This is a genomic window from Porphyrobacter sp. MBR-49 (genome assembly GCF_053628655.1).
On the sequence record NZ_JBRJGU010000003.1, the window covers coordinates 279984 to 332842 of the forward strand.

The 52859-nt window shown below is 62.7% G+C and carries 67 protein-coding genes (2 of these 67 cut by a window edge); 54 read left to right on the forward strand and 13 right to left on the reverse strand.

Going from position 1 to position 52859, the window contains the following annotated elements:
• Positions 1–1155, forward strand: the 3' portion of a protein-coding gene (locus ACSSV3_RS05850; RefSeq protein WP_354322888.1) for an NAD(+) synthase. The gene continues 939 nt to the left of window position 1, outside the view; the window shows 1155 of its 2094 coding nt (coding positions 940–2094); the start codon falls outside the window, past its left edge; its stop codon occupies positions 1153–1155.
• Positions 1155–2054 carry a DMT family transporter gene (locus tag ACSSV3_RS05855; RefSeq protein WP_354322890.1) on the forward strand — a complete coding sequence of 300 codons (900 nt, stop codon included), beginning with the start codon at positions 1155–1157 and terminating at the stop codon, positions 2052–2054. Before ACSSV3_RS05850 ends, ACSSV3_RS05855 begins: the two co-directional genes overlap by 1 nt.
• 229 nt (positions 2055–2283) lie before the next feature.
• Here the strand turns inward: ACSSV3_RS05855 and ACSSV3_RS05860 are convergent, their stop codons facing one another.
• From ACSSV3_RS05860 to ACSSV3_RS05870, 3 genes are all read right to left on the reverse strand, one after another.
• Entirely contained in the window at positions 2284–2703 is a 420-nt protein-coding gene (locus tag ACSSV3_RS05860; protein ID WP_354322891.1) for a DoxX family protein, read from the reverse strand.
• A gap of 31 nt (positions 2704–2734) precedes the next feature.
• Positions 2735–3331, reverse strand: a complete 597-nt coding sequence (locus ACSSV3_RS05865) for an FMN-dependent NADH-azoreductase (protein WP_354322893.1) — start codon at positions 3329–3331, stop codon at positions 2735–2737.
• A gap of 80 nt (positions 3332–3411) precedes the next feature.
• Positions 3412–4113: a pirin family protein gene (locus tag ACSSV3_RS05870; RefSeq protein ID WP_354322895.1), complete on the reverse strand. Its 702-nt coding sequence runs from the start codon at positions 4111–4113 to the stop codon at positions 3412–3414.
• Between the two features lie 103 nt (positions 4114–4216).
• Between ACSSV3_RS05870 and ACSSV3_RS05875 the strand changes: the two genes are divergently transcribed.
• Positions 4217–5113: a LysR family transcriptional regulator gene (locus ACSSV3_RS05875; protein WP_354322897.1), complete on the forward strand. Its 897-nt coding sequence runs from the start codon at positions 4217–4219 to the stop codon at positions 5111–5113.
• Positions 5114–5229: 116 nt separating this feature from the next.
• Here ACSSV3_RS05875 and ACSSV3_RS05880 read toward each other — a convergent pair whose 3' ends face one another.
• The 5 genes from ACSSV3_RS05880 to ACSSV3_RS05900 all read right to left on the reverse strand — a co-directional run bounded on the left by ACSSV3_RS05880 (position 5230) and on the right by ACSSV3_RS05900 (position 11229).
• Entirely contained in the window at positions 5230–7098 is a 1869-nt protein-coding gene (locus tag ACSSV3_RS05880; RefSeq protein WP_354322899.1) for an ABC-F family ATP-binding cassette domain-containing protein, read from the reverse strand.
• 60 nt (positions 7099–7158) lie between these two features.
• On the reverse strand, positions 7159–7812 hold the full coding sequence (locus ACSSV3_RS05885) for a glutathione S-transferase (RefSeq protein WP_354322901.1): 654 nt from the start codon (positions 7810–7812) through the stop codon (positions 7159–7161).
• The gene (gene trhO / locus ACSSV3_RS05890; protein ID WP_354322903.1) at positions 7809–8735 is read right to left on the reverse strand and encodes an oxygen-dependent tRNA uridine(34) hydroxylase TrhO; all 927 of its coding nucleotides are present in this window, start codon (positions 8733–8735) and stop codon (positions 7809–7811) included. The genes ACSSV3_RS05885 and trhO overlap by 4 nt, the downstream gene beginning before the upstream one ends.
• On the reverse strand, positions 8732–9811 hold the full coding sequence (locus ACSSV3_RS05895) for a branched-chain amino acid aminotransferase (RefSeq protein ID WP_354322904.1): 1080 nt from the start codon (positions 9809–9811) through the stop codon (positions 8732–8734). The genes trhO and ACSSV3_RS05895 overlap by 4 nt, the downstream gene beginning before the upstream one ends.
• An 878-nt stretch (positions 9812–10689) precedes the next feature.
• Positions 10690–11229 (reverse strand): hypothetical protein, encoded by a 540-nt coding sequence (locus ACSSV3_RS05900; protein WP_354322905.1) that lies wholly within the window; start codon positions 11227–11229, stop codon positions 10690–10692.
• Between the two features lie 35 nt (positions 11230–11264).
• Here ACSSV3_RS05900 and ACSSV3_RS05905 point away from each other — a divergent pair, with 35 nt between their 5' ends.
• From ACSSV3_RS05905 to ACSSV3_RS05930, 6 genes are all read left to right on the forward strand, one after another.
• Complete coding sequence (locus ACSSV3_RS05905; protein ID WP_354322907.1) at positions 11265–12044, forward strand: TlyA family RNA methyltransferase; 780 nt, start codon at positions 11265–11267, stop codon at positions 12042–12044.
• 257 nt (positions 12045–12301) lie between these two features.
• Complete coding sequence (locus ACSSV3_RS05910) at positions 12302–12850, forward strand: TspO/MBR family protein (RefSeq protein ID WP_354322909.1); 549 nt, start codon at positions 12302–12304, stop codon at positions 12848–12850.
• Between the two features lie 48 nt (positions 12851–12898).
• Positions 12899–13150: an accessory factor UbiK family protein gene (locus tag ACSSV3_RS05915; RefSeq protein ID WP_354322911.1), complete on the forward strand. Its 252-nt coding sequence runs from the start codon at positions 12899–12901 to the stop codon at positions 13148–13150.
• A gap of 16 nt (positions 13151–13166) precedes the next feature.
• Positions 13167–13766: a DNA repair protein RecO gene (recO, locus tag ACSSV3_RS05920; RefSeq protein WP_354322912.1), complete on the forward strand. Its 600-nt coding sequence runs from the start codon at positions 13167–13169 to the stop codon at positions 13764–13766.
• 13 nt (positions 13767–13779) lie between these two features.
• Positions 13780–14838, forward strand: coding sequence for a 3-isopropylmalate dehydrogenase (gene leuB / locus ACSSV3_RS05925; RefSeq protein WP_354322914.1), 1059 nt, complete (start codon positions 13780–13782; stop codon positions 14836–14838).
• Between the two features lie 4 nt (positions 14839–14842).
• Entirely contained in the window at positions 14843–15934 is a 1092-nt protein-coding gene (locus tag ACSSV3_RS05930; protein WP_354322915.1) for a glycosyltransferase family 2 protein, read from the forward strand.
• 107 nt (positions 15935–16041) lie between these two features.
• On the opposite strand, the gene ACSSV3_RS05935 is transcribed toward ACSSV3_RS05930, so the two are convergent.
• Both ACSSV3_RS05935 and ACSSV3_RS05940 read right to left on the reverse strand, forming a co-directional pair.
• Positions 16042–17376, reverse strand: coding sequence for a phospholipid carrier-dependent glycosyltransferase (locus tag ACSSV3_RS05935; RefSeq protein WP_354322917.1), 1335 nt, complete (start codon positions 17374–17376; stop codon positions 16042–16044).
• Between the two features lie 43 nt (positions 17377–17419).
• A complete protein-coding gene (locus tag ACSSV3_RS05940) occupies positions 17420–17827 on the reverse strand; it encodes a hypothetical protein (RefSeq protein WP_354322919.1) in 408 nt (135 codons plus the stop codon).
• Between the two features lie 101 nt (positions 17828–17928).
• On the opposite strand from ACSSV3_RS05940, the gene ACSSV3_RS05945 reads away from it, so the two are divergent.
• The 7 genes from ACSSV3_RS05945 to ACSSV3_RS05975 all read left to right on the forward strand — a co-directional run bounded on the left by ACSSV3_RS05945 (position 17929) and on the right by ACSSV3_RS05975 (position 22647).
• Positions 17929–18462 carry a TetR/AcrR family transcriptional regulator gene (locus tag ACSSV3_RS05945; RefSeq protein WP_354322921.1) on the forward strand — a complete coding sequence of 178 codons (534 nt, stop codon included), beginning with the start codon at positions 17929–17931 and terminating at the stop codon, positions 18460–18462.
• Between the two features lie 10 nt (positions 18463–18472).
• The gene (locus ACSSV3_RS05950) at positions 18473–19690 is read left to right on the forward strand and encodes a trans-sulfuration enzyme family protein (RefSeq protein ID WP_354322922.1); all 1218 of its coding nucleotides are present in this window, start codon (positions 18473–18475) and stop codon (positions 19688–19690) included.
• Positions 19691–19710: 20 nt separating this feature from the next.
• Positions 19711–20196, forward strand: coding sequence for a hypothetical protein (locus ACSSV3_RS05955; protein ID WP_354322924.1), 486 nt, complete (start codon positions 19711–19713; stop codon positions 20194–20196).
• Positions 20197–20218: 22 nt separating this feature from the next.
• Positions 20219–20839, forward strand: coding sequence for a 2-hydroxychromene-2-carboxylate isomerase (locus ACSSV3_RS05960; RefSeq protein WP_354322925.1), 621 nt, complete (start codon positions 20219–20221; stop codon positions 20837–20839).
• A 20-nt stretch (positions 20840–20859) separates the two neighbouring features.
• The gene (locus tag ACSSV3_RS05965) at positions 20860–21258 is read left to right on the forward strand and encodes an energy transducer TonB (protein ID WP_354322926.1); all 399 of its coding nucleotides are present in this window, start codon (positions 20860–20862) and stop codon (positions 21256–21258) included.
• A 135-nt stretch (positions 21259–21393) separates the two neighbouring features.
• Positions 21394–21807, forward strand: a complete 414-nt coding sequence (gene apaG, locus ACSSV3_RS05970; protein ID WP_354322928.1) for a Co2+/Mg2+ efflux protein ApaG — start codon at positions 21394–21396, stop codon at positions 21805–21807.
• Between the two features lie 39 nt (positions 21808–21846).
• A complete protein-coding gene (locus ACSSV3_RS05975) occupies positions 21847–22647 on the forward strand; it encodes a LysR family transcriptional regulator (RefSeq protein ID WP_354322930.1) in 801 nt (266 codons plus the stop codon).
• Between the two features lie 132 nt (positions 22648–22779).
• On the opposite strand, the gene ACSSV3_RS05980 is transcribed toward ACSSV3_RS05975, so the two are convergent.
• Complete coding sequence (locus tag ACSSV3_RS05980; RefSeq protein WP_354322931.1) at positions 22780–23334, reverse strand: hypothetical protein; 555 nt, start codon at positions 23332–23334, stop codon at positions 22780–22782.
• Positions 23335–24018: 684 nt separating this feature from the next.
• Between ACSSV3_RS05980 and ACSSV3_RS05985 the strand changes: the two genes are divergently transcribed.
• From ACSSV3_RS05985 to ACSSV3_RS06160, 36 genes are all read left to right on the forward strand, one after another.
• Positions 24019–25377: a hypothetical protein gene (locus ACSSV3_RS05985; RefSeq protein WP_354322932.1), complete on the forward strand. Its 1359-nt coding sequence runs from the start codon at positions 24019–24021 to the stop codon at positions 25375–25377.
• Positions 25378–26026: 649 nt separating this feature from the next.
• Positions 26027–26398, forward strand: a complete 372-nt coding sequence (rpsL, locus tag ACSSV3_RS05990; protein WP_006831873.1) for a 30S ribosomal protein S12 — start codon at positions 26027–26029, stop codon at positions 26396–26398.
• A gap of 128 nt (positions 26399–26526) precedes the next feature.
• Positions 26527–26997 carry a 30S ribosomal protein S7 gene (gene rpsG / locus ACSSV3_RS05995; protein WP_354322934.1) on the forward strand — a complete coding sequence of 157 codons (471 nt, stop codon included), beginning with the start codon at positions 26527–26529 and terminating at the stop codon, positions 26995–26997.
• Between the two features lie 142 nt (positions 26998–27139).
• Positions 27140–29233, forward strand: coding sequence for an elongation factor G (gene fusA / locus ACSSV3_RS06000; RefSeq protein ID WP_354322936.1), 2094 nt, complete (start codon positions 27140–27142; stop codon positions 29231–29233).
• 94 nt (positions 29234–29327) lie between these two features.
• A complete protein-coding gene (gene tuf / locus ACSSV3_RS06005) occupies positions 29328–30518 on the forward strand; it encodes an elongation factor Tu (RefSeq protein ID WP_354322937.1) in 1191 nt (396 codons plus the stop codon).
• Positions 30519–30846: 328 nt separating this feature from the next.
• Positions 30847–31158, forward strand: a complete 312-nt coding sequence (gene rpsJ / locus ACSSV3_RS06010) for a 30S ribosomal protein S10 (RefSeq protein WP_017665146.1) — start codon at positions 30847–30849, stop codon at positions 31156–31158.
• A gap of 265 nt (positions 31159–31423) precedes the next feature.
• Positions 31424–32218, forward strand: a complete 795-nt coding sequence (gene rplC, locus ACSSV3_RS06015) for a 50S ribosomal protein L3 (RefSeq protein ID WP_354322939.1) — start codon at positions 31424–31426, stop codon at positions 32216–32218.
• 3 nt (positions 32219–32221) lie between these two features.
• Positions 32222–32872 carry a 50S ribosomal protein L4 gene (rplD, locus tag ACSSV3_RS06020; RefSeq protein WP_354322941.1) on the forward strand — a complete coding sequence of 217 codons (651 nt, stop codon included), beginning with the start codon at positions 32222–32224 and terminating at the stop codon, positions 32870–32872.
• Positions 32872–33180 (forward strand): 50S ribosomal protein L23, encoded by a 309-nt coding sequence (locus ACSSV3_RS06025; protein ID WP_354322942.1) that lies wholly within the window; start codon positions 32872–32874, stop codon positions 33178–33180. The genes rplD and ACSSV3_RS06025 overlap by 1 nt, the downstream gene beginning before the upstream one ends.
• A 23-nt stretch (positions 33181–33203) precedes the next feature.
• Positions 33204–34040, forward strand: a complete 837-nt coding sequence (rplB, locus tag ACSSV3_RS06030) for a 50S ribosomal protein L2 (protein WP_354322944.1) — start codon at positions 33204–33206, stop codon at positions 34038–34040.
• A gap of 6 nt (positions 34041–34046) precedes the next feature.
• On the forward strand, positions 34047–34322 hold the full coding sequence (gene rpsS / locus ACSSV3_RS06035; protein ID WP_354322946.1) for a 30S ribosomal protein S19: 276 nt from the start codon (positions 34047–34049) through the stop codon (positions 34320–34322).
• The gene (rplV, locus tag ACSSV3_RS06040; protein ID WP_354322948.1) at positions 34322–34699 is read left to right on the forward strand and encodes a 50S ribosomal protein L22; all 378 of its coding nucleotides are present in this window, start codon (positions 34322–34324) and stop codon (positions 34697–34699) included. Before rpsS ends, rplV begins: the two co-directional genes overlap by 1 nt.
• 1 nt (position 34700) lies before the next feature.
• Positions 34701–35396 carry a 30S ribosomal protein S3 gene (gene rpsC, locus ACSSV3_RS06045; protein ID WP_354322950.1) on the forward strand — a complete coding sequence of 232 codons (696 nt, stop codon included), beginning with the start codon at positions 34701–34703 and terminating at the stop codon, positions 35394–35396.
• 12 nt (positions 35397–35408) lie between these two features.
• Complete coding sequence (gene rplP, locus ACSSV3_RS06050; protein ID WP_354322952.1) at positions 35409–35843, forward strand: 50S ribosomal protein L16; 435 nt, start codon at positions 35409–35411, stop codon at positions 35841–35843.
• Positions 35843–36055 (forward strand): 50S ribosomal protein L29, encoded by a 213-nt coding sequence (gene rpmC, locus ACSSV3_RS06055; protein WP_354322954.1) that lies wholly within the window; start codon positions 35843–35845, stop codon positions 36053–36055. Before rplP ends, rpmC begins: the two co-directional genes overlap by 1 nt.
• A gap of 10 nt (positions 36056–36065) precedes the next feature.
• Complete coding sequence (gene rpsQ, locus ACSSV3_RS06060) at positions 36066–36356, forward strand: 30S ribosomal protein S17 (protein ID WP_354322956.1); 291 nt, start codon at positions 36066–36068, stop codon at positions 36354–36356.
• 75 nt (positions 36357–36431) lie between these two features.
• A complete protein-coding gene (gene rplN, locus ACSSV3_RS06065) occupies positions 36432–36800 on the forward strand; it encodes a 50S ribosomal protein L14 (RefSeq protein WP_354322958.1) in 369 nt (122 codons plus the stop codon).
• The gene (gene rplX / locus ACSSV3_RS06070) at positions 36800–37120 is read left to right on the forward strand and encodes a 50S ribosomal protein L24 (RefSeq protein WP_354322959.1); all 321 of its coding nucleotides are present in this window, start codon (positions 36800–36802) and stop codon (positions 37118–37120) included. The genes rplN and rplX overlap by 1 nt, the downstream gene beginning before the upstream one ends.
• Positions 37113–37712: a 50S ribosomal protein L5 gene (rplE, locus tag ACSSV3_RS06075; protein ID WP_354322961.1), complete on the forward strand. Its 600-nt coding sequence runs from the start codon at positions 37113–37115 to the stop codon at positions 37710–37712. Before rplX ends, rplE begins: the two co-directional genes overlap by 8 nt.
• A 42-nt stretch (positions 37713–37754) precedes the next feature.
• On the forward strand, positions 37755–38060 hold the full coding sequence (gene rpsN / locus ACSSV3_RS06080; protein WP_354322963.1) for a 30S ribosomal protein S14: 306 nt from the start codon (positions 37755–37757) through the stop codon (positions 38058–38060).
• Positions 38061–38070: 10 nt separating this feature from the next.
• Positions 38071–38466, forward strand: a complete 396-nt coding sequence (rpsH, locus tag ACSSV3_RS06085; RefSeq protein WP_354322964.1) for a 30S ribosomal protein S8 — start codon at positions 38071–38073, stop codon at positions 38464–38466.
• Positions 38466–38999, forward strand: coding sequence for a 50S ribosomal protein L6 (gene rplF, locus ACSSV3_RS06090; protein WP_354322966.1), 534 nt, complete (start codon positions 38466–38468; stop codon positions 38997–38999). The genes rpsH and rplF overlap by 1 nt, the downstream gene beginning before the upstream one ends.
• A 1-nt stretch (position 39000) precedes the next feature.
• Entirely contained in the window at positions 39001–39345 is a 345-nt protein-coding gene (gene rplR, locus ACSSV3_RS06095; protein ID WP_354322968.1) for a 50S ribosomal protein L18, read from the forward strand.
• A gap of 2 nt (positions 39346–39347) precedes the next feature.
• Positions 39348–40055 carry a 30S ribosomal protein S5 gene (rpsE, locus tag ACSSV3_RS06100; protein WP_354322970.1) on the forward strand — a complete coding sequence of 236 codons (708 nt, stop codon included), beginning with the start codon at positions 39348–39350 and terminating at the stop codon, positions 40053–40055.
• A gap of 6 nt (positions 40056–40061) precedes the next feature.
• Complete coding sequence (gene rpmD, locus ACSSV3_RS06105) at positions 40062–40238, forward strand: 50S ribosomal protein L30 (protein WP_354322972.1); 177 nt, start codon at positions 40062–40064, stop codon at positions 40236–40238.
• Positions 40239–40378: 140 nt separating this feature from the next.
• Entirely contained in the window at positions 40379–40912 is a 534-nt protein-coding gene (gene rplO, locus ACSSV3_RS06110; RefSeq protein WP_354322973.1) for a 50S ribosomal protein L15, read from the forward strand.
• 185 nt (positions 40913–41097) lie between these two features.
• The gene (gene secY, locus ACSSV3_RS06115; RefSeq protein WP_354322975.1) at positions 41098–42462 is read left to right on the forward strand and encodes a preprotein translocase subunit SecY; all 1365 of its coding nucleotides are present in this window, start codon (positions 41098–41100) and stop codon (positions 42460–42462) included.
• Between the two features lie 104 nt (positions 42463–42566).
• A complete protein-coding gene (locus ACSSV3_RS06120) occupies positions 42567–43214 on the forward strand; it encodes an adenylate kinase (protein ID WP_354322977.1) in 648 nt (215 codons plus the stop codon).
• Positions 43207–43986: an SRPBCC family protein gene (locus ACSSV3_RS06125; RefSeq protein WP_354322979.1), complete on the forward strand. Its 780-nt coding sequence runs from the start codon at positions 43207–43209 to the stop codon at positions 43984–43986. Before ACSSV3_RS06120 ends, ACSSV3_RS06125 begins: the two co-directional genes overlap by 8 nt.
• 344 nt (positions 43987–44330) lie before the next feature.
• Positions 44331–44699: a 30S ribosomal protein S13 gene (gene rpsM / locus ACSSV3_RS06130; protein WP_354322981.1), complete on the forward strand. Its 369-nt coding sequence runs from the start codon at positions 44331–44333 to the stop codon at positions 44697–44699.
• Positions 44700–44759: 60 nt separating this feature from the next.
• Positions 44760–45149, forward strand: coding sequence for a 30S ribosomal protein S11 (gene rpsK / locus ACSSV3_RS06135; RefSeq protein ID WP_054118179.1), 390 nt, complete (start codon positions 44760–44762; stop codon positions 45147–45149).
• A 126-nt stretch (positions 45150–45275) separates the two neighbouring features.
• Positions 45276–46331 carry a DNA-directed RNA polymerase subunit alpha gene (locus tag ACSSV3_RS06140; protein WP_354322984.1) on the forward strand — a complete coding sequence of 352 codons (1056 nt, stop codon included), beginning with the start codon at positions 45276–45278 and terminating at the stop codon, positions 46329–46331.
• 174 nt (positions 46332–46505) lie between these two features.
• A complete protein-coding gene (gene rplQ, locus ACSSV3_RS06145) occupies positions 46506–46928 on the forward strand; it encodes a 50S ribosomal protein L17 (protein ID WP_354322986.1) in 423 nt (140 codons plus the stop codon).
• Positions 46929–47092: 164 nt separating this feature from the next.
• Complete coding sequence (locus ACSSV3_RS06150) at positions 47093–48463, forward strand: serine hydrolase domain-containing protein (RefSeq protein ID WP_354322987.1); 1371 nt, start codon at positions 47093–47095, stop codon at positions 48461–48463.
• A gap of 139 nt (positions 48464–48602) precedes the next feature.
• Positions 48603–49136, forward strand: a complete 534-nt coding sequence (locus ACSSV3_RS06155; RefSeq protein WP_354322989.1) for a hypothetical protein — start codon at positions 48603–48605, stop codon at positions 49134–49136.
• Between the two features lie 172 nt (positions 49137–49308).
• Positions 49309–50160 carry a hypothetical protein gene (locus tag ACSSV3_RS06160; RefSeq protein ID WP_354322991.1) on the forward strand — a complete coding sequence of 284 codons (852 nt, stop codon included), beginning with the start codon at positions 49309–49311 and terminating at the stop codon, positions 50158–50160.
• A gap of 31 nt (positions 50161–50191) precedes the next feature.
• Here ACSSV3_RS06160 and aroB read toward each other — a convergent pair whose 3' ends face one another.
• The gene (aroB, locus tag ACSSV3_RS06165) at positions 50192–51310 is read right to left on the reverse strand and encodes a 3-dehydroquinate synthase (protein ID WP_354322992.1); all 1119 of its coding nucleotides are present in this window, start codon (positions 51308–51310) and stop codon (positions 50192–50194) included.
• Positions 51301–51882, reverse strand: coding sequence for a shikimate kinase (locus ACSSV3_RS06170; RefSeq protein WP_354322994.1), 582 nt, complete (start codon positions 51880–51882; stop codon positions 51301–51303). Before ACSSV3_RS06170 ends, aroB begins: the two co-directional genes overlap by 10 nt.
• A 38-nt stretch (positions 51883–51920) precedes the next feature.
• On the opposite strand from ACSSV3_RS06170, the gene ACSSV3_RS06175 reads away from it, so the two are divergent.
• Both ACSSV3_RS06175 and ACSSV3_RS06180 read left to right on the forward strand, forming a co-directional pair.
• Positions 51921–52118 (forward strand): hypothetical protein, encoded by a 198-nt coding sequence (locus ACSSV3_RS06175; protein ID WP_354322995.1) that lies wholly within the window; start codon positions 51921–51923, stop codon positions 52116–52118.
• Positions 52115–52859, forward strand: the 5' portion of a protein-coding gene (locus ACSSV3_RS06180) for a hypothetical protein (RefSeq protein ID WP_354322997.1). 1184 nt of this gene lie beyond the right edge of the window; the window shows 745 of its 1929 coding nt (coding positions 1–745); it begins with the start codon at positions 52115–52117; the stop codon falls past the right edge of the window. Before ACSSV3_RS06175 ends, ACSSV3_RS06180 begins: the two co-directional genes overlap by 4 nt.

A 52859-nucleotide genomic window follows, 5' to 3' on the forward strand; every position in this document is an offset into this window, starting at 1 on the left:
TTCGAACACGCCTATGCGCCTGGCGATGTCGGGCTTGTCCGTGAGATCCGGCGATTCCCCTTCGTCCCCAACCGGCCCGATAAGCTGGACGAGGATTGTTACGAGGCGTTCAATATTCAGGTCGATGCGCTGATGCGGCGGATCGAGGCGACGGGCGCGAAAAGCCTGGTGATTGGCATTTCGGGCGGGCTGGACAGCACCCACGCGCTGATCGTGGCGGCCAAGGCGTGCGACCGGCTCGGTCTGCCGCGCACCACCATTCGCGGTTATACCATGCCCGGTTTCGGCACCTCGGATCACACCAAGGGGAATGCCCACCGGCTGATGGCAGCGATGGAAATTACCGCGGGCGAGATCGACATTACCCCTGCCGCGCGGCGAATGCTCGAGGATATCGGCCACGCCTTTGCGCAGGGCGAGCCGGTGCATGATGTGACCTTTGAAAACGTGCAGGCGGGCCTGCGCACCGATTATCTGTTCCGGCTGGCGGGGCAGCATGGCGGTTTTGTTATCGGCACCGGCGACCTCAGCGAGTTGGCGCTGGGCTGGTGCACCTATGGCGTGGGCGATCACATGAGCCATTACGCGGTCAATTCGGGCGTTCCCAAAACGCTAATCCAGTATCTGATCCGCTGGGTTATCCAGACCGGGCAATTCACCGATGCCTGCGGCGAAGTGCTCGGCGCGGTGCTGGATACCGAGATTTCGCCCGAACTGGTGCCACCGGGAGCGGACGGCGCGGTGCAATCGACCGAGGAACTGGTTGGCCCGTATGAACTCAACGATTTCTTCCTCCATCACGTGATCCGCTATGGCCAGCGGCCCGGCAAGGTCGCGTTTCTGGCGTGGCACGCGTGGAAAGCGCGCGAGGAAGGGCTGTGGCCTGCGGGCTTCCCGGCGGAGGGGCGCAGCGAATATTCGCTGGCGACCATCGCGCACTGGCTCGACAAGTTTTGCGCGCGGTTCTTCGGCTTTTCGCAGTTCAAACGCTCGGCGCTGCCCAATGGGCCGAAAGTCTCATCCCAAGGCGCGCTGTCACCGCGTGGGGATTGGCGCGCGCCGTCGGATGCGGCGGCGACAGTGTGGCGCGACGAATTGCGCGGCAGCCTGCCCGATGCGGTGGTGCATGAGGTGTTTGGCGACACCGCCCGCTGATGCCCGCCAACCTGCCCGCCTCCGCGCTGGGGATCTTGCTGTTCTGCAATGTCGCCTGGGCGATGAATGTCGTGGTCAGCAAGATCGCGGTCAGCACGCTGGGCCTGCCGCCGCTGTTCTACACCGTGCTGCGATCGGGCATTGTGCTGGTGGTATTGTTCCCCCTGCTGCGCCAGATCCCGGCACGTTTGCCAGTGGTGCTGGCGATCGGCTTTGCCATTAGCGGGGGCAGTTTCGCGCTGCAATTCATGGGTTTGCAATCCGCAACCCCATCGGCGGTAGGGGTCGTGACCTTGGCCGGTGCGCCGATGACGGTGTTGTTCGCGGTGCTTTTTCTGGGCGAGCAGGTGCGCTGGCGACGCGGCATCGGGATGGCGCTGGCGCTGGGCGGGGTGGGCCTTGCGATGGGTTCACCGGCTGAGGGCAGCAGCTTTGCGGGGCTGGCACTGGCCTTTTGCGGCGTGCTGATCGGGTCGCTCGGATCGGTGTTTGTGAAGCGCATCGCAATCGGCGCGGTGGCGCTTCAGGCGTGGGCGGCGCTGATATCATTCGCCATCATGCTGCCGGTGACATTCACGTTTGAAACCGGGCAGTTGGACGCGATCCGCGCCGCGCCGCTGGCAATTGCCGGGTGCGTGGTGTTTGCCGGTGTGGTCGTTTCAATCGGCGCGCATTCGGCCTATTTCAAGCTGTTGCAGGCCCATGATGCCAACCTGATCGTGCCGCTGACCCTGCTGACCCCGCTGCTGACGATCGGGTTCGGGGCGTGGCTGACGGGGGATGCGATCGGCTGGCCTTTATTGGCGGGCGGGGCGCTGGCGATCATCGGCGTGGCGATCATCGTGGTGCGCCCCAGCCGCAACATCTTCAAACCGTTGCTGGTGCGGCCAAGGCTATGACCCAAAGCGCGATGAGTCTGACTCATCGCGCTTTGGGTAAGCCCGTGCGGCGCCTGAGCAATTCCAACGCGTGATGCGCCAGCATCTCAGCGCGCTGGTATAAGGCCCCAATGTTTCACGTGAAACACCGGGCAGGACGGGCCTAGAGGGGGCCTAGGGCGGGTCAAGCGAAGGCTGGATCCCCCGCTTTTCCCGGCTACCTCCCGGCCAATTTATCGGCTGATGCGGGTCAGCCCCGGTCCATGGAGAAGCGCCCCGGGCCAAAGCCGACCACCTGGAACATCCCGCCTGCAATCGCGAGATTCTTGAGGAAGCTGGTGAACTGCATCTGGTCGGCGAAGTCAGCGTGGAAGATGATTGCTGCAGCGATGCTGAAAAGGCCCAGCGCGGCGGCGGCGGCGCGGGTCTGATATCCCGCGATCAGCAAAACAGCCCCGCCGACTTCCAATGCGATGGTGGCATAGGTAATCACTTCGGCAAATGGCAGGCCCATGCTGGCGATGTAGCCGGTGGTGGCCTCGATCGTCGCGATCTTGCCTACGCCGGCGATCAGAAAGATCGCGGCGAGCAGCAGCCGGGCGACCAGCGCCACCGCGTCTTGTGGCAGAAAGCCGAAAATCGGGGCTGCGGGGTTGGTGTGATTGGTCATTGTGGTTCTCCTGTTGCGTCTGGTGGTCGGATCAGGCAGCGATCCTGGCCGCCTGTTCGTGTGCAGTGGTAATCTTGCTCTCGCCGTCTTCGCCCATGATCCCGTCGGCGGCGACCATCGTGACATCGGTGATACCAAGGAAGCCGAGGAAGAATATCAGCCAGCGGCTCATGAAATCAATATCGCTGCCCATCGGGGTGCCGCCGCTGGCGATGGTGATGTAGGCTTTCTTGCCGGTCAGCAGGCCTTCAGGCCCGGTCGCGGTGTAACGGAAGGTGGTGCCGGCGCGGGCCACCAGATCGGCCCAAGCCTTGAGCGTCGCAGGCGGACCGAAATTATACACCGGGCTGGCGATCACGATGGTGTCTGCCGCCTGCAATTCGGCAATCAGCGTATCGGCGATGGCGGCAAGGTCGGCCTGTTGCGGAGTGCGATCCGCCGCCGGGGTGAGGTTTGCGCCGAACCGTTCGGCGCTCACGAACGGCAGATCATTCGCGGCGAGATTGCGGGTGGTGACGCCTGCGCCGGACTTGGCGGCAAGGCCATCGACAACGCGCTGACCCAGCCCGCGCGAGATGCTGTCGCTGTCCGAACGGATGCTGGCGGTGATGTAGAGAATATTGCTCATCGGGGGATTCCTTCGATTTTGGAAACAGGGGGTGGAGCCGGCTGGCTGGGGGGGAGGGGCCAGCCGGCTCCGGGGGGAAATTACGCTGCGTCGACCAGCACCACTTCGCTGTTTTCGATTGCGGTGATGGTCACGCTATCCAATTGCGTAATCGCCACCCCGTCGCGTGCGTTGGCTTCAACCTCACCGATCCGCACCTTGCCGGTGGCGGGGACGAGGTAGAGGTGACGGTCAGAGCGGATCGGCGTGTAGGTCACGCTTTCACCCGCCCTTATCGTCGCGCCCAGCACACGGGCATCGGCGCGTATCTTCAACGCATCATCATCATTCGCCGCCCCGCTGGCCAGCGCCACGAACGCGCCGTTGCGGCTGTCCTTGGGAAACTGCCGCGCACCCCAGCTGGGTTCGCCGCCGCGTTGATCGGGGATGATCCAGATCTGGAACAGCGTGGTTTCGCCATTTTCAAGGTTGTATTCCGAATGGCGCACACCGGTGCCAGCGCTCATCACCTGGACATCGCCCGCTTCGGTGCGGCCTTCGTTGCCCATGCTGTCGCGGTGGGTAATCGCGCCGGTGCGGACATAGGTGATGATTTCCATGTCGCTGTGCGGGTGGGTGGGAAAGCCCGTGCCTGCGGCGATCCTGTCATCGTTCCACACCCGCAATGCGCCCCAGTGGACGCGGGCGGGATCGTGGTAGCTGGCAAAGGAAAAATGGTGCCGCGCATCCAGCCAACCGTGGTTGGCCGCGCCAAGCGTGTTGAAGGGTCGCAGTTCGATCATGACGGTTCTCCTGTCTGTTGAAACAGGAAATAGGAGGAATCATTCAAACGGATAAGTGCGATAAAACTTGCCAAAACGTTCGGAAAATCTGAACATATGCACCATGAAACTCGGTGAACCCACCCTCGATCAATTGCGCATCTTCATCGCCGTGGCCGAACATGGCAGCTTTGGCGGCGCGGCGCGGGCGATGGGGCGCGCGGTGTCTGCGGTATCATACGGCATCGCTCAGCTGGAGGCGCAGCTGGCGCTGACCCTGTTTGACCGCGAAGGATCGCGCCGCCCGGTGCTGACCCCGGCGGGCGCAGGCTTGCTCGCCGAAGCGCGCGGCATTGCTGACGGAGTGGATGCGCTGGTGGCCAAGGCGCACTCGCTTCACGCAGGCCAGGAACCGGCGTTGACGCTGGTGGTCGATGTGATGATGCCGGGCGAGTTGACCGCGCGGGTGCTGGGCGAATTCCGACGGATGTTCCCGACCTGCGCGCTGACCTTGCGGATCGAAGGGCTGGGTGCGGTGGCGGCCTGCGTGATTGCGGGCGGGGCCGATCTTGCCATCGGCGGCCCGGTAATCGGCGATCATCCCGCGCTGGAACGCCACGCGGTGGGCGAAATCACGCTGGTGCCGGTCGCCGCGCCCCATCATCCTTTGGCCCGCGCTGATGTCGCGCCGGGGGAAAGCCGCCGCCACCTACAACTGGTGCTGACCGATCGTTCCCCGCTGACCGAGGGGCGCGAGTTTTCCGTGCTCAGCCCGCTGACCTGGCGGTTGGGCGATCTGGGCGCGAAGCATTCCTTGCTGAAGGAAGGGCTGGGCTGGGGCAATATGCCGCGCGCGATGGTGGCGGGCGATCTGGCGGCTGGCACGCTGGTAGAACTTGACCTGCCCGAACAACCCGGCGCGCAATATCGCCTGAGCGCGCTGTGGCGGCGCGACACACGGCTTGGCCCGGCGGCGAGCTGGCTGGTCGATGCGTTCCGCGATGGGTTGGGGGCTGGGTAAGACTCAGTTTCGTCGCCCCGTGCTTGACACGGGGCTTGGCTATCTTGCGCTCGCGAGGACACATAAAAGCCCAACCCCGTGTCAGGCACGGGGTGACGGTGTTCTATCGAAAGGCCCTAAACCCCCTCCAGCGCTTCAACCACCGTGCCCGCAGCCATCCACGCCTGTTCGGCTGCGGCCAGCGCATCCGCAGCCTTGGCGCGCGCCGTCAGCAAGTCTTGCAGTTTTGCCCCGGCCTGCCCCTGCGCAGCGCTGCTCGCGGCCACAATCTGCGCGTCGAGCCGCTCGACCTCGGCAGACGCACGGGCCAGCACATTGTCGGCCTTTTCCAGCTGCGATTGGGCATAGCGCGTCTCGGCCATGGTCTTTGGCGCGCCCGGCTTGCTGCCTGCGCTGTTGCCTTTGACCCCCTCACCCTTCGGCTTCCGGCCAAGGATGAAGTCGATGTAATCATCCATGCTGCCCGCATATTCGCGCGCGGTGCCGCCATCGACCAGCACCAGCCGGTCGGCGGTGAGTTCCACCATATGGCGATCGTGGCTGATCAGGATCACCGCGCCGGTATAGGCGTTGAGCGCCTGCACCAACGCCTCACGCGCGTCGACATCCAAGTGGTTGGTCGGCTCGTCGAGGATCAGCAGATGCGGCGCGTCGCGCGTGATCAGCGCCAGCGCAAGCCGCGCACGTTCCCCGCCCGAAAGCTTCTCAACCCGCGTCTGTGCCTTTGCGCCCGAAAAGCCGAAGCGGCCCAGTTGCGCGCGCACGGCGCCGGGCGATTGCCCCTCCATCGCGCGGGTCATCAGATCGAGCGGAGTGTCCTCACCCGCCAGTTCTTCGACCTGATACTGCGTGAAATATCCGACCTTGAGCTTGCCCGGCGCATTGACCGCGCCTTCTGCCGGGGCCAGCTGCGATGCGAGCAGGCGCGCCAGCGTGGTCTTGCCATTGCCGTTGCGGCCCAACAGCGCGATCCGGTCATCCGCCTCGATCCGGAAATTCAGCCGCTTGAGGATCGGCGGTGCTTCGCCGTATCCCACCGCCGCCTGTTCCAGCGTGATCATCGGTGATCGCATCTCTGACGGATCGGGGAAATCGAAACTCAGCGTCGGGTCTTCCATCAGCGCCGCGATCGGCTGCATTTTGGCGAGCATCTTGGCGCGCGATTGCGCCTGCTTGGCGGTGGAGGCGCGCGCTGAGTTGCGGGCGACGTAATCCTGAAGGCGCGCACGCTGCGCATCCTGCGACACCTTGGCCGAGGCGAGCTGCGCGGCGCGTTCGGCGCGCTGTTTTTCAAATGCGTCATACCCGCCGGGATACAGCGTCAACTGCCCGCCTTGCAGGTGCAGGATATGGTCGACCACCTTGTTGAGCAGATCGCGTTCGTGGCTGATCACCACCAGCGTGGCGGGGTAAGACTTGAGGAAGTTCTCCAACCACAGCGTCGCTTCGAGATCGAGGTGGTTGGAAGGTTCGTCAAGCAGCAGGATGTCAGGTTCGGAAAACAGCAGCGCGCCGAGCGCGATGCGCATTTTCCAACCGCCGGAAAAACTGTCGACGGGGCGTTGCTGCATCTCGTCGTCAAAGCCGAGACCGTTGAGGATTTTGGCCGCGCGGGCAGGGGCGCTGTAGGCGTCAATCGCCAACAGGCGTTCGTGGACATCGCCCATGCGGTCCATGTCGGTGCAGGTTTCCAGCTCCGCCAGCAGCTGCGCCCGCTCGGTCGCGGCGGCGAGCACGACCTGTTCGGGGGTCATGCTGCCGCTCGGCGTTTCCTGCGCGATATAGCCGATCCGCGCGCGCGCGGGTTTGGTGATTTCGCCGTCATCCGGCTCGATCTCGCCGATCAGCGCTTTCATCAGCGTGGATTTGCCCGCGCCATTGCGGCCAATCAGGCCAACGCGCGCGCCAACCGGCACAGTCGCACTGGCGCGTTCAAGAATGGCCCGGCCGCCAAGCCGCACTGTGACTCCGTCGATGGTAAGCATGGCGGCCCCCTAACAGCCAATTGCCGCGCACCCAAAGGAAATTGCTGCGGTGCGGGATTTCTACGGCCCGAAGCGGATCGGCGTGTCGCCGCTTCGCCACGGCGCGAATTTGGGCATGATGGCGGCGAACAGGGGGGAGGCGAGGTGTCGTTCCAGCCATTCCTGCATATGCGGCAGTCCCTGCGCATCGAACCAGTCGCGATCGGTGTTGGCAAATTGCCGGATGAACGGGAACAGCGCGATGTCGGTAAGGGTGGGGCGATCACCAATCAGATAGGCGCTCATGCCAAGACGCGCATCGAGATCAAGCAACACCGACAAGCCATGCGTGCGATGATCAAGGCGGAATGTGGCCTCATCGCCGGCTGTCTCATCGGGATAGCGGTGCGGATATTTGTAGCGGTCGAGATGGTGTTTGAACGCCCCGTCATTGCGCGCGATCAGCGCCGCATCATCGCCCGCCAGCCAGTGTTCGGGATCGTGCTGCGCCAAAGCCCAGCGCATGATCGCGAGGCTTTCGTCGATCACGGTGGAGTCAGGCAACACCAGCACCGGCACGGTCGCTTTCGGCGATGCTGCGATGAGTTCTGGCGGCTTGGCAGCGAGTTTCACCTCGCGCAATTCCACCGCAATCCCCGCCACCCATAACGCCATGCGCGCCCGCATCGCATAGGGGCAGCGGCGGAAGGAATAGAGGGTAGGGATTTTGGTCACGGCTTCGGCGGAAGCACCGCGCCGACATGCACTTCGCCGCGTGCCTTGGCCAGCGCCTCCTGCCGTTGGCGTTCGGCGTAACCGGCGCGCTGTTCGGGGGTGCGTTCGTCGATGCAGGCAGGGCAGCTGACCCCGTCCTCGTAATCGGGATGGGCCAGCGCAGCAGCGTCAAGCGGGCGGCGGCAGGCGCGGCACAGCGCGTATGATCCCGGTTCCAGCCCGTGGCGCACCGTCACCCGCTCATCAAACACGAAGCATTCGCCTTGCCACAGGCTTTGCGTTTCAGGGATGTGTTCGAGATACTTCAGAATGCCGCCCTTGAGGTGGTAAACCTCCTCCACGCCTTCTGCCCGCAGGAAGCTGGTCGATTTTTCGCAGCGGATGCCCCCGGTGCAGAACATCGCTACCTTCCTCTTGCCATCGAGCAATTCGTCGCGGTGAGCGCGGAACCACGCGGGGAAATCGCGGAAACTGGGCGTCTGCGGATCGACCGCGCCCGCAAAGGTGCCGACCGCGACTTCGTAATCATTGCGGGTGTCGATCAGAACCGTATCAGGGTCAGCGATCAACGCGTTCCAGTCATGCGGATCGACATAGTGGCCGACGGCGAGCGTGGGGTCGATGTCCGGCTCGCCCATCGTCACGATTTCGCGCTTCACCCGCACTTTCATGCGGTGGAACGGCATTTCAGGCGCGGCGGAGTATTTCACGTCGAGGTCAGCGCAACCCGGCAGCGCCCGGATAGCCCCAAGCACCGAAGCCAGCGCATTGTCGGTGCCCGCAATGGTGCCGTTAATCCCTTCGCGGGCGAGCAGCAACGTGCCCTTGATGCCATGCGCCTCGCAAGCGGCGAATAGCGGCGCACGCAAGGCTTCGGGATCGGGGAAGGGCGTGAACTTGTAGAGCGCGGCGACTTGGATCAAACCCGCATCACCCAGCCATGCGTGTCGGCGATCTGGCCGTTCTGGATGCCGACCAGCCGTTCGCGCATTTTCGCCGTCATCTGCCCGATCCCGCCCGCGCCGATGTGGAACTCGCCTGCGTGTGAGGCGACTGTGCCAACCGGGGTGACAACCGCCGCAGTGCCGCAGGCCATCGTTTCGAGCAGGGTGCCGTTTTCGGCCTCTTCGCGCCACTGGTCGATCGAATAAGGCTCCTCGCGCACCTCCAGCCCTTCTTCGCGCAGCATCGCGATCAGCGAATCGCGGGTGATGCCGGGCAGGATCGTGCCGGTCAGCGGCGGGGTGATGACGCTGCCATCCGACCGGACGAAGAACAGGTTCATCCCGCCCAACTCCTCAACCCAGCGGTGTTCGATCGCGTCGAGGAACACCACCTGATCGCAGCCTTGCGCGGTCGCTTCGGCCTGCGGAACGAGGCTGGCGGCATAATTCCCGCCGGTCTTGGCCGCCCCGGTACCGCCGGGGGCTGCGCGGGTGTAACTCTGCGCGACCCAGATTTTGACCGGGTTCACGCCCTTTTTGAAGTAATTGCCGACGGCGCTGAGGATCACAATAAACTTGTATTGCCGCGCGGGCCGCACGCCGAGGAAGGCTTCGGACGCGAACATGAAGGGGCGGATGTAGAGCGCGCCGCCATCAACCGGTGGCAGCCAGGCGGCGTCGGCCACCACCGCTTCGCGCACTGCGGCGAGGAACAGTTCTTCGGGGATTTCGGGCATCGCCATGCGCCGCGCGCTGGCGTTGAACCGCGCCGCGTTGGCTTCGGGCCGGAACAGCGCGAGCCCGCCGTCGGCGTGGGCATAGGCTTTCATGCCTTCAAAGATTTCCTGCGCGTAATGCAGCACGCTGGCGGCAGGATCGAGGCTGATCGGGCCGCGCGGGCCGATGGTCGGCGTCTGCCAGCCGCCCAAGGCTTCGTCATAGTCGACCACTACCATGTGATCGGTGAACACGGTTCCAAAGCCCGGATCGGCGATCCTTACGGCGCGGATGTCATCGGGCGTAGGCGCGGGGTGGGGCGTGCGGGTGAACTGCATGATTTGCGCCTAATCCTGCGCGGGGATTTGGGCAAGATGTGTGTTGGGAGCATCACCATCGCTCGCCCCTCCACCATCCTACGGATGGTCCCCCTCCCCTGAAGGGGAGGACCAGAACGGGCTGCAGGCCCGCAAGCGCGGCCGCGCGCCCGCAGGTGCTCTGCCGCGCAGCGGCAGAAACGCGCCGAGGACGAACCCGCGGAGGCGGGTTCGAAACACAAAAAACTCAAATGAAAAGGGCAGCTCCACCTGTCGGGGAACTGCCCTTTGCATGGTCAGCGGCCGGAAGTGCCGCTCACGAAGCCTTACTCGGCCAGAGAATTACCGAGTATGCTCCGTAGGGATCTTCACCGACCTCGCTACTGAACCATGAGACATCGGATCACCTCCTTTCGCGCTTGTGAGCCAGACCCGCCGCATCACCGGGGGCCGAGAGCCGCGTTCGCCGCTGGCCTCAGGTGCATATGTGAATCATGGACGTGACAAGGACAAGACTTGTATTTAACTTTTCCCACGTCATACTGATTTTCCGCTGCGGCATGGGCGCCTGAGGGACACCTCGGGCGTTTTTTCGTTGCGGCGTTGCCTGTGGACAGGCTGTGCATGGGCCTGTGGATATTAACGTATAGAATCGGGAGTTCTTGTGTGTGTCCGCGCCTCCGCGCGGACATCCTCGGCGCTACTACCGCCGCCGTGCGGCGGAGCGCCTGCGGCTCGCGCGCTTGCGCTCGCGGGCCTGAGGCCCGGCTCGGCTCATGGCTGGCTCCGGCACCGGGCCCTCAGGGCCCGCAAGGGCGACTGCCCGCCCGCAGGGGCCCGTAGCGCAGCGAAGGAGCAGCGCCGAGGACGAACCTGCGGAGGCGGGTTCGCAACAAAGGCTACCTGCAATCCTCGATCACCCGAGTTACTTCGGCCCAAGACGGCACGATCAGCGCGGGCAGGCCGGTCGCCTCTACCGCAAACCGCCCCTTGCTGAGCGCCATTGCATCGAGCAGCGCGTCATTTGCACTGAGCGCAAGGATCACCTCACCCCCGGCGGGCTGCATGGTAAGGGTGCGGGTGGTGGTTTCGGTGCGGATGGTGACTAGCGGGCGCGGCGATCCGCTTTCGGGCAGCGACAGGATGACGCCGCGCCGATCCGCCGGGCAGCGCAGCCGCATCATCGGGCGTTCACCCGGCCCCCAAAAGGTCGCCTCGCTACGTCCGCCTTGTGCGGTGTAGCGCCAGTCACCGGCTGAGGCCGGCGCATCCATCCAGTTGTCATAGGCTGGAGATTGAATTTCCGGCGGCGGTGCGACGGGAACAGGCGCAGGGCGCGCTACGGGTTCAGGCGCAGGGGCCGATGCAGGCGCGGTGCTGGCCGGAACGCAGGCGGTCAGCATCAGGGCGGAAACGAGAACGGGGACAGCAGCTTTCATCCGCTCACTTTGCGCGCTACAGCCCGCGCTTGTCCATGCCTGAAAACTCCACTCGTCCCGCAAAGCCGCAAAAGCGCCGCGTCGATCAACTGTTGGTTGATCGTGGGCTGGCGGAAAGCCGCGCGCGGGCGCAGGCGCTGGTGATGGCGGGGCTGGTGTTCGTGGGTGAGGCGAAGATTGACAAGCCGGGGCAGCAGATTGCCGAGGACGCGGCGCTCGACGTGCGCGGGCGCGATCATCCATGGGTCAGCCGCGGGGGGGTCAAGCTGGCCCACGCGCTCGAACATTTCGGCCTCGACCCGGCGGGCGCGACCGCGATGGATATTGGTTCCTCCACCGGCGGGTTTACCGATGTGCTGCTATCGCACGGCGCGGATCACGTCTTTGCGGTCGACAGCGGCACCAACCAGCTGGCGTGGCGGCTGCGCGAAGACCCGCGTGTGACTGTGCTCGAACAGACCAGCGCGCGAATCCTGACGCCGCAGCTGATCGACCGGCCCTGCGATTGGGTGGTATGCGATGCCAGCTTCATCAGCCTCGCCAAGGTGCTCGACGTGCCGCTGAAACTCGCCGCCACGCCATGCCAGCTGGTCGCGCTGATCAAGCCGCAGTTTGAGGTCGGGCGCGATGAAGTGGGCAAGGGCGGGGTGGTGCGCGACCCTGCTTTGCACGCGCGGGTTTGCGCAGAGGTTCGTGAATGGATCGAAGGGCTTGGCTGGGATATTTCAGGCATCGTGGAAAGCCCGATTACCGGCCCGCAAGGCAATGTCGAATTCCTGATCGCTGCCCGGCGGGGGTTTACCAAAGTTCGATGAGGCCCGCCTCATCGGGCTTTGGTATAAGCCCGTGCGGCACCTGAGCATTTCCAGCGCGTGATGCGTCAGCGTCTTAGCGCGCTGGAATAGTCCATTTGGCCGAATATTGATCCGAGCAAAGGTGCGCCACCCGGCCCGGTGCACCATTAAGGGGCGGGGCGGACGGGATAAGTTGGCGCGGCGCGCTGGCTCTGTTATCGCGCAGGAAACGGGTTGGCGGGCAGAATCGCTGCGCGCTCGCGGTACGAGGGGAATTCATGAACGTCCTTGCTTCCAAAGCACAATTGCGCGCCAGTTTTTTGCGCTGGGCGCTGTTTCTGGTGCCGCTGGTGCTGTTGATCGGCTTTGTCGCTGGCCGCGTGGCGGGGCCTGACACGGCGTGGTTTGCCGGGTTGGTGAAGCCCGCAATTTACCCCCCGCCAGCGGCTTTCGGTATCGTCTGGACAGCGCTGTTCATCATGATCGGGCTGGCTTTGGCGCTGGTGGCGAGCGCGTGGGGCGCGCGCGGGCGGGGCATCGCGCTGATCGCGTTCGCGGTGCAGTTCCTGGTGACGCAAAGCTGGACCACGGTGTTTTTCGGGATGCAGGACATGCAGTCCGCGCTCTATGTGATCGCAGGCTCGGTGGTTTTGCTGCTGATCGCGCTGGCGCTGATCTGGCGGGTGCGGCGCGGGGCCGTGTGGTTGCTGCTGCCCTATCTGGCGTGGCTGTGTTTTGCAGGTGTGCTCAATTATCAGTTCATCGCGGTGAATCCCGATGGCGGCGCACGCGGGGATGGCGGCGCGCAAACGCGGGTGCAATTCTAGGCGCCCACCCACTGGACAATACGCCGCCCAATCGCCAAATAACCTGTCATGCAAAGCCAGAACCCGATCATCGCCGACCTTGTCAAAATCGCCAACAGCGCCGCCGGGACGATGGCGGGCATGACCCGCGAGGCTCGCGATAGCGCGCGGGAACGGATGCGCGAAGCGTTTGGCGGGATCGATTTCGTCAGCCGCGAAGAATTCGACACGGTCAAGGCGATGGCGCAAAAGGCGCGTGAACAGGCCGATGCGCTTGAGGCGCGGCTGGCTGCGCTGGAAGCCAAATCCACCAGGAAATAACCGCCGGGTCGCAGGCATGAACCTGCGCGCACCCGCGATTCTGCTCGCCAGCCGCCCGCAGGGGGAGACGGGTGCGATTGCGCGCCTGCTGACCGCTGAGGCCGGGTTGGTCGCGGGTTATGTCGCGGGCGGGCGCGGGCGTCAGATGCGCGCGGTGATGGTGCCGGGCAACCGCGTCGCGCTTGACCTCATCACCCGCGCCGCCAGCCAATTGCCGTTTGCGCGGCTGGAACTCGAACATTCGCGCGCCGCCTTGATGACCGAGCCGCTGCCCGCCGCTGCAATCCAGTGGGTGTGCGGGCTGACCGCCGCCGCGCTGCCCGAACGCAATGCCTATCCGGGGCTGTATGATGCGCTCGACGCGCTGCTGGATGCGGTCGCCCATGCGCCCTCGGCGCGTGGGTGGGTGAGCGGGTTGATCGCCTATGAAACGCTGTTGCTGCGCGAATTGGGCTATGGCGGCGGGCCGCCTGACAATGGCGGCGATTGGTCGGCGCAGATGCAGGCGCTGGCCGCGATGGAAGGCCTGCTCGCGCACTACCTGCTTGCAGGGCGCAAAGGCGATGTTATGGCCGCGCGGAAATTGCTGACCGAACGGTTGGCGCGCATGGTGTAAAGGGATCAACCCAGTGAAAATCGCAGTTCTGCCCGGCGACGGGATCGGCCCTGAAGTGACGGCAGAGGCGGTCGCGGTGCTTGAAAGCCTTGCGCTGCCGGAGCTGACATTGTTCACAGGCGATGTCGGCGGGATCGCCTATAAGCGCCACGGCCACCCGCTGCCGCAAGAAACGCTCGACATGGTGCGCGCGGCGGATGCCATCCTGTTCGGCGCGGTGGGCGATCCCGATTGCGACGCGCTCGATCGGCACTTGCGGCCCGAACAGGCGATCCTGGGGTTGCGCAAGCACTTGGGCCTGTTCGCCAACCTGCGCCCGGCGCGGGTGTTTGCTGGGCTGGAGCATCTCTCCCCGCTGCGCGCCGATATTGCCGCCAGCCTCGATCTGCTGATCGTGCGCGAGCTGACCGGCGATGTCTATTTCGGCGCCAAGGGCCAGCGCATCAATGATGCGGGCGAGCGTGAAGGCTGGGACGCGATGTCCTATGCCGACAACGAAGTGCGCCGCATCGCCCATGTCGCGTTCCGCGCGGCGGCGGCGAGCGGGCATCCGCTCACCAGCGTGGATAAGGCCAATGTGCTGGAAACCAGCCAGTTGTGGCGCGATGTGGTGGTGGAGGTTGCGGCGGAATATCCGGGCGTGCCGCTCGATCACATGTATGTTGATAATGCCGCGATGCAGCTGGTTAGCCATCCGGATCGGTTCGGTGTGGTGCTGACGGGCAACCTGTTTGGTGATATTCTCTCCGATCTGGCGAGCGCGGCGGTCGGCTCCATCGGGCTGTTGCCGAGTGCATCGCTGGGGGAGCGGCAGACAGCGCATGGCACCTTTGGCCTGTATGAACCGATCCACGGCAGCGCGCCGGATATCGCCGGGCAGGGTAAGGCCAATCCGATGGCAACGATCCTGTCAGCCGCGATGATGCTGCGCCATTCGTTTGGGCGTGAGGCTGAGGCTGCGCGGATCGAGGCTGCCGTCTCAGCAGCATTGGCGGACGGGTTCCTCGGCGGTGATCTGGGCGGCAGCCACGGCACCGTCGCCATCGGGGAGGCGGTGCGCGCGCGCCTCTGACACCATGCCGCTTGACCTCGCGATCATCCTGCCGACCTTGAACGAGCGCGGCAATCTCGCCCCGCTGGTCGATCGGATCGCGGATGCGCTGGGCGCGCAGGGCTGGGAAGTCATCATCGTCGATGACGACAGCCGCGATGGCACGGCGGATGAGGCCCGTGCGCTGGCGCAGACCGACCCGCGCGTGCGGGTGATCCAGCGGATCGGGCGGCGCGGGTTGGCGAGCGCCGCGATTGAGGGATTTTGCGCCACCGCCGCGCCCTATGTGGCAGTGATGGACGCCGACCATCAGCACGACCCGGCGCTGCTGCCCGCGATGCTGGCGGCGTTGAAGGCGGGGGACGCGGATATCGCCGTCGCCAGCCGATTCGCCCCCGGAGCCAGCACAGCCGATTGGGCCGCGCCCGAACGCGAGCGCCTCTCCGCCTTCGCCAACCGCCTCGCGCGCAAACTCACCGGGGTTGAACTGACCGACCCGATGAGCGGTTATTTCATGCTGCAAACCGCCCGCGCGCGCGCATTGGTGCCGCGCCTGTCAGGCATCGGGTTCAAGATTCTGCTCGACCTGCTGGCCACCGCTGATACGCCGATGCGGGTGAAAGAGTTTCCGCTGCAATTCGCCGCGCGCCTTTCAGGGACAAGCAAGCTTGACCGTGCGGTGCTGCTCGATTTCCTCGCCGGGTTGTATGACAAAACTTTGGGGCAAGTGATCCCCACCCGCTTTGCGCTGTTTGGAACGGTCGGCGCGCTGGGCGTGGTGGTGCATTTCGCCGTGCTCTCCGCGTTGTTGTTTGTGATGGGCGAAGGCTTTGCACTGGCGCAAACGGGCGCGGTGCTGGTGGCGATGAGCTTCAACTTCTGGCTCAACAACTGGCTGACCTACCGGGACAAGCGGTTGAAGGGTTGGGGGCGGGTGCTGCGCGGCTGGCTGGGTTTCTGCGCCACCTGCGCCGTGGGTGCCTTCGCCAATGTCGCGGTGGCGACTTTTCTGGAAGCGCAGGGCGTGCTGTGGGCGCTCGCCGCACTGGCGGGGATATTGGTCGGGTCGGTGTGGAACTACGCCCTGTCGAGCCGCTTCGTGTGGGGTAGGTTTTGAGTAATTCTCGTCATTGCGAGGAGCGCAGCGACGAAGCAATCCAGAGCGTCGCGCTCAACGCTCTGGATTGCTTCGCCTGCGGCTCGCAATGACGAAGGTGGGGTTCATCATCTCCACCCCATCAACCACGCCCACTTGGCGAAACTCATCGCGCCTTCCAGCGGAGCCGCGCCAAGCACTTTGTAGAACAGCGCGAACAGCCCCGCCGATGCCGCCAGTGTCCCCCACGCCAGCCATTTGCCCCAACCGGCCCGGCGCAGGTCTGACAGCGCCAGTGCCAGCGCGCCGAGCAGGAAGAACCCCGGCACGAAATAGTGGTAATAGAACTGCACCGGCTTGGGCGCGATCAGCCACAGGCCGAGCGCGGCGGCATAGCCGATCACCACGCCCAGCCGCGCCCAATCGCCGCGCCACACGCCGATCACCAGACACCACGCCAACGCGGGCAGGCCGAGCAGCATGGTGAGCGGATTGCCGATTAACAGCACCCCGCGCTGCGCCCCGTCGACGACCTCGTAAAGATACCAGATCCCGCGCGTGTTCAGCACCCATTGCTGCCAATTGCTCTGATAGGTGTGCGGCGTAAGCACCTGTTGTTGCAAGCCGAGGATCTCGCGGTGCAACCCGATCAACCCGTGCTGCGCCAGCGGAGAAGGGCGCAAGGTATCGCCCAGCCAGTAGCCCGGCACAAATGTCAGCGCATAGATCACGAGCGGCACAATGCCGAGCCACACAAACGCCTCAACCAGCGTCATCCCCGGCACCGGCGCACCGCGACGTGAGAGGAACAGCCGCCGCCGCCCGGCTGAAATGCGCGCGGCGAAGAATACCAGCCCCGGAAGCATCGCCAGCGGCACCGCGTTCCATTTTGCCGCCATCGCGCAGCCCAGCGCAATTCCGGTCAGCGCCAGCCGCCAGCGGCCGGTTTCCGGCTGACGGATTGCCCCTGCAAACTGCCACGCCGCCACCGCCAGAAACGCCGCCATGAACACATCGAGCATGGCGATGCGTGACTGGATGAACAGGTGAAACCCGGTGGCGAGCAACACCCCGAACGCGATGCAAGCGAACCGGTCTTCGCTGGCGTGCCACAGCGCCCGCATCGATGCGAACAGCGCCAGCGTGCCGAAGGCAAGCGGCATGATCCGCCACCCCAGCGGGCTATCGCCAAACATAGCCATGCCCAGCGCAATCAGATGTTTGCCCAACATCGGGTGTTCGGGGTTGAGGTAATCGCCGAACCCGCCGTTGAACAGGCTCAGCAATTCGCGCGCGGCGGGGATGTAATGCACCTCGTCAAACACGGGGATTGACGGGACCGCCAACCGCCAGCCTGCCAGCATTGCAAAGGCGGCGGTGATCGCGGCAACCCACGCCAGCGGATCGCGCGGATGCGCCGGCGCGGCGGTGTCAGCAGAAAGGGACGCGCGCGCCTCGGCCATGGTTCTTGCGATTAAGCAGCGCCTTGGCCGAGGGCAAGGAGGATTATGCGGCGCGCGCAGCAGCTTGGCGTTCGAGCCAGAACAACCGCGCGCACATCGCGGCAAGGCCGATGCTGGCGGTGGCGACAATGAACAGCGTCCACAAAGGCACGTTCATCCCCGCAGCGCGCGCGCGCGGCACAATCAGGAACAGCGCGATGGTGAGCGAGATCAGCAGATCCCACCATACCTGCACACCCCACAGGTTGCTGGTGTGGTTGACCAGCGCTGGCATGACCCCCTCGGCCCAGATGGTGACGCCGGTATAGGCGGCAAATCCGCCGCATAACGCCGCCGCGATTGCCGGGCTGCCGATGGTTTGCCGCTTGGTGAGCACCCAGACGACCGCGATCAGCGCGGCGACAAGTCCGCCTGCAAACAGGGCGACATAAGGGGTGAAGGAAATATCCATGGTGGCGTCTCCGATAAATGTAGCACTTGCTACACAGGCTTGTAGCAAGGTGTAGCAACCGCTACAAGTGCCTTATGAACGAACCTGCCAAAAAGCCGCCAATGACCAGAGATAGCCTGTTACCGCTGCTCGCCGCGCATGTTCTCACGCATGGGCTGGGTCAGGCGAGCCTGCGCCCGCTGGCCCGTGCGGCGGGGACATCCGACCGGATGCTGCTCTATCACTTTGGCAGCAAGGAAGCGCTGATGGCCGATCTGCTCGGGCATATTGCGCAAGTCTATGCCGCCGCGCTTGATGCGGCGATGGGCAGCGCGCGCGCGGCCAGCCGCGGTGAGGTTGTCGCCCGCATTCTGGCGCAGGGGGATGCACCGGCCATGCAGCCGTTCCTGGCGCTGTGGTGGGAAATCGTCGCGGGCGCGGTGCGCGGGATAGCCAGTTACCGCACAGCCGCCCGCGCGATGATGGATGAACTGCTCGGCTGGCTGGAAACCCAGATGCCCGCCGACGATCCCGATCCCAAGGGCGGCGCACGCTATCTGCTGACGTTGATCGAAGGCACGCTGATGCTCGGCGCCATCGATCACGGTGACACTGCGCATGACGGCCTGCTTGCGAGCGGGCTTTTGCGGCCCTAAGCAGCGGCGCATGAAAAAGACCACCGGAATGGATCGCGCCGCAACCGCCAACTGGCGCCCCGCCACCAAGGCGCTGCGCGGCGGCACCTGGCGCAGCGAGCATGGCGAAACGAGTGAGGCGCTGTTCCTCACCTCTGGCTATACCTATGACGATGCGCAGACCGTGGCCGACAGGTTCGCGGGCGATGCGGCCGGCATGACCTATTCGCGCCTGCAAAACCCCACTGTGGCGATGCTGGAGGAACGAATTGCGCTGATGGAGGGGGCCGAGGCTTGCCGTACGCAGGCGAGCGGCATGGCGGCGATGACGGCGGCTTTGCTGTGTCAGCTTTCCGCAGGCGATCACGTGGTTTCCGCCCGGGCTGCGTTTGGAAGCTGCCGCTGGCTGGTCGATACTCTGCTGCCCAGGTTCGGGATCGAAACCACCGTCATCGACAGCGCCGATAATGCCGCGTGGGAGGCCGCGATCCGGCCCAACACCAAGGTGTTCTTCTTTGAAACGCCTGCCAATCCGACGCTCGATATCGTTGATCTCGCGCATGTCTGCGGGGTGGCGCGCGCGCATGGGATCACCAGCGTGGTGGACAACGCCTTTGCCTCGCCGGTGTTGCAGCGCCCGATGGAGTTCGGCGCGGACGTGGTGGCCTATTCCGCGACCAAGCTGATGGACGGGCAGGGGCGGGTGCTGGCGGGTGCGATTTGCGGATCGCAGCAATGGATTGACGATGTGCTGCTGCCGTTTCAGCGCAACACCGGGCCGACGCTGTCGGCGTTCAATGCATGGGTGGTAATGAAGGGGCTGGAGACGCTGCCCCTGCGCGCCTTCAAGCAATCCGAGCAGGCGGTGGCATTGGGCGAATTCCTTGAACCGCGCGTAACCAAGGCGGGCGGGCACCTGCTCCACCCCGGCCTGCCGAGTCATCCGCGCCGCGCCCTTGCCAAGGCGCAGATGGATGCGACCGGCCCGATCTTCGCGCTCGACGTCGGCACCCGCGCGCGCGCCTTTGCGGTGCTCGATGCGCTCGCGCTGATCGATATCTCCAACAATATCGGTGACGCGCGCAGCCTGATGTGCCACCCGGCATCATCCACCCACGCCGGCATGACCGAAGAAGCCCGCGCCGATATGGGCGTGACCGAAGGCCTGCTGCGGATCAATGTCGGCCTCGAAGACATCGCCGATCTGGTCGAAGACATGGATCAGGCGCTTAAAGCGGCGGGGATTTAGCTGCAAGTGGAGTTCTACAGATGCGCGCGCTTACAACTTTGGTGCTTTTACCGTTATTCGCTGCTCCGCTAGCCGCGCAGGAAAGCGAAGCGCTTGTAAAATACTTCAATAAGTATCCATTCGACGAGGTTGACGGTTCGACTTTTCTTCAGAGATCGGAAGTTGTCAGAGTCGTTCGGCGCTCGATTCCGCAGCAATTTTTGCAGGAAATGGTTCTGTCTGATGAGCATACGGCTGGCCCAATCGATGGTCTTGACGGTTATCTTCAGATGTCGGCCTGTGAACAGCACAATTGCGACGATCACCGCTGGGTTGTCGCGGTCAAGTATGATGGATCGAAGGGAGCAGTGTGCTACTTCAATAAAGATCTCTCCAATGGGTCCCGATGGTTCGTTGATGGCCGGAAGGTATTCGAAGGATCAGTATTTTCGACTTGTGAAACTGGTCGGATGCCTTCGCCGGTTCTGAAGGCTTTGGATGAGTATGTCAGACCATTTAATTTTTAAGATCTGCTAACGGAGCAACATCATGGCAATCCGCGTTGAACTCGTATTCGATTTCGTCAGCCCCAATGCCTATCTGGTGTGGTGGCCGCTGCGCGATCTGGTTAATCGTTATGAGGCTGAACTTGACGTGATCCCGGTGTTTCTGGCCGGAATGCACAAGTTGACCGGCAACGCGCCGCCGATGATCCGCGACAGCGAGGTTAAGGGCAAGAACGACTATGCGATGCTGGAAATGCAGCGCTTTATTGCCCGCCACGGGCTGGGCAAATACCGGTTGCACCCGCAATTCCCGTTCAATTCGATTCTCCTGCAACGGATGCTGACCGCAGCCGACGAAGACGGGCGCGGGGTGCAGTTTGCCGACACGCTGCTGCGACCGATCTGGGAGGACGGGCTGGATATCACCGATCCGCAGGCCATCGGCGCAGTGCTGAACGCGGCAGGTTTTGACGCCGCCGATCTGTTCGCCCGCGCGCAGACCGATGCAGTGAAACAACGCCTTGCCGCCAACACCGACGCCGTGGTTGCGCGCGGCGCTTTCGGCATTCCCACGATGTTCGTCGGGCCAAAGGGCGGCGAAAGCGAAATGTTCTTCGGCAAGGAACGCCTCGGCCAGATCGAGGAACTGTTGGCGGGCCAATAAGACACCCGAAGGAACGAGCCATGTATGCCCTGCTAATGATTGTCGCTCCGGTCATCGCCTCTGCGCTTGCCGGGCCGCCGATTGCCGAACCGCCTGCCGCCGCGGAGCCACCGGCGGATTCGCCCGACCAAGCGCAGGGGATACTGCTGCCGATCCAAGGCGCGTCGCTTTACAGTGTAGCCCCGCTGGTCGAGTACCCGTCAGCAGCGCTACGGTATGGTATTGAGGGGCGCTGCATGGTGGCGCTCACGCTCGACCAGGACGGCGTGCCGCAGGATATCCGGCCTGACTGCACACATCCCATTTTCCGCGAAGCAGCCCGCAAGGGCGTTGCGATGGCGCGGATCAAGATCGGATCGGGTATTGAAGCCGGTGGCCGGTTCCGGATCCCCATGTCATTCCACCTTTCCTGGGAATAGCTGCGGGCGGCGAACAATCTGGCCCACCCGGCTGCGGCACTTTCAGCGAAATAGAACGGATAGCAGCATACAGCGGGGATTAAGGATACTCAGCCTCTTGTGACGGATGCGCAAATCGCTACGTTGAGAGGCGTTATGAAAGAACTCTTCCAGCACGCAGCCACCACTGACGGAGTAACCGTCCGGGTTGCCGTCAACTATCTGCCCGAACAATCGCATCCAGAGGCGGGCAAGTGGTTCTGGGTCTATCACATCCGCATCGAAAACGCCTCGCACGAACCGATGCGCCTGCGCACCAGGCATTGGCGGATCACCGATGGGCGCGGGATGGTGAACCATGTCGATGGCGAAGGCGTGGTGGGTGAACAGCCGCTGCTTTCCCCCGGGCAGAGCCATGATTACGTATCGGGCTGCCCGCTGACGACGCCGTTCGGTTCGATGGAAGGGTTCTACACCTTTGAACGGCCCGATGGATCGCCAGCCGAAGTGCGGATCCCGTTCTTCCCGCTCGCCGCGCCCGAAACGGCTGAGGGACGCAGCACGCGTTGATCCTTGCGGTCAGCCGCGCCCGCGCCTAATTCCCCTCGCGTGAAACGCACCCATCTCCCCCTGAACGCCCTGCGCGTGTTCGATGCTGCGGCGCGCCACCTGTCGTTCACCCGCGCGGCGGATGAACTGGCGGTGACCCCGGCCGCCGTCGGCCAGCAGATCCGCGCCTTGGAAGATGTGCTCGGCGTGGTCTTGTTCCGCCGCACGCCCAAGGGACTGGAATTGACGCCGGAAGGCACCGCCGGGCTTGACCCCTTGCGCGAAGGGTTCCTCAGGTTCGAGGAAAGCGTCGACGTGATGCAGGCGGGTCAGGCGTCTGACCGCTATACCATCGCCACCCCGCGCGAATTCTTCGCCGAATGGCTCGCCCCCCGGCTGGCACGGTTTCAGGCGGATACGCCGGGCATCCAGTATATCCTCGCCGCCGATGAACACGCCGATTTTGCCGAGGCGAACCTTGATCTGGCGATCCGGCTGGCCGACGGGCCGGGTGAGCTGGAGGGTGTGCCGCTGGCCCCGGCGATGCGCGTCACCGTGGCCGCGCCGCAGCACCGCGCCAATGTCTCTGGGCCGTGGATCGACTGGCCCGGCGCGCCGCTGCCCGATGGAATCAACGCTTGCGTCAAGGCAGGTAGCCCCGGTCAGGCGCTGGCTTCGGCGCTTGCGGGGATGGGGCGCACCATTCTGCCACTGGCGCTGGCCGAAGGCGCGATTGCGCGCGGCGCGCTGGAAGTGATCGAGGGGCCGGAGCCGTCCCAGCGCGGCTACTGGCTACTCGCCCCGCGCCCGCAATGGCGCAGCCGCAAGGTGCGGGCGCTGGTGGAGTTTCTGGGGTCTTAATTTGCGCAGCGCATCCGCGAGTCGTTTGTGGGCGCCCTCAGGCGCCGGGCGGCGGACGTCCGTCCGCCTTGGCTTTCCTCGCATTCGCTCCGGCGGCCGGTCGGCCTTGCGGCGGCTGCGCGCCGTTTGGTTCTAGGTCGATGGCTCTGCCTTGCGCCGCCTCCTCTCCCTCTCCTCGCGCAGCACCTTTTCCTTGATGCTTTCATACAGCCAGTGGCCGGGGATAACATCGTGCGCCTCAACCCGCATGAAGCCGCGATATTGCAGCACCCAGGCGAGCATCGAATTGGCGCGCAGGTTGGAGAGCCCCTCGGCCAGCGCACGCTCGATCGCGCAATCCTCCAGCCGCAACACCCCCCAGCGCAGCGCCTCGTCCCACGCCTCGCAAAACCCCTGCGCGCCGGGCCGCTGGCGCAGCTTGTAAATCGCCTCAAGGCTTTTGCCGATATGGGCGGCGGCGGATTTGACGATCCCGGTCGCGGCGAGATGCGCGATAAAGGCGCGCTGGAGATCGGGGGTGATCGAATTGCGGCGCGGGCGGCTGTGCGGCACGGGTTCGAAATCGAGCAGCGGATCATCGTCCGGAATGTCGATATTGGTAAGCTCCCACGCAACATCAGAGGTCGCCTGCCGCGGGACGGCGCGCTTGTTGCGCTTGGTGGGGGGAGGGAAGGAAGCATCATGCATAGGCCAGCGGGTGGCACGGATTTTCCGAGTAGGAAAATGGGGAAAGCCACCACGCCGCGTATGGCACCAAACGGCGCGCAGCGCCGCAAGCGCGACCGCGCGCCGCGCCTTATGGCGCGTAGCCAAGCAGCGCGGATGCGCTGCGCCCGGCGCTTGAGGGCGTCAACAAACAACTCGCGGAGGGGAGGGGGTAGCGTCCGTCCCCCCTTTTTGTCGCCCCGGGCTTGACCCGGGGCCCCGCTTTTTGTGTTTCACGCGAAGACGCGAAGACGCGAAGACGCGAAGACGCGAAGACGCGAAGACGCAAAGGCGCGAAGATGGAAGCGCGAGGTGCGAAGCAGGGTTTCACGCAGAGAAGAAGGGGAGACGCAGAGGGGCCTTAACTCCCCTCCCGCTGGCGGGAGGGGTCGGGGGTGGGCGAGGGGCCACCGACCGTGCGAATGGCGATGAACCGGCGCGCAGCGCCGCAAGCGCGACTGCGCGCCGCGCCTTATGGCGCGTAAGCCAAGCGGGCCGGACGGCCCGCGCCCGGCGCTTGAGGGCGGAAACAATCAACGCGCGGAGCCACGAAGCCATTTTTTGGCCAATGAATCCTTGATAGATGGCAAACTAAGTAGCTAACATGAGATAATTATTGCGCTTAGGGGCAGTTTTTTCACAATTGTTGGATCGAGGAATTACGGAATGCGTGATTTGCCGGAAATGGTTAAACAAGGTGAGCGAGCACGCCTTTTTCCCGTGTTAGCCGACACAAGCCGCGAAGGCAGAATTGCCTCGATTTTGCTCGCGTTGCTTCCAAAAATCCCGGCTTTGGCAGAAGTGCTTTTCGGCTCCACTGGTCTTCGGATTGGCAAGAGATCGCAAATTGAATCTTACACTGAGATTGTTTTGAATGACGCGTCAGAAATAAAAAACAGACCCGATGGCTTGATTGTCATTCGGAATGGAAAAAATACATGGACGGCTTTGATTGAAGCAAAAATCGGAAAATTCGATCTTCAATATGACCAAGTGACACGTTACATAGAAGCCGCGAAAGCGAACGGTATTGATGCTGTAATTACGATATCAAATCAGTTTGTTGCACGCGCTGATGTTTCGCCATTAAATATACCTAAGTCATTACTAAAAAAGGTATCATTATTTCATTGGTCATGGACTTGGATTCAAACGCAATGTGATATTTTATCGCATCAGAACCGGGTTGAAGATGATGAGCAAGATTTTCTTATTAGGGAATTCAAGCGTTTGCTGAGCCACCCTACTACTGGGATCGAGCGGTTCACGCAGATGGGGCCAAGTTGGAAAGACGTTGCACAGGCGGTCTCAAATCAAGAGACTTTGAAGCGAACAAGCTTTGAAGTAGAGGAAACGATTAATGCTTGGTTCCAAGAATTAAAAGATATGAGTTTGTTGCTTTCAAGCCATATTGGTGAGTCTGTTTTTGTAAAGGTTGAGCGAAACCTGTTGAGTGATCCAACAGCAAGACTCAAGGATGGCTGCAAGACACTCGTAGAAGATCATAGACTTGTTGGTAGTTTTGTTGTGCCAGCTGCGGCGTCAGACATAGAGTTGTGCGCGGACTTAACGCGAAGATCAATTGTTTTCAGTATGAAGCTAAAAGCTCCGCAAGATCGAAAATCCACCAAAGCACGTGTAAATTGGCTTCTTCGTATGCTTAAGGATGATGACTCGCGACTTGCAATTCGGGCGCACTGGCCGGGAAGAAGGCCGCCGACGCAGAAAGACGTAGGATTACTTCGTCTTGATCCTGACGCTATCGACAATGATAAGTCGGATGCAGCACCGCATTCGTTTGAGGTTCTCTTGATCGAAGTGGACGCTAAGCGGTTCGTTGGTCGTCGAACTTTCATTGAGACGCTTGAGGCTTGCTCAAGAGATTTCTATGACCTCGTTGGGCAAAACTTGCGATCATGGCAGGCCACGCCGCCGAAACCCGTGCGCGCGACGTTCCCGACAAATGACGAGATTGACCAGTCGGACAACGAGGCGTCTAGCGCATCAAGTGATGCGGAAGCTTAATTCACTGAAAAACAGATTCATTATAGATCTGAGTTGCGGTATGGATCCCACTCTTCGCCAGCGCGACGAACGCGGGGGTTAGTGGCCCCGCGAGTCTCTTGTTTTCGCCCTCAAGCGCCGGGCGGCGGACGTCCGTCCGCCTTGGCTTTCCTCGCATTCGCTCGGGCGGCCGGTCGGCCTTGCGGCGCTGCGCCGCCGTTATTGTGCCATAGGTTAGTTTCGCTGCGCGCCGTTTGTTGGCAGGCTCGCTGTTGTGGTGCCGCCGCCCCTCCAACACCAACCCTTGACCCCCCGCCCAAACCCGCCTAAGGGCCCGCATCTTCCGGGGTCATACCCGGATCGAGCTGAACATTGCCGGTGCGTCTCTCCCAGAGGGGCAGCCGTCAAAGTAACCCGGTGGCCGAAGGGCCGGATTTGCGGGTGGAGCGTTTCGGTCTCTTCGTCATCCCAGCGAAAGCTGGGATCTCCCGCCGCCAGCTGAGTGCTTGCGGCCCTAGGCCCCAGCTTTCGCTGGGGTGACGAATCAGGGCTTATTCTTCTCCTCCTTCAACTTCCGGCGCCCGTGTCACCCTCGTATCGATCCCTTCAGGGAAAGTGGGAACCGGTTTCCCGCCCGGAAGGGTCGACAAAAAGGTGAAGTGAGAACTTAATGCCGACAATCAACCAGCTGGTCCGCAAGGGCCGCGTTCCGCAGAAGGCCAAGTCCAAGGTCCCTGCGATGGAGCAGAACCCGCAGAAGCGCGGCGTTTGCACCCGTGTTTACACGACGACCCCGAAAAAGCCGAACTCGGCGCTGCGCAAGGTTGCCAAGGTGCGCCTGACCAACCAGCGCGAAGTGATCAGCTACATCCCCGGTGAAGGCCACAACCTGCAGGAACACAGCGTCGTACTGATCCGCGGCGGGCGTGTGCGCGATCTTCCCGGTGTGCGTTACCACGTCCTGCGCGGCGTGCTCGATACGCAGGGTGTTAAGGATCGCAAACAGAGCCGTTCCAAGTATGGGGCGAAGCGTCCGAAGTAATGGCCCTTCCGTCGTCCCGGGCTTGACCCGGGATCCCGCTGCCTTGGTTGCTCAAATGGGCACCGGAAAAGGAGCGGGGCCCCGGATCAAGTCCGGGGAGACGAATTAGAGATTTTGGAGACAAGCAAATGTCACGTCGTCGTCGTCCCGAAAAGCGGGTCATTCTGCCCGATCCCCAGTATGGTGATCAGATACTGTCGAAGTTCATGAACAACCTCATGCTCGACGGGAAAAAGGCTGTTGCTGAAAAGATCGTCTATGGCGCGCTCGCCACGGTGGAGGAAAAGTCCAAGGCCGATCCGATCCAGCTGTTCCATGATGCGCTCAACAATGTGAAGCCGCAGGTCGAAGTGCGCAGCCGCCGCGTTGGCGGGGCGACCTATCAGGTGCCGGTCGAAGTGCGGAGCGAACGCGCTCAGGCGCTGGCGATCCGCTGGCTGATCACTGCGGCGCGCGGCCGTCCGGAAACCACGATGGCAGCGCGGCTGTCGGGTGAGTTGATGGATGCCGCCAACAACCGTGGCAATGCTGTGAAAAAGCGCGAAGACGCGCACCGCATGGCTGACGCCAACCGCGCCTTCTCGCATTACCGCTGGTAAGCGCGCGGGGCAGGGGAAACGCCTGACCGCCTCCTTGTGAAAAAGGGGCGGTCGGTCTTTCCGCTGTCACAAAAGCAACTATATGGAGCGCGCGCGAGGCCTTGGTGGCCTGCTCCGCTCCAGCCAACCTGAGGAACGCATCATGGCACGCAGCCATCCGCTCGAACGCTACCGCAATATCGGCATTATGGCGCATATTGACGCCGGCAAGACCACCACCACTGAACGGATTCTGTTCTACACCGGCAAGTCCTACAAGATCGGCGAAGTGCACGATGGCGCGGCGACGATGGACTGGATGGAGCAGGAGCAAGAACGCGGTATCACCATCACCTCGGCCGCGACGACCTGTTTCTGGCAGGCCGAAGACGGCAAGGGCCCCGAACACCGCATCAACATTATCGACACCCCCGGACACGTTGACTTCACAATCGAAGTCGAACGCTCCCTGCGCGTGCTCGATGGCGCGGTCGCCTGTTTTGACGGCGTGGCCGGGGTTGAGCCCCAGTCCGAAACCGTATGGCGTCAGGCTGACAAATACGGCGTCCCCCGGATGTGCTTCATCAATAAGTTGGATCGCACCGGCGCCAACTTCAAATATTGCGTCCAGTCGATCATCGACCGTCTCGGCGCGCGTCCGGCGGTGCTTTATCTTCCGATCGGCATCGAAGCCGACCTCAAGGGTCTGGTTGATCTCGTCAACAACCGCGCGATCATCTGGAAGGACGAAGCGCTGGGCGCCGAATTCTTCTATGAAGAGATCCCCGCCGACATGGCTGACGAAGCCGCTGTCTATCGCAGCGAGTTGATCGAGCTTGCGGTTGAGCAGGACGATGACGCGATGGAGGCCTATCTCGAAGGCAACGAGCCTGATGTGGCGACGCTGAAGGCGTTGATCCGCAAGGGCACGCTCAACCAGTCTTTCGTGCCGGTTTGCTGCGGTTCTGCATTCAAGAACAAGGGCGTTCAGCCATTGCTCGATGCGGTGGTCGATTACCTGCCGTCGCCGCTCGACATCCCTGATGTTCAGGGCCTCAAGATGGACAGCAACGAGCCTGACAGCCGCCCCGCGACCGACGAAGCGCCGTTCAGCGCGCTCGCGTTCAAGGTGATGAACGATCCGTTCGTCGGCAGCCTGACCTTCATCCGCATCTATTCGGGTGTGCTGGGCAAGGGCACCTACCTGAACTCGGTCAAGGATAAGAAGGAAAAAGTCGGGCGCATGCTGGAAATGCACGCGAACGAACGCAAGGACGTGGATGAAGCCTTTGCCGGTGACATCATTGCGCTTGCGGGCATGAAGGAAACCACCACCGGCGACACGCTGTGCGCGGAAAAGGCACCGATCGTTCTCGAACGGATGGAATTCCCTGAACCGGTGATCGAATTGTCGGTGGAACCCAAGACCAAGGCTGACCAGGAAAAGATGGGCATCGCGCTCAACCGCCTGTCGGCTGAAGATCCGTCTTTCCGCGTGTCGACTGACCACGAAAGCGGCCAGACGATCATCAAGGGCATGGGCGAGTTGCACCTCGACATTCTGGTTGATCGCATGAAGCGCGAATTCAAGGTCGAGGCCAATGTCGGCGCCCCTCAGGTGGCCTACCGCGAATACCTCGCCCGCGAAGTCGAGGTGGATTACACCCACAAGAAGCAGTCGGGTGGCTCAGGCCAGTTCGGCCGCGTCAAGGTGACGGTAATCCCCGGTGAGCGTGGTCAGGGCGTGATCTTTGAAGACGTGATCAAGGGCGGGAACATCCCGCGCGAATATATCCCGGCGATTGAAAAGGGTTTCCGCGAACAGGCTGCCAGCGGGCACCTGGTCGGCTTCCCGATCATCGATTTCAGCATCAAGCTGACCGATGGTGCGTACCACGACGTCGACTCGAGCGCGATTGCGTTCGAAATCGCCGCGCGCGGTGCGATGCGTGAAGTCGCGCAGAAGGCCGGGATCAAGCTGCTCGAGCCGATCATGAAGGTCGAAGTGGTGACTCCGGATGATTATCTGGGCGACGTCATCGGCGATCTTAACAGTCGGCGCGGTCAGATTCAGGGCACCGACACGCGCGGCAATGCCCAGGCGGTCGAGGCGTTTGTCCCGCTCGCCAATATGTTCGGCTACGTCAACGAATTGCGCTCGTTCACGCAAGGGCGCGCGAATTACACCATGCAGTTCTCGCACTATGACGAGGTTCCCGCCAACGTCGCAGCCGAGGTCAAGGAGAAACTTGCCTAACCCGGCCTGACGGTTTAGGGGCGGCGCCTGATTCAGCGGGCACCGCCGTTCTCGCGCGAACACACGATTTCATTCAAGAAGGTACACCAGAGAAATGGCCAAGGAAAAATTCCAGCGGAACAAGCCGCACTGCAACATCGGCACCATCGGTCACGTTGACCATGGCAAGACCACGCTGACAGCAGCGATCACCAAGGTGATGGCCGAAGTCTATGGCGGCGCTGCCGTCGATTTCGCCAACATCGACAAGGCTCCCGAAGAGCGTGAGCGCGGGATCACCATCTCGACCGCACACGTCGAATATGAATCGGCTGCGCGTCACTATGCGCACGTCGATTGCCCGGGTCACGCCGACTACGTGAAGAACATGATCACCGGTGCCGCCCAGATGGACGGCGCTATCCTGGTGGTGAACGCAGCTGACGGCCCGATGCCCCAGACCCGTGAGCACATCCTGCTCGCCCGTCAGGTCGGCGTGCCGGCGCTGGTCGTGTACATGAACAAGGTCGATCAGGTCGATGACGAGGAAATCCTCGAACTCGTCGAACTCGAAGTGCGCGAACTGCTGTCGTCGTATGATTTTGACGGTGATAACATTCCGATCATCAAGGGTTCGGCTCTCGCCGCTCTCGAAGGCCGTGATGACGCCATCGGCAAGGATTCGATCATCGCTCTGATCGAAGCCGTCGACGCGCACATCCCGCAGCCTGACCGTCCGATCGACAAGCCGTTCCTGATGCCGATCGAAGACGTGTTCTCGATCTCGGGTCGCGGCACCGTGGTGACCGGCCGTATCGAAACCGGCATTGTGAATGTGGGCGACGAAGTCGAAATCGTCGGCATCAAGGACACCCGCAAGACCACCGTCACCGGCGTGGAAATGTTCCGCAAGCTGCTTGATCGCGGTGAAGCTGGCGACAACGTCGGCGCCCTGATCCGCGGCGTTGCCCGTGAAGACGTTGAGCGCGGCCAGGTGCTGTGCAAGCCCGGTTCGGTCAGCCCGCACACCGAGTTCAGCGCCGAAGTCTACGTGCTGTCGAAGGACGAAGGTGGCCGTCACACGCCGTTCTTCGCCAACTACCGCCCGCAGTTCTACTTCCGCACCACCGACGTGACCGGCGAAGTGATCCTTCCCGAAGGCACCGAAATGGTGATGCCGGGCGACAACGTGACCATCGGCGTCAAGTTGATCGCACCGATCGCCATGGACGAAGGCCTGCGCTTCGCAATCCGCGAAGGCGGCCGCACCGTGGGTTCGGGCGTCGTTGCCAAGATCACCAAGTAAGCTTTTGCTCCGCTAAGGGGCGAAGGTGAACGACATTGAGGCCCGGCTCTCGCATGAGAGCCGGGCCTTGTTGTATGGGGCCGCGTGGTTTTTGGTGTCGGGCGGGATGCATTTCCTTGCCGCGCAATTTCCTTACACTTGGCTCTTGCCAGAATCCTACACGCTCCGTATAGGCGCGGCTCCCGACGCAGATTCGTCTGTGTTGGAACGACATTCAATGAGGCCGCCCGCTCTCGGGAAACCGGAAAATGAGCGAGGCTGGCCTTTGTTTTTTGGGAAATGCCGGGCAACCGGAGGATCCTTGGCTCTTTCGCATCGGTAGTTGGACATGGAAGCTCAGAATATCCGTATTCGCCTCAAGGCGTTCGATCACCGCGTTCTCGACCAGGCCACTGGAGAGATCGCAGATACGGCCCGCCGCACTGGCGCTCTTATTCGTGGCCCCATTCCGCTGCCGACGCGTATCGAGAAGTTCACCGTGAACCGCGGCCCGCACGTCGACAAAAAGTCGCGCGAGCAGTTCGAGGTGCGCACCTACAAGCGGCTGCTCGATATCGTGCAGCCCAACGCCCAGACCGTCGACGCGCTGATGAAGCTCGATCTGGCAGCTGGCGTGAATGTTGAGATCAAGCTGGCGTAAGCCAGCCGAAATGCCCCCGCTTCGGCAGGGGCCTCTATCGTTCAGGCGAACTGCCTGATCTGACGATAGGGTGGATACCGCCGGATAATTATCCGGGCCGCGTCCCCCGTCTCGCTCCAGCGGCCATCCGGCCTGCCAGAGCACTCAGCCCGGACGGGGCGATGCAAGACAATTCGGGCTGAACGGGGTTGCGGCGGTTTATCGCCGTGGCCCGCCAAGCACCTGCGGATGGTCTGCGGGTGCCTCTGTTGAGGAGAAACTGACGATGCGCACCGGCGTTATCGCAAAGAAAGTCGGGATGACCCGCCTCTTCCAGGAGGACGGACGGCACGTGCCTGTGACCGTTCTCGCGCTGGAAGATTGCCAGGTAGTGTCGCACCGCACAGCTGAACGCGATGGTTATTTCGCAGTCCAGCTCGGCGCGGGCGAAGCCAAGCAAAAGAACGTTGCCAAGCCGCAGCGTGAACATTTCGCCAAGGCCGATGTCGGCCTGAAAAAGCGCGTCGCTGAATTCCGCGTCGAAAACGCCGATGGCCTCGTGCCGGTCGGTTCGACCATCAGCGCCGAACATTTCATTGCCGGCCAGATGGTCGACATTACCGGCCACACGCAGGGCAAGGGCTTTGCAGGGGCCATGAAGCGTTGGGGTTTCGGCGGTATGCGCGCCACCCACGGCGTTTCGATCTCGCACCGTGCGCATGGTTCGACCGGTCAGCGTCAGGATCCTGGTAAGGTGTTTAAGGGCAAGAAGATGGCCGGCCACATGGGCGACCGTCAGCGCACCCAGCAGAACCTCGAAATCGTCCGCACCGACGCGGAGCGCGGCCTTCTGTTCGTCAAGGGATCGGTTCCCGGCGCTAAGAATGGCTGGCTGCTGGTTCGTGACGCGGTGAAGCTGCCGCTTCCCGAAGGCGTGCCGTTCCCCGGCGCTGTCCTGTCGAAGCACGCACCTGTCGCGGAAGAGACCCCCTCGGTTGCCGAAACGGCTGCTGAAGACGTGGTCGCGGTTGAAGCTGTCGAAACCGACGCTCCGGCCACCGACGAAAATAAGGAAGGCTGAGCCATGAAAATTAAGGTTCAGAACATCGACGGCAAGGCGCTCAAGGGCGCTGGCGCTGATATCGAGCTTTCGGATGACGTGTTCGGCATCGAGCCGCGCGCCGATATCCTGCACCGGGTCGTGACCTGGCAGCTCGAAAACCGCCGCGGCACCGCCCGCCCGACGCGTGAGCGTTCGGACGTGGCCCGCACCGGCAAGAAGTTCGGCAAGCAGAAGGGCGGCGGCACCGCCCGTCACGGCGACCGCGCAGCCCCGATCTTCATCGGCGGCGGCAAGGCCCACGGCGCGCGCAAGCGTGAGTTTGAGCAATCGCTCAACAAGAAAATCCGTGCGCTCGGCCTCAAGATGGCGCTGTCATCGAAGGCCAAGGACGGGCTCGTCGTGGTTGACACGCTCGCACTCGCCGAAGCCAAGACCAAGGTGCTCAAGAGCCACCTCGCCAATGCCGGTTTTTCGGGCAAGGTGCTGGTGATCGACGGCGAGCAGGTCGATGCGGGCTTCCGCAAGGCTGCTGGCAACCTGCCGGGCATCAACGTGATGCCGGCGATGGGCGCCAATGTTTACGACATCCTCAACCATGACACGCTGGTGCTAACCAAGGCTGCTGTCGAAAAGCTGGAGGCGCGCTTCGCCCTTCCGGGAGGGGCTAACTAATGGCTAAGAAGCAGACCGTTGATGCGCGTCACTATGACGTGATCCTCAGCCCTCACATCACCGAAAAGGCAACCCTGGCGTCGGAAAACTACGCCGTGGTGTTCAAGGTTGCGGGCAGCGCGACCAAGCCGCAGATCAAGGAAGCCATCGAAGCGATCTACGACAAGAAGGTCGTCGCGGTGAACACCCTGATCATGAAGGGCAAGACCAAGCGCTGGAAGGGCAAGCCCTACACGCGCTCCGACGTGAAGAAGGCCATCGTCACCCTCGCTGAGGGTGAGATGATCGACATCACCAGCGGTATCTGAGGCCAAGGGACAGGAAACGAACAATGGCACTCAAGAATTACAAGCCGACCAGTCCCGCCCGGCGCGGTCTGATCCTGGTTGACAAGTCGGCCCTGTGGAAGGGCAAGCCGGTCAAGGCGCTTACCGAAGGCAAGCACAAGACCGGTGGCCGCAACAACAAGGGTCACGTCACATCGCGCGGGATCGCTGGCGGTCACAAGCAGAAGTACCGCTTCATCGACTTCAAGCGTCGCAAGTGGGATATGCCTGCGACTGTTGAACGTCTGGAATATGACCCCAATCGCACCGCCTTCATCGCACTGGTGAAGTACGAAGACGGCGAACAGGCCTACATCATCGCCCCGCAGCGTCTGGCTGTTGGCGATTCGGTGGTGGCTGGTGAAAAGGTCGATACCAAGCCGGGCAATGCGATGCTGCTGGGTCAGATGCCGGTCGGCACGATCTGCCACAATGTCGAAATGAAGCCGGGCAAGGGCGGTCAGATCGCCCGTTCGGCCGGCACCTATGTGCAGGTTGTTGGCCGTGATCGGACGATGGTGATTGTGCGCCTCAATTCGGGCGAACAGCGTTACCTGCGCGCCGATTGCATGGGCACTGTTGGTGCGGTGTCGAACCCCGACAACGGCAACCAGAACTTTGCCAAGGCTGGCCGCAAGCGTTGGATGGGCGTTCGCCCGCTGACCCGCGGCGTTGCCAAGAACCCGGTCGATCACCCGCACGGCGGCGGTGAAGGCCGCACTTCGGGTGGCCGCCATCCGGTTACCCCATGGGGCAAGCCGACCAAGGGTGCCCGCACACGCCATAACAAGCAGACGGACAAGATGATCATCCGTTCGCGTCACGCGAAGAAGAAGAGGTAAGAGACGATGGCACGTTCCGTCTGGAAAGGCCCGTTTGTCGAGCTGAGCCTGCTTAAGAAGGCAGAAGGCGCGCAGGAAGCGAGCAACACCAAGCCGATCAAGACTTGGTCGCGTCGCTCGACGATTCTGCCGCAGTTCGTCGGGCTCACCTTCAATGTCTATAACGGGCGCAAGTTCATTCCCGTTTCGGTTTCGGAAGAAATGGTCGGCCACAAGCTCGGTGAATTTGCGCCCACGCGCACCTTCCCCGGCCACGCTGCCGACAAGAAGGGCAAACGCTAATGGGCAAGGCAAAAGCACCCCGCCGCGTGGGCGATAACGAGGCACTGGCCGTCGGCACCACGATCCGTGGTTCGGCGCAGAAGCTCAACCTTGTTGCTGCGCTGATCCGCGGCAAGAAGGCAGAAGAGGCGTTGAATATCCTCGCCTTTTCGAAGCGGGCAATGGCGCGCGATGCGACCAAGGTGCTCGCTTCGGCGATCGCCAATGCTGAAAACAACCACAACCTCGACGTTGATGCGTTGATCGTGGCGGAAGCTTCGGTCGGCAAGTCGGTGACGATGAAGCGGTTCCACACCCGCGGCCGTGGCAAGTCGACCCGGATCCTCAAGCCGTTCAGCCGGCTGCGGATCGTCGTTCGCGAAGCAGAAGAGGCGTAAGATGGGCCAGAAGAGCAATCCGATCGGTCTGCGCCTGCAGATCAACCGCACCTGGGACAGCCGTTGGTACGCCGAAGGGCGTGACTATGCGCAGCTGCTCAAGGAAGACGTCACGATCCGCAAGTACATCATGAAGAACCTGCCGCAGGCGGCAGTTTCCAAGGTGGTGATCGAGCGTCCGGCCAAGCTGTGCCGGGTTTCGATCTATGCGGCGCGTCCCGGCGTGATCATCGGCAAGAAGGGCGCAGACATTGAAAAGCTGCGTTCGAAGCTGGCAACCATGACGCCGAGCGAAGTGAAGCTGAACATCGTTGAAATCCGCAAGCCGGAAATCGATGCCAAGCTCGTCGCGCAGGGCATTGCCGATCAGCTGGTGCGCCGCATCGCGTTCCGCCGGGCGATGAAGCGCGCGGTGCAATCGGCGCTGCGTCTGGGTGCCGAAGGCATCAAGATCGTATGTGGCGGCCGTTTGGGCGGAGCGGAAATCGCCCGCGTTGAATGGTATCGCGAAGGTCGCGTGCCGCTTCACACGCTGCGTGCCAATATCGATTACGCCGATACCGAGGCGCTGACCGCCTACGGGATCATCGGGATCAAGGTGTGGATCTTCAAGGGTGAGATCCTCGCTCATGATCCGACCGCGCAAGATCGCCTGATGCTGGAAGCGCAGACTTCCGGCGTCCGGCCGGCCCGCTAGAGGTAACAGACCATGTTGCAACCGAAAAAACACAAATTCCGCAAGGCTTTCAAGGGCCGGATCAAGGGCGACGCCAAGGGCGGCACCGATCTTAACTTTGGTTCCTACGGCCTCAAGGCGCTGGAGCCTGATCGGCTCACTGCGCGCCAGATCGAAGCTGCGCGCCGTGCGATCACCCGCCACATCCGGCGTCAGGGTCGTCTCTGGATCCGCATCTTCCCCGATGTGCCAGTGTCGAAGAAGCCTGCCGAAGTCCGTCAGGGCAAGGGCAAGGGCTCGGTCGAATATTGGGCCGCGCGGGTAAAGCCGGGCCGGATCCTGTTCGAACTCGATGGCGTTGCCGGCCCGCTCGCGGCTGAAGCGTTCGAGCGCGCAGCGATGAAGCTGCCGATCAAGACCAAGGTTGTCGCCCGTCTGGGTGACACCAGCCACCTGGGAGGCGAATAATGGCCGATATCGCGGACCTTCGCACCAAGACCGATGATCAGCTTTCCGCTGAGCTCACCGAGCTCAAGCGCGAGCAGTATAATCTGCGGTTCCAGGCTGCGACCAACCAGCTCGAAGCCCCGTCGCGTATCCGTCAGGTGCGCCGGAGCATCGCGCAGATCAAGACGCTGCAGAACCAGCGAGCGGCCACCGCCGCCGCTGCGAAGGCTTGAGGAGTAGACAATGCCAAAGCGCATCCTCGTCGGAACCGTCAGCTCCGACAAGACCGACAAGACCGTGACCGTGAAGGTCGAACGCAAGGTGAAGCACCCGCTCTACGGTAAGATCATCCGGCGCTCGAAGAAGTATCACGCGCATGATGAAAACAACGAATTCACCGTGGGTGATGTTGTGCGGATCGAAGAGACCCGTCCGATGTCCAAGACCAAGACCTGGATCGTGAAAGATCGGGTCGTCGCGGGCGGTACGCAGGCGGTTGAGGCTGACCTCGACGTCGCAGCGGCCGGGAACTGAATTAGGCGAAAACGGAACTCCCGGGCCCCAGTCGGATTGGGCGTCCCGGAAAGCCAGTGAGAAGGAACCGGATCAATGATCCAGATGCAATCCAATCTCGACGTCGCGGACAATAGCGGCGCCAAGCGCGTCCAGTGCATTAAGGTGCTGGGCGGGTCGAAGCGTCGGACCGCGTCGGTCGGCGATGTGATCGTCGTCTCCATCAAGGAGGCGCAGCCGCGCACCAAGGTCAAGAAGGGCGATGTTCATCGCGCCGTGATCGTGCGTACCCGCAAGGAAGTGCGTCGTCAGGATGGCACCGTCATCCGTTTCGACAGCAATGCTGCTGTGCTGGTGAATAAGAACGAGGAGCCGATCGGCACTCGTATTTTTGGCCCTGTGGTGCGCGAACTGCGCGGCCGCGGGTTCATGAAGATCATCAGCCTCGCGCCGGAGGTGCTGTAATGTCATCCGCCAAGATCAAGAAGGGCGACAATGTCGTTGTCCTTTCGGGCAAGGACAAGGGGCGCACCGGTACGGTCGCTCAGGTCATGCCCAAGGATAGCAAGATCGTTGTTGACGGCGTCAACATCGCTGCCCGTCACCGCAAGCCGAGCCAGGCCAACCCGCAAGGTGGTATCGACCGGTTCCCGGCCCCGATGCACATCTCGAAGGTCGCTCTGGCTGATCCCAAGGATGGCAAGCCCACCCGCGTCCGGTTTGAAACCAAGGACGGCAAGAAGGTGCGCGTTGCCGTGAAGAGTGGGGAGACCATCAATGACTGATGCCACCTACACGCCGCGGATGAAGGCGAAATACGACGCCGAAATCGTCAAGGCGATGACCGAAAAGTTCGGTTACAAGAACCGTCTCGAAGTCCCGAAGCTCGAAAAGGTCACGCTCAACATGGGTGTGGGCGAAGCGAGCCAGGACAAGAAGAAGGTTCAGATCGCTGCGGAAGAAATGGCGCTGATCGCTGGCCAGAAGCCGGTCATCACCATCGCCAAGAAGTCGATCGCCCAGTTCAAGCTGCGCGAAGGCATGCCGATCGGTTGCAAGGTCACCTTGCGCCGTGAACGCATGTACGAATTTGTCGACCGTCTGGTGACTGTCGCAATGCCGCGCATCCGCGACTTTCGCGGGCTGAATGCGCGTTCGTTCGACGGACGTGGCAATTATGCGATGGGGCTGAAGGAACAGATCGTGTTCCCCGAAATCAGCTACGACAAGATCGAAAAGGTGCGTGGGATGGACATTATCGTCACAACCACCGCCAAGACCGATGAAGAGGCGCGCGAATTGTTGCGTCTGTTCGGCTTCCCTTTCCAGGGTGAAGCCCCGAGCGCGACAACTGGCGAACAGAAGGAGGCGGCGTGAGCCACCTCATGAACGGAACACAAGGCAAGAGAGCTTAAGTCCATGGCGAAACTGAGTTCGATCAACAAGAATGAGCGGCGCAAGAAGCTCGTCAAGCAGTACGCTGCGAAGTACGAGAAGCTGAAGGCGATCGCGAACGACACCTCGCTTGACGAGTCCGAGCGCCTGGTCGCCCGGCTCAAGATGGCGGAGCTTCCGCGCAACGCAAACCCGACCCGGGTGCGCAACCGTTGCGCCACCACCGGCCGCCCGCGCGGCTATTACCGCAAGTTCGGCATCAACCGTATCGAACTGCGTCAACTCGGCAACAGCGGGATGATTCCCGGCCTGACCAAGTCGAGCTGGTGAGGACTGACAGATGGCTATGACCGATCCTCTGGGTGACATGCTCACCCGCATCCGCAACGGCCAGCGCGCGAAGAAGGACTCTGTCCTGACTCCCGCTAGCACCCTGCGTGCAAACGTGCTCGAAGTGCTTCAGCGGGAAGGCTACATCCGTGGCTTTTCCGAAGACAGCTCAGGCAAGCACAAGGCGCTGCGGATTGAACTGAAATATTTCGAAGGCGAGCCTGCGATCAAGCATGTTGCCCGCGTTTCGAAGCCTGGCCGCCGCGTCTATTCGGGCTCGAAAGAGCTGCCGACTGTGCGCAACGGTCTGGGTATCACCATCGTCTCGACACCGCGCGGTGTGCTTTCGGATGCCGAAGCGCGCAACCACAATGTCGGTGGCGAAGTGCTGGCGGAGGTGTTCTGATGAGCCGCATCGGCAAAAAGCCGGTGGCGATCCCTGGCGGGGTCTCGGCCACCATCGAGAATGGCACGCTGAGCGTAAAGGGGCCGAAGGGCACCCAGACGCTGGGGCTGTCCGATCTCATCGACTACAAGGTCGAAGAGAGCGAGATCGTCGTCAAGCCGGCCAATGACAGCAAGCAGGCGCGGGCCTTCTGGGGCATGCAGCGCACTCTGGTGTCGAACCTGGTGGAAGGCGTCAGCGCCGGTTTCACCAAGGTGCTGGTCATCAAGGGCGTCGGCTACCGTGCCAATGCGCAGGGCCGCAATCTGAAGCTGCAGCTTGGCTACAGCCACGATGTCGATCTTCCGGTGCCTGAAGGCCTGGAAGTCAAGACCCCGGACCAGACCACGGTCGAAGTTTCGGGTATCGACAAGCAGGCTGTCGGCCAGTTCGCTGCTGAAATCCGCCGCTGGCGCAAGCCCGAGCCCTACAAGGGCAAGGGGATTGCCTATCGCGGCGAGTATATCTTCCGCAAGGAAGGGAAGAAGAGGTAAGATGGCAAAGCTTTCTCTGTTCGAACGTCGCCGTCGCCGCGTCCGCACTGCGCTGCGTGCGCGTGCTGGTGGCAAGCCGCGTCTGTCGGTGCACCGCACCGGCCGCCACATCTACGCGCAAATCATCGATGATGCCGCTGGCCGCACGGTCGCCGCAGCTTCGACGCTCGGCGTCAAGGTAAGCGGCGCCAATGTCGATGCCGCTGCCGAGGTTGGCAAGGCGATTGCCGATGCTGCCAAGAAGGCGGGTGTGACCACGGTCGTGTTCGACCGCGGCGGATTCCTGTTTCATGGCCGCGTCAAGGCGCTGGCCGATGCCGCCCGTGCAAGTGGGCTGGAGTTCTGATTATGGCTGACGAGAACACCATCGAAACCCCAGCAGTTGCTGTTGAACCCGGCGCTGATGCCGGTGAAGCACAGGGCCGTCGTGGCCGGGGCCGTGGCGGCAACCGTGAAGGCGGTGACCGCGGGCGCGGGCGGGGCGGTCGTGATGACCGTCGCGGCGGCAAGCAGGAAGAAGATGATGGCATCATCGAAAAGCTGGTGCACATCAACCGTGTCTCCAAGACCGTAAAGGGCGGCAAGCGCTTCGGCTTTGCAGCGCTGGTTGTGGTTGGCGACGGTCAGGGCCGCGTCGGCTTTGGCCACGGCAAGGCCCGCGAAGTGCCCGAAGCGATCACCAAGGCGACCGCTGCGGCGCGCAAGAAGATGATCCGCGTTCCTTTGAAGGAAGGCCGCACGCTTCACCATGACGGCAATGGCCGGTTCGGTGCGGGCAAGGTGACTTTGCGCACTGCGCCGGCGGGGACTGGCATCATCGCCGGTGGCCCGATGCGCGCCGTGTTCGAAAGCCTGGGCGTTGCGGACGTGGTGACCAAGTCGGTCGGCTCTTCAAACCCCTACAACATGATCCGCGCCACCTTTGACGCGCTGACCGAGCAGACTTCGCCGAAGTCGGTGGCTCAGCGGCGCGGCAAGAAGGTTGCCGACCTTCTGGGTCGCGGCGGATCGAGTGCAGCTGAGGCGGAAGCCGATGCTGCCGCGATTGTGGAGTAAACAGGCATGGCAACCATCAAGATCAAGCAGATCGGTTCGCCGATCCGTCGTCCTGAAAGCCAGCGCAAGATCCTGATCGGTCTTGGGCTGAACAAGATGCACAAGATCGTCGAGCGCCAGGATACTCCTGAAGTTCGCGGCGCGATCGCCAAGATCCCGCATCTGGTTCAGGTGGTCGACTAAGATATGTGGCGGGGAGGAGTTCGTCCTCCCCCGTCATCCCGGCGAAGGCCGGGATCCAGGGGGCAAGCGCGTCCTCCCTGCGGCAGAGCTAACATCAGGCCCCAGCTTTCGCTGGGGTAAACTTCAGCGAGTGCACGACTATGAAACTGAATGACATCCGCGACAATGCCGGCGCCCGCAAGGGCCGTACGCGTGTCGGCCGTGGTATCGGCTCGGGCAAGGGCAAGACCTCCGGGCGCGGTCAGAAGGGCCAGAAGAGCCGTTCGGGCGTTGCCGTAAAGGGTTTTGAAGGCGGCCAGATGCCGCTCCACATGCGCCTGCCAAAGCGCGGTTTCAACAATCCCTTCGCCAAGGACTATGCCGAGGTGAACATTGGCATGATCCAGAAGTTCATCGACGCGGGCAAGCTCGATGCCAAGGCCACCATCACCGAAGCCGCTCTGCGCGCTGCTGGTCTGGTGCGCGATGGCAAGGATGGCGTGCGGCTGCTGGGCAAGGGTGCAATCACCACCAAGGCGACCTTCGCTGTAACCGGCGCGACCAAGGGCGCGATTGCTGCGGTCGAAGCTGCTGGTGGCAAGGTTGAAGTGGCCCCGGCCCCGACACCCGAGCACGAAAAGAAGCTCGCCCGCCGCGACGCGAACAGGGCTGCAAAGGCCGCGGCGGCAAAGTAATCGACGAAATGCTGAGCGCGGGGGTTCGACAACAGCCCCCGCGCTCCCTATTTACGTGTCCGCGCGCTGCGCTGCATTCCCAAAGGGATTGCGACTGGCGCAACACCGGCGCGCAGGAGATGGCCCGATCGGCGGCACCATTCGGTGGCGACCAGCGGGCGATGAGCTAGGATCGACGAGACGACATGGCATCACGCGCCGACAATATCGCGAGCAATCTGAACCTCGGCAACTTTGCCAAGGCCACTGAGCTCAAGCAACGCATCTGGTTCACCCTCGGGGCGTTGATCGTTTTCCGTTTCCTCAGCTTTGTGCCGCTGCCCGGCGTCAACCCGCTGATCCTGAGCGATCTGTACGAACAGACGCGCGGCGGGATTCTTGACCTGTTCAACGCCTTTTCGGGCGGCAGCCTTGAACGCATGAGCCTGATTGCGCTCGGCGTGATGCCCTATATCACCGCGTCGATCGTGGTGCAGATGGCCTCTGCGCTGCATCCCACGCTGGCGGCGTTGAAAAAGGAAGGTGCGAGCGGACGGCAGAAACTGAACCAGTACACGCGCTATGGCACGGTGTTCCTGTGTGCCATTCAGGGGTATTTCCTCGCTGTCGGCCTCGAAAGTTTCGCCTCGCAGAGCGATCTCGCGGCGGTGGTCAACCCCGGATACCTGTTCCGCATTGGCGCTGTCGTCAGTCTGGTCGGCGGCACCATGTTCCTGTTGTGGCTGGGCGAACAGATCACCAGTCGCGGCATTGGCAACGGCATCTCGCTGATCATCATGGCGGGCATCGTCGCCCAGTTTCCGAGCTTTGCGACCAACCTGTTCGAAGGCGGGCGGACGGGATCGATCGCGCCGGTTGTCATTATCGGCTTCATTGCGATGGTCGTGGTGTTGATCCTGCTGATCTCGTTTGTCGAGCGCGCCCAGCGCCGACTGTTGATCCAGTATCCCAAACGCGCGACCCAGCGCGGGATGATGCAGGCTGACCGTTCGCACTTGCCGCTCAAGATCAATACCGCAGGTGTGATTCCGCCGATTTTTGCCAGTTCACTGCTGCTCTTGCCGCTGACAATTTCGCAGTTTGCGGGCAATTCGGTCGATACCGAAAGCACGTTCGGCAATGTGATCGTGACACTGAACCAGTATCTCGCGCATGGGCAGCCGCTCTATATGGGGCTGTATGGAATCGGGATCATCTTCTTCTGTTTCTTCTACACCGCGGTGGTGTTCAACCCGGAAGAAACGGCGGATAATCTCAAGAAGAATGGCGGCTTCATACCCGGCATTCGTCCGGGCAAGCGCACCGCTGATTACCTTGAATATGTGCTCACCCGGATAACGGTGGTCGGCGCGATTTACCTGACGGTTGTCTGTGTGGTGCCCGAATACATGATTGCCCAGACCGGCATCCCCTTGTTCCTTGGCGGCACCAGCCTGCTGATTGTGGTGAACGTGACGGTGGATACCATCAGCCAGGTTCAATCGCATCTGCTGGCGCATCAATACGGCGATCTGATCAAGAAGGCGAAGCTCAAGGGGCGGATGCGCTGATATCGGGCGCAAGTTGACTTGACGCGCCCGGGATCATCGGTGAACCCGCAAGTCTGCAATAGTGCCACCGGCGCGCAAGTCGGGGCGACAATGGGGAACGGTTTGTGAATATCATTCTTCTTGGCCCTCCCGGTGCCGGCAAAGGCACGCAAAGCGCCGGGCTTGTTGAACGCCACGCCATGCGCCAGCTTTCAACCGGAGATATGCTGCGCGCGGCGGTCAAGGCCGGGACGCCTGTGGGCCTGAAGGCCAAGGCGGTGATGGAGCGCGGTGAGCTGGTGTCGGACGAAATCGTGTCCGACCTGATTGACGTCGAACTTGCCGCAATGGCTCCGGAAACCGGGGTCATTTTTGATGGCTACCCGCGCACGGCCGCGCAGGCCGATGCACTGGATGGGATTCTGGCGCGCAATGGCCGCACGCTCGACCGCGTGATCGAGCTTGAGGTTGACGAAGAAGCACTGGTGGAGCGCATCACGGGCCGCTTTTCCTGCGGCAATTGCGGCGCGCTGTATCACGACGTTGCCAACCCGCCGTCAATACCGGGCGTGTGCGACGTCTGTGGCAGCACCGAATTCAAGCGCCGGCCGGATGATAATGAAGAAACCGTGCGGATGCGGATGCAGGAATATCGCGCCAAGACCGCGCCAATCCTGCCCGGCTATGAAGCGCGAGGGATCGTCACCCGGGTTGACGGCATGGCCGCAATCGACACGGTTGCCGATCAGATCGACGCGATCCTTCGTGGCTGAGGCGGGCGGGGTGTCGATCAAACAGGCGCTTCGTGGTGCGACACTGGCCGCAGCCGCGCTGGCCCTATCAGCGCCTGCCGCTGCCGAATTGACTCAGACGAGCGACAGCGGCTTCGTATCGCGCCACGAAGTGGTGGTCGATGCCACCCCCAAAGACGTGTGGCTCGCGCTGATTTCCCCTGCGGGATGGTGGCGTTCTGAACATACCTGGTCGGGCGAAGCGGTGAATTTGATGCTCACCCCGCAGGCGGGCGGATGCTTTTGCGAGACGATCCCCGAGGTGGATGAGCCGGATCGCTTCACGCTGCAAGGCAGTGTCGAACATATGCGGGTGATCCAGGCCTATCCTGAACGGGCGCTGCGGATGCAGGGCGCGCTTGGCCCGCTGCAGAGCGAGCCGGTGATCGGCATCCTCACCATCGCGATCGGCGAAGTCGAAGAAGGCACCCGGATCGTGTGGGAATATAATGTCGGCGGCACAATGCGCTTTGAAGTGCCGGTGATTGCCAAGGCGGTCGACGCGGTGATGGGCGCGCAGTTGGGTGCACTCGCTGCGTTGCTGGGGCCAGTGACAGAGCAAGTTGCTGATGAGGCCGCCTCGGCCGGACAGAAGAGCGCAGAGCCCGCTGAAGATTCCAGCTCCGATAGCGAAAGCGACGCGGCACCGGATGCGCCGCCAAAGGATGCCACCGCGCCGAAGCCCGAAGCCGAGCGGAAACCGGCTACGGTTGATGATGCATTCGGCGATCTCAGCAGCGATCCAGCAGTCTGATCCGGCCGCGCGCGCGTAGAGCAGCGTGCTGAAAAGTGGGAACCGGTTTTCAGCTTTTCACGATGCGACAACAAAGGCTAGAGTGGGCGGCCTGCGTCAGATTTAACGCAGCCCGCTCTTGTGGTTGACGGCCCGCGCGAATCATCCTATGCGCCGCCCTCATTCGAAAGGTTCGAACCAGGTTCGGCAGGCATCGCCATTGCGCGTGCCGACCGAATTTTTGCTGTTTGCGATCCTGCACCGTGCAGATCGTAGGGGGCAAGTGGCCAGTAGAATGATTGAGCGTTGAGATAGGGGGAGGCCGCCCAAATGTGGTCAAGCCCCTGTGGAGCATGGAGAAATAAGTGGCTCGTATTGCCGGGGTCAATATCCCCACCAACAAGCGCGTAATCATCGCGCTCACCTATATTCACGGAATTGGCCGCACCACGGCTCTCCGGATCGTTGAAAAGCTGGGCATTGCGCACAGCGCGCGTGTGCAGGACCTCACCGACGAGGAAGTGCTGCGGATCCGTGAAACCATCGATTCCGATTTCGCCGTAGAAGGCGACCTGCGTCGCCAGACTGCGATGAATATCAAGCGGCTGATGGATTTGCGCGCCTATCGCGGCCTGCGTCATCGTAGCGGTCTGCCCGTTCGCGGTCAGCGCACTCACACCAACGCCCGCACCCGCAAGGGTAAGGCCAAGCCCATCGCGGGCAAGAAGAAGTAAGCTGGCGGCCTTTTGAGGCTGAACGCTTTTTCCTTCTGACGAGCTAGAGGACAGAAAACGATGGCACGCGAACCAGGCCGTATTCGGCGTCGTGACAAAAAGAATATCAGCAGCGGCGTTGCGCATATCAACGCCAGCTTCAACAACACCATGATCACCATCACCGATGCGCAGGGCAATGCGATCAGCTGGTCCAGCGCCGGGGCGATGGGGTTCAAGGGCAGCCGCAAGTCGACGCCCTATGCCGCGCAGGTGGCAGCCGATGATGCGGGCAAGAAAGCCGCCGAACACGGCGTGCGCACGCTTGAGGTTGAAGTGAAGGGCCCGGGTTCGGGTCGTGAAAGCGCGCTTCGCGGCCTTGCCGCTGTGGGCTTTAACATCACCTCGATCCGCGATGTGACTCCGATCCCGCACAACGGGGTTCGTCCGTCCAAGCGCCGTCGCGTCTGATCCGCCGGGATGGTGGCGGCAGATCGTGCCGTCGCCGCCCGAACGGGCCTGATGCCGCGTGACGTCCAGCGCATCTGGCCCGCCTAGAATGTGAACCGCCCGACAACGGCGAATTAGGGGAAATCCATGTCCGTCAACACGAAGAACTGGCAGGAACTCAAGAAACCCAACACCCTCGAAATCAAGGATGGCGGTGACCGCACGCGCAAGGTGACTTTCGTTGCCGAACCGCTTGAGCGTGGTTTTGGCCTGACCCTTGGCAACGCGCTGCGGCGCGTGCTGCTCTCCAGCCTTCAGGGTGCGGCGATCACCTCGATCAAGATCGAGAACGTGTTGCACGAATTTTCGTCGCTTGCCGGCGTGCGGGAAGATGTCACCGACATCGTTCTGAACGTGAAGCAGATCGCGCTGAAGATGGAAGGCGAAGGCCCCAAGCGTTTGCAGCTTTCGGCCACTGGCCCGGGCGCGGTGAAGGCGGGCGATATTGCCGTTAGCGGCGATATCGAGGTGATGAACAAGGATCTGGTGATCTGCCAGCTCGATGAAGGCGCGACGCTCAACATGGAGCTGACCGCTGATATCGGCAAGGGCTACGCGCCCGCTGTGCAGAACCGTCCGGTCGATGCGCCGATCGGGTTGATCCCGGTCGACTCGCTCTATTCGCCGGTGCGCCAGGTGAGCTACAAGGTTGAAAGCGCCCGCGTTGGGCAGGAACTCGATTACGACAAGCTCAGCCTCACCGTCGAAACCGATGGCACTGTCACCCCTGAAGACGCCGTGGCCTTTGCCGCGCGCATCCTGCAGGATCAGCTGACGCTGTTCGTCCACTTCGAAGATGGCATTCCGCAGCCAACCGGCACCATGATCGGCCATGCGGTGCAGCCCGAAGAAAGCGACGCCAACCAGCTCAACCGTTACCTGCTCAAGAAGGTGGACGAGTTGGAACTGTCGGTGCGTTCGGCCAACTGTCTCAAGAACGACAACATCATCTATATCGGCGATCTGGTTCAGAAAACCGAAGCCGAGATGCTGCGCACGCCGAACTTTGGCCGCAAGTCCTTGAACGAGATCAAGGAAGTGCTGTCCAGCATGGGTCTGCGCCTCGGCATGGACATCCCCGGCTGGCCGCCTGAGAACATCGAGGAAATGGCCAAGAAGCTCGAACAAGAGCTGTTGGGCTAAACAGAGGCGAGTCCCCGCGCAGGCGGGGACCTCCAACCGCTGGCAATTCGCTAGCGGGTTGAGGCTCCCGCCTTCGCGGGAGCGCACAGAAAGACGGGCGAAGGTGACGGCCCGCAACGGTCACCGGGATGGAGCTACCTCGCACGGGCTCTTTACGAACGAAGGATAGATACAATGCGTCATGGTATTTCAGGCCGTAAGCTGGGCCGCAAGACGGGCCATCGAAACGCCCTGTTCCGCAACATGGCGGCCGCGCTGATCAAGCACGAGCAGATCAAGACCACGCTGCCCAAGGCCAAGGAACTGCGCCCCTATCTCGAAAAGCTGATCACGCTGGCCAAGCGCGGCGGGCTTTCGAACCGTCGCTTGGCGATGGCGCGTCTGGGTGACGAAACCCAGCTCAAGAAGCTGTTTGAAGTGCTGGCCGAGCGTTATTCTGATCGCGAAGGCGGCTACACCCGCGTGCTGCGCGCCGGGGTGCGTGCAGGCGATGCGGTGCAGATGGCGATCATCGAACTGGTTGACCGTGACGAATCGGCCCGCGGTCAGGACAGCGGCCCGGTTCAGGCCGATGAGTACGAAGGCGAAGACGCGTAAACACATTGGCGATTCCCCGCGCAGGCGGGGAACTGGTGCATCTTCGGCTGAGATTCCCGCCTTCGCGGGGAATCGCGCAAGGATCAAAGGGCCGGGGCGCAAACGCTTCCGGCCCTTTTCTTTTGCGCTCTTTCATTTTCGTGGCCGCGTGGCATGACAGGGGGATGAGAACCCTGATCCTTGCCGCCGCAACCGCCGCAACCGCCCTTGCCACACCGCTTTCGGCACAAAGCCAGCAGGAGCGCCTCGACGCGCGCTACGACCGCGCGCTCGCGGCGGGCTACAAAGCGCTGATGCTGTGCAGCGCGATTGCCCATGCCGAAGCCAACGGCACTGCGCGCACGCCTGAAAGCGTTCATGAATGGGAGCTGGCGGGGATTCAGGCACCGCTGGATGATGTGGTGCGTGATCTCGATTATCAATTATTGCGTCACGCCAATGGCACGATTGAACGCGTCAGCGTGGTTTGGGATGAGGAAGCCGAACCGCGCTTTGCGATACACCTTGATGATGATCGCGGATGCGCGCTCAGCCCGATTGGCGGGGCTTTCAACCTTTATGGCCGCCCCGCCAATCCGCCCGCAAACCGGGCGCGCAGTGTGGCGCGTGTTACCGCAGCGCCTGCCGCACTGGAGCCTGCGTTCACAGGAGCCTTTGCGGGACGCTATGGAGAGGGCGTGCGAACGACGGCGGTGCTCGTGCGGCGCAATGGTGATATTATTGCCGAGCGTTACGTGACCGGCTTTGATCCGGCGACGCCGCAACGCACGTGGTCTGTTGCCAAAAGCCTTGCGGCAACCGTGATCGGTGCTGCGGTCCAGCGCGGCGATGTGGACGTGACGAGTTCCGCAGGGCTCGGCTTTGCCAAAGGCGATCCGCGCCGCGCAATTACCATCGATCACCTGCTGCGCATGACCTCGGGCCGCTATTCCGACACGCCCGGCAACCGCACCGACCCGATCTATTGGGGCGGGGCTTCGGTGCGCGAACGCGCGTTGCAATGGCCGCTGATCCATTCACCGGGCACTGTCTATCGCTACGCCAATAATGACACGCTTGCTGCAATTCAGGCGATTGGAAAAAGCCTTTCCGCGCATCCGCCAGCGGAACTGCTCGCAGATCTTGGCATGGCCCACACCGTCGCCGAAACCGATTGGCGGGGGAGCTACATCCTCTCGTCACAGGTCTGGACGACGGCGCGCGATCTGGCGCGCTTCGGCCAGCTCTATCTCAACGACGGCAAACTGCCAGATGGCACCCGCATCCTGCCCGAAGGCTGGGTGCAATATGTCTCCTCCCCCTCCGGCCCGCAGCCCGATGGGCCGTTCGGCTATGGCGCGGGGTTCTGGTTGATGAACGCATCTGACGGCGTGCCGCATGATACCTTCGCGGCTTTCGGCAATCGCGGGCAATATGTCGTGATCGTGCCGAGCCGCGACGTGGTGATCGTGCGACGGGGCGAAGATCCGGTGGGTGCCCGCTTTGACATCGCTGCCTTTACCCGCGACGTGCTGGCCGCGCTTGAGGCCGAGTAGGCGCTATCGTTCATGCAATTTGGTCTTTAGATTAACAAAACCTGCCAGGGCAATTCAGCTTCATCTCAGTGCGAATCGGTCAGATTGATCCTCGACACCCCCGCAATCGTGCGCGCGGTGCCAGACGAGGATAGATGCGATGACCACCAAGACCAACCGGCTGGCCTCCGGCACATGGGCCCGGATTTCGCTCGGCGCGGTCGCTGCCACTGCGCTGACTGCGGCCACTGCCACGCCTGCGATGGCGGATGATTACCGCGACCGTGGGGGCATCGGCGCGGGCGAGATTATTGCAGGCGCCGTGGTGATCGGCGGGATCGCGGCGCTCGCCGGGGCCTTTGATGGCGATCGGAATGACCGCCGCTATGCCTATCGCGACCGCGACTATCGCGGCGGATACGGTGGCAGCGCTAACCCGCGCGCCGCAGTGGAACGCTGCGTCAGGGCGGCAGAAAATCAGGCGCGGCGCTTTGGCGGCTATCGCTATGCCGATGTGGTCGACGTGCGCGATGTTGATCGCACCCGCAACGGGTTCCGGGTCAAGGGCCGGATTGCAGTGGAAGGCTCGCCGCGTTGGGGTGGTCGCCGCAGCGACCGCGGCAACTTCACCTGCCACATTGATGGACGCGGCGCGCCGCAGGTCAATTTCAGCGGGGTTCGGGGGCTGCGCTGATCCGCTTTCAGCTCGTCCCCCTTTCAGCGAGCTGTTCTGGTCGTCCCGCCTCGTGCAACGCAAGGCGGGGCGGCTTGTGCATTCGGTTCAGCCCAGCGCAAGCCTTGCACGGTTAGTCTGACGCCTTCAGGGTGATTGGTGGTCGCCCGCGCATCAACAGGAGAGAGCATCAATGGCTCTGAAAATCCACGTATTGGCGCTGGCTGGCGCGCTGGCAGGCACCACCATCCTTGCTGCCCCGGCTACGGCGGCTGAATTGCCTCGCGCACAGATCAATCTGGGCGCTGTGTCCGCTGCGTTTGATCACAGCCGGTTTGATCCGGCCTCTGTCACCGCCGATTACCGCTGCCGGTGGGGCTGCCGCCGTGGGCATCGTGGAGGACACTTTCGCGGGGGGCACGGGCGCAACCGCATCGGCGGCGGCGATGTGCTGATCGGTGCGGCAATTATCGGTGGGGCGATTGCCATCGCCAATGCGAACAACCGCCGCAATCGTGACCGCGACCGCGATGTTGTGATCGTCGAACGCGATGCGGATGATCCCAATTATAACCCGCGTTATCAGGAACGCCGTAACGATAATCGCCGCGCAGCACCGCGCGGCACGGGTTCGTCAGGGCTCGACAGTGCGGTTGATCAGTGCCTGACCCGGATTGAACGCGACGTGCGGGTTGATAGCGTCGATAATGTTCAACGCACTGGCGCAGGCTGGCTGGTCAGCGGCGCGCTGTTCAACGGTTCTGGCTTTCAGTGCCGGATCGGCAATAATGGCCAGATCGACGGGATCGATTATAGCGGCGGTTTTTCCAGCGCTGCGCCTGCAATCGATAGTGACCGTGCCGAAGGGCAGTGGAGCGAACAGCGCTATGCCGATGCGCGGCTCGCGATGGGCGGGATGGCGCAGCCACAGGCGGTTGCACCGTCAGCGCCCACCACACCGGTCGTTGCTGGCCCCATGCCGGCCTATCCGGGCGGGCCGATTCCCGGTGAGGAAATCCCTGAAACCATCGACGGCGATTTGTAGGCGTTAAGGCCAACAGGTTCTGATCCTTGGATCAGGTGTGCAATTCGGCGTCCAGAAACGCGGCGATGTCGACCAGGTCGACATCGCGCGCCACGTAAGCATTACCAATGGCGCGCAGCAGCAGGAACGGCAGGGTGGTGCCTTCCGCTTTCTTGTCGTGGCGCATATGATCGACCAGCCGCGCGCCATCACAGCTGAGGGCGAGGGCGGGGAGGTGCGCAGGCAATCCCGCCGCCGCTATCGCGCCTGCTGCGCGCTCGGCATCCGCCGCTGAAATCTCCCCCCGCCGCGCCGAATAGCGCGCGGCCAATGCCATGCCGAGCGCCACCGCTTCGCCGTGCAGCAGTGCCTGCGAAAACCCCGTTTCCGCCTCCAGCGCATGGCCGAAAGTGTGGCCGAGATTGAGCAGCGCGCGGCGATCCAGCGTCTCGCGTTCATCTGCGGCGACAATTGCGGCTTTCATTGCGATACTGGTGGCGATGGCGTGTTCGAGCGCGGCTGGTTCACGCGCCAGCACCGCAGCCCCGTTGGCCTCCAGCCAATCGAAAAACGCTGCATCGCCCAGCAACCCGTATTTCAGCACCTCGGCATAACCGGCGCGCATTTCGCGTTCCGGCAGGGTGGCGAGCACCAGCGGATCGATCAGCACCAGCGCGGGCTGATGGAACGCGCCGATCAGGTTCTTGCCCGCGGCGGTGTTGATCGCGGTCTTGCCGCCCACCGACGAATCAACCTGCGCCAGCAACGTCGTGGGGATCTGCACGAAGCCGCAGCCGCGCTTGGCAATCGCGCAGGCAAAGCCGACCAGATCGCCCACCACCCCGCCGCCCAATGCGAACACGTTGTCTGATCGGGTAATGCCCAAAGCCAGCAGCCAATCGCACAGCGCCTCCAGCACCGCCCAGCTTTTGGCGTCCTCCCCCGGCGCAACCACGAACCATTCGGCGGTGAAACCATGCGCGGCCAGATCAGCCTCGATCCCGGCGGCATAGAGGCGGTGGGTGTTCTGATCGGCAACGAACGGCACCTTGCGCCCGCCGGCATAGCTCGCCAGCAACCGCGCCGCTGCCGTGCCAATCCGGCCCAGCAGGCCCGGTTCAATCACCACATCATAGGCGCGGCCCGCCAGTGCCACGGGAATTACAGCCATTGGTCTATCGCCTCGATAATCGCGCGCGCGGTTTCGGCGTGGGGGCCGTTCTCGCTCATGATGCGGATGGGAGCCTCGCCATAGAAGGGCGCGCGCGTTGCGGCTAGCCGGGTCAGGATTTCGCGCGGATCGCCGCTGTTCAGCAGGGGCCGGGTGTCGCGCCGCGCGGTGCGTTCCACCAGCGTATCAATGTCGCAGTCAATCCACACCGCGATCCCGCGTTCAAGAATCGCCGCGCGGGTGTCGGGATCGATAAACGCACCGCCGCCGGTGGCGATTACCCCGTGGCCTTCGTCGATCAGCCGCGCGATCACGCGGCGTTCACCGTCGCGGAAATGCGCTTCGCCAAAGGTTTCGAAGATTTCGGGGATGGAACGCCCGGCGGCCTCCACAATGGCTTCGTCAGCGTCGATGAAACTGCGCTGCAGCAGGCTTGCCAACTTGCGGCCCACGGTGGATTTGCCCACGCCCATCAGCCCCACCAGCACCACCGGACGGGTGATGCGCGCGGCGATCGCGGCGAAATCCGGGGCGGCGATATCCTGTTCGCGTTTGGGCGGTGTTCCGATCATTGCCGCATGGCCTATAGATGGGCTAGGGCGGGCGCAATATGGCAAACCAGCGTCGCCCGCTTACGTCACTGCACGGTCTTCCCGATGCGCCTGCGCGCCAGCGCGGGCCGATGCGTTGGCTGTGGATCGCGGGCGTGGTGATAGCAGCCGCGCTGGTGCTCGCCTGGATCGATGGCGGCGAACAGGCGCTGCGACCGATTGCCGAACAGATCGAACTGCCGGAGCAGCCGCAATGAAGCCCACGCGCAACCGTTTGGGAATGGCAGCCAGCGTGCTGGCGCTGGGGCTGGCAGGCGCGATCGGCGGCGCGGGATTGGCGGGCTTTGCAGCGGCGCAGCAGCGGCCCGAATCGATCCTGCCGCCGGGGTTTGACGATCCCACGCCTGCCCCGCCGCCGCGTCCTGCGCCTGCGCCAACACCGACGCCGGGGACAACGCCCGCGCCGCCTGCAACCGGGCCTGCCGCGCTGCCGGGAATGCCCGCGCCGTCAACCGCCCCATTTAATCCTGCCGCCCTGCCGCCGCTGCCTTCGATCACCCGCGATGAACTGGCCCGGTTGCCGAGCCTCGATAAGCTCGAATCCATGTCGACCGAGGAGCTGGATCAGCTGCTCGGCCTCAAATCCAAATCCGATATTCTGCCCGGTGCGCGCCGCGCCTTGACCCGTGTGGGCGTGTTGGCGAGCGACGAAGGCGGTCTGCCCCCGGTGGCGCTGGCCAAGCAGCCCGCGGCACTGGTGCGCGCCGCGCTGGCAGGCACCAAAGGCCCGCTGGTGTCGCGCTGGGGGCATATTCTGCTGCGCCGCGCGCTGGTGAGCCGCCTCGCACCGCCGCAGGGGATGGACGCGGTGGAGTTCGCCGCGTTGCGGGCGCGGGCTCTCAACGGGATGGGCGAATATGCGCTCACCCGCGCGCTGGTGCAGGATATTGATACCGCCGACTGGTCGACCGATCTGACTTCGGAAGCGCTGATTGCCT

Excerpts from the sequence above, each read along its gene's own strand:
- ACSSV3_RS05915 (WP_354322911.1), top strand. The coding sequence starts at position 12,899 with ATGCAAAGCCAGAACCCGATCATCGCCGACCTTGTCAAAATCGCCAAC.
- aroB (WP_354322992.1), bottom strand. The coding sequence starts at position 51,310 with ATGGCTGTAATTCCCGTGGCACTGGCGGGCCGCGCCTATGATGTGGTG.
- rpsK (WP_054118179.1), top strand. The coding sequence starts at position 44,760 with ATGGCACGCGAACCAGGCCGTATTCGGCGTCGTGACAAAAAGAATATC.
- ACSSV3_RS05965 (WP_354322926.1), top strand. The coding sequence starts at position 20,860 with ATGTATGCCCTGCTAATGATTGTCGCTCCGGTCATCGCCTCTGCGCTT.
- rpsC (WP_354322950.1), top strand. The coding sequence starts at position 34,701 with ATGGGCCAGAAGAGCAATCCGATCGGTCTGCGCCTGCAGATCAACCGC.
- ACSSV3_RS06150 (WP_354322987.1), top strand. The coding sequence starts at position 47,093 with ATGAGAACCCTGATCCTTGCCGCCGCAACCGCCGCAACCGCCCTTGCC.
- rpsE (WP_354322970.1), top strand. The coding sequence starts at position 39,348 with ATGGCTGACGAGAACACCATCGAAACCCCAGCAGTTGCTGTTGAACCC.
- ACSSV3_RS05870 (WP_354322895.1), bottom strand. The coding sequence starts at position 4,113 with ATGATCGAACTGCGACCCTTCAACACGCTTGGCGCGGCCAACCACGGT.
- ACSSV3_RS05910 (WP_354322909.1), top strand. The coding sequence starts at position 12,302 with ATGAACGTCCTTGCTTCCAAAGCACAATTGCGCGCCAGTTTTTTGCGC.
- secY (WP_354322975.1), top strand. The coding sequence starts at position 41,098 with ATGGCATCACGCGCCGACAATATCGCGAGCAATCTGAACCTCGGCAAC.
- ACSSV3_RS05875 (WP_354322897.1), top strand. The coding sequence starts at position 4,217 with ATGAAACTCGGTGAACCCACCCTCGATCAATTGCGCATCTTCATCGCC.
- ACSSV3_RS05940 (WP_354322919.1), bottom strand. The coding sequence starts at position 17,827 with ATGGATATTTCCTTCACCCCTTATGTCGCCCTGTTTGCAGGCGGACTT.
- ACSSV3_RS06175 (WP_354322995.1), top strand. The coding sequence starts at position 51,921 with ATGGCAAACCAGCGTCGCCCGCTTACGTCACTGCACGGTCTTCCCGAT.
- fusA (WP_354322936.1), top strand. The coding sequence starts at position 27,140 with ATGGCACGCAGCCATCCGCTCGAACGCTACCGCAATATCGGCATTATG.
- rpmD (WP_354322972.1), top strand. The coding sequence starts at position 40,062 with ATGGCAACCATCAAGATCAAGCAGATCGGTTCGCCGATCCGTCGTCCT.
- ACSSV3_RS06160 (WP_354322991.1), top strand. The coding sequence starts at position 49,309 with ATGGCTCTGAAAATCCACGTATTGGCGCTGGCTGGCGCGCTGGCAGGC.
- ACSSV3_RS06140 (WP_354322984.1), top strand. The coding sequence starts at position 45,276 with ATGTCCGTCAACACGAAGAACTGGCAGGAACTCAAGAAACCCAACACC.
- rplQ (WP_354322986.1), top strand. The coding sequence starts at position 46,506 with ATGCGTCATGGTATTTCAGGCCGTAAGCTGGGCCGCAAGACGGGCCAT.
- ACSSV3_RS06170 (WP_354322994.1), bottom strand. The coding sequence starts at position 51,882 with ATGATCGGAACACCGCCCAAACGCGAACAGGATATCGCCGCCCCGGAT.
- rplP (WP_354322952.1), top strand. The coding sequence starts at position 35,409 with ATGTTGCAACCGAAAAAACACAAATTCCGCAAGGCTTTCAAGGGCCGG.
- ACSSV3_RS06025 (WP_354322942.1), top strand. The coding sequence starts at position 32,872 with ATGGCTAAGAAGCAGACCGTTGATGCGCGTCACTATGACGTGATCCTC.
- ACSSV3_RS05900 (WP_354322905.1), bottom strand. The coding sequence starts at position 11,229 with ATGAAAGCTGCTGTCCCCGTTCTCGTTTCCGCCCTGATGCTGACCGCC.
- ACSSV3_RS05935 (WP_354322917.1), bottom strand. The coding sequence starts at position 17,376 with ATGGCCGAGGCGCGCGCGTCCCTTTCTGCTGACACCGCCGCGCCGGCG.
- rplC (WP_354322939.1), top strand. The coding sequence starts at position 31,424 with ATGCGCACCGGCGTTATCGCAAAGAAAGTCGGGATGACCCGCCTCTTC.
- rpsH (WP_354322964.1), top strand. The coding sequence starts at position 38,071 with ATGGCTATGACCGATCCTCTGGGTGACATGCTCACCCGCATCCGCAAC.
- rpmC (WP_354322954.1), top strand. The coding sequence starts at position 35,843 with ATGGCCGATATCGCGGACCTTCGCACCAAGACCGATGATCAGCTTTCC.
- rpsQ (WP_354322956.1), top strand. The coding sequence starts at position 36,066 with ATGCCAAAGCGCATCCTCGTCGGAACCGTCAGCTCCGACAAGACCGAC.
- rpsJ (WP_017665146.1), top strand. The coding sequence starts at position 30,847 with ATGGAAGCTCAGAATATCCGTATTCGCCTCAAGGCGTTCGATCACCGC.
- rplD (WP_354322941.1), top strand. The coding sequence starts at position 32,222 with ATGAAAATTAAGGTTCAGAACATCGACGGCAAGGCGCTCAAGGGCGCT.
- rplO (WP_354322973.1), top strand. The coding sequence starts at position 40,379 with ATGAAACTGAATGACATCCGCGACAATGCCGGCGCCCGCAAGGGCCGT.
- ACSSV3_RS05950 (WP_354322922.1), top strand. The coding sequence starts at position 18,473 with ATGAAAAAGACCACCGGAATGGATCGCGCCGCAACCGCCAACTGGCGC.
- ACSSV3_RS05955 (WP_354322924.1), top strand. The coding sequence starts at position 19,711 with ATGCGCGCGCTTACAACTTTGGTGCTTTTACCGTTATTCGCTGCTCCG.
- tuf (WP_354322937.1), top strand. The coding sequence starts at position 29,328 with ATGGCCAAGGAAAAATTCCAGCGGAACAAGCCGCACTGCAACATCGGC.
- rpsS (WP_354322946.1), top strand. The coding sequence starts at position 34,047 with ATGGCACGTTCCGTCTGGAAAGGCCCGTTTGTCGAGCTGAGCCTGCTT.
- ACSSV3_RS05905 (WP_354322907.1), top strand. The coding sequence starts at position 11,265 with ATGCCTGAAAACTCCACTCGTCCCGCAAAGCCGCAAAAGCGCCGCGTC.
- rplV (WP_354322948.1), top strand. The coding sequence starts at position 34,322 with ATGGGCAAGGCAAAAGCACCCCGCCGCGTGGGCGATAACGAGGCACTG.
- ACSSV3_RS05985 (WP_354322932.1), top strand. The coding sequence starts at position 24,019 with ATGCGTGATTTGCCGGAAATGGTTAAACAAGGTGAGCGAGCACGCCTT.
- apaG (WP_354322928.1), top strand. The coding sequence starts at position 21,394 with ATGAAAGAACTCTTCCAGCACGCAGCCACCACTGACGGAGTAACCGTC.
- rpsL (WP_006831873.1), top strand. The coding sequence starts at position 26,027 with ATGCCGACAATCAACCAGCTGGTCCGCAAGGGCCGCGTTCCGCAGAAG.
- ACSSV3_RS05895 (WP_354322904.1), bottom strand. The coding sequence starts at position 9,811 with ATGCAGTTCACCCGCACGCCCCACCCCGCGCCTACGCCCGATGACATC.
- ACSSV3_RS05980 (WP_354322931.1), bottom strand. The coding sequence starts at position 23,334 with ATGCATGATGCTTCCTTCCCTCCCCCCACCAAGCGCAACAAGCGCGCC.
- rplE (WP_354322961.1), top strand. The coding sequence starts at position 37,113 with ATGACTGATGCCACCTACACGCCGCGGATGAAGGCGAAATACGACGCC.
- ACSSV3_RS05960 (WP_354322925.1), top strand. The coding sequence starts at position 20,219 with ATGGCAATCCGCGTTGAACTCGTATTCGATTTCGTCAGCCCCAATGCC.
- ACSSV3_RS05930 (WP_354322915.1), top strand. The coding sequence starts at position 14,843 with ATGCCGCTTGACCTCGCGATCATCCTGCCGACCTTGAACGAGCGCGGC.
- rpsN (WP_354322963.1), top strand. The coding sequence starts at position 37,755 with ATGGCGAAACTGAGTTCGATCAACAAGAATGAGCGGCGCAAGAAGCTC.
- recO (WP_354322912.1), top strand. The coding sequence starts at position 13,167 with ATGAACCTGCGCGCACCCGCGATTCTGCTCGCCAGCCGCCCGCAGGGG.
- rplN (WP_354322958.1), top strand. The coding sequence starts at position 36,432 with ATGATCCAGATGCAATCCAATCTCGACGTCGCGGACAATAGCGGCGCC.
- rplF (WP_354322966.1), top strand. The coding sequence starts at position 38,466 with ATGAGCCGCATCGGCAAAAAGCCGGTGGCGATCCCTGGCGGGGTCTCG.
- ACSSV3_RS05880 (WP_354322899.1), bottom strand. The coding sequence starts at position 7,098 with ATGCTTACCATCGACGGAGTCACAGTGCGGCTTGGCGGCCGGGCCATT.
- rplB (WP_354322944.1), top strand. The coding sequence starts at position 33,204 with ATGGCACTCAAGAATTACAAGCCGACCAGTCCCGCCCGGCGCGGTCTG.
- rpsG (WP_354322934.1), top strand. The coding sequence starts at position 26,527 with ATGTCACGTCGTCGTCGTCCCGAAAAGCGGGTCATTCTGCCCGATCCC.
- ACSSV3_RS05945 (WP_354322921.1), top strand. The coding sequence starts at position 17,929 with ATGACCAGAGATAGCCTGTTACCGCTGCTCGCCGCGCATGTTCTCACG.
- ACSSV3_RS05865 (WP_354322893.1), bottom strand. The coding sequence starts at position 3,331 with ATGAGCAATATTCTCTACATCACCGCCAGCATCCGTTCGGACAGCGAC.
- rplX (WP_354322959.1), top strand. The coding sequence starts at position 36,800 with ATGTCATCCGCCAAGATCAAGAAGGGCGACAATGTCGTTGTCCTTTCG.
- ACSSV3_RS05860 (WP_354322891.1), bottom strand. The coding sequence starts at position 2,703 with ATGACCAATCACACCAACCCCGCAGCCCCGATTTTCGGCTTTCTGCCA.
- rplR (WP_354322968.1), top strand. The coding sequence starts at position 39,001 with ATGGCAAAGCTTTCTCTGTTCGAACGTCGCCGTCGCCGCGTCCGCACT.
- ACSSV3_RS05855 (WP_354322890.1), top strand. The coding sequence starts at position 1,155 with ATGCCCGCCAACCTGCCCGCCTCCGCGCTGGGGATCTTGCTGTTCTGC.
- ACSSV3_RS06155 (WP_354322989.1), top strand. The coding sequence starts at position 48,603 with ATGACCACCAAGACCAACCGGCTGGCCTCCGGCACATGGGCCCGGATT.